Below are 57,671 nucleotides of genomic sequence, written 5' to 3'. Positions count from 1 at the left end.
CGCTTGGGTAACAGGTTCTGATAAGTCTCCTCCTGGAGGGCTTACAGCTCCAATTACAGAAAGTGAACCTATATCATCCCTAGATCCAAGTACTTCAACCTTACCAGCTCTTTCGTAGAAGTCTGCAATTCTACTTGCAAGATATGCTGGGAATCCTTCATCTCCTGGCATCTCTTCAAGACGACCACTCATCTCACGAAGGGCTTCTGCCCATCTTGATGTAGAATCCGCCATCATAGCTACATTGTAGCCCATATCTCTAAAGTATTCTGCAAGAGTTACTCCAGTATAGATAGAAGCCTCACGGGCAGCTACTGGCATATTTGATGTGTTTGCAATAAGAACTGTACGTTTCATTATTGATTCGCCAGTTTTTGGATCTATAAGTTCAGGAAATTCGTTAAGTACATCTGTCATCTCATTTCCACGCTCACCACAACCAACGTAGATTACTATGTCAGCGTCAGCAAACTTAGCTATTTGGTGTTGAACTACAGTTTTTCCAGAACCAAATGGTCCAGGAATTGCAGCAGTACCACCCTTTGCAACTGGGAAGAAGGTGTCTATTACTCTTTGACCTGTAATAAGTGGCTCATTAGGATCAAGTTTTCTTGTAACAGGACGAGGCTTTCTTACTGGCCATTTTTGCATCATTGTTACTTCTCTGTCGCCATCTTTTGTTTCTACTATAGCTATTGTATCATCGACTGTAAATTCACCTGAAAGTATATCCTTGATTTCGCCTTCTATACCATAAGGAACCATTATCTTGTGAGTTATAACTGATGTTTCTTCTACCTCACCTATGATATCTCCAGCTTTTACCTTATCAGAAACCTTAGCTGTTGCTTTAAAGTCCCATTTTTTGTCACGATCAAGAGCCTTGCTAGTTACACCTCTTTTTAGAAATTCTCCCGCAAGATCTTGAAGTTTTTCAAGTGGTCTTTGGATACCATCATACATTCTTTCAAGCATGCCTGGTCCAAGTTCTACTGATAGGGGATGTCCTGTAGAAATTACTTCATCACCAGGGCCAATTCCTGTTGTTTCTTCGTAAACTTGGATACTGGCAACATCACCTCTCATCTCAATTATTTCGCCGATGAGCTTATCTTTTGATACCTCGACCACATCGTAAATATTAGCATCGGATAGGCCCTCTGCCTCTATCAATGGTCCAGATACCTTTGTAATTTTACCTTTGTTCAAATTAAGCTCCTTTAATCTAGAATGTTTGCTCCAACTGCCTTTTCGACTGACTTGTTAATGTCAGAAAGGCCAATCCCCATAGATCCCTTGTTGGATGGGATTAGGATAATAGCTGGAGTCATTTCTTGTCTATATTTATCAATTGTAGATGGAATCTCTTTGGCTAAATCTTCTGTAATGAAAATTACCCCGAAGTTTTCCTTAGCCAATTCTTTTATATTTTTTTCAGCATCAGATCCATCTATCGCTGTATATACTTCAACACCCAAAGCCTTGAAAGCAAGGATTGAGTCCTTATCTCCTATTACCGCTACTTTATACATAAGACTTCCTCAACTTTTCTAAAGTAAATTCCTTATCAAGATTATTAAGTTTAGATACAAGGAGAATCCTCAAGTTTTTAATCTCTGTTTCCTTGGAAATTACATAATTCATCAAGACTTCTGGCCCAAAAGTTATCATCTTAGCATCCCTAGTATAATCTGTGCTATGAGCATCTATTGCCTTTTCTAGGGAAAGAATATTATCATCAAGTGCCTTATCATCTTTTAATGCTTCTTTTACATAGTTTCCAATTTTAGTATTATTAAGGCTTCCTATAAGCTTATTAAGGTCATAGGAGAAGTATTCTTTAAACTTTTCCCCTTCTATGAATCCACCTTCTACTAGGGCCTTTTCTAGAGTATCCATCCCTTCATTTTGGCTTTTAACCCTAAGTAGGCTCTTTAGATTAATCAAGTCAATACTCTCTCTTGTGAAGTCTACTAGGCTATCAAGTTCTAATGCCCTTGCGTCCAACAAGAGTTTTTCATAGTAGGACTTATCAAGGCTAATATCGATATCTTGTGGATTATTGCTCTCATTGAAAGCTGAAAGCGCCTTTTGGGCATAGTCTAGATATAAATCATCAGTGTTTTTGGAAATATCTAAACCTTCTGATGGTTTTAAGCTAGAAATCTTATCAAAAAAATCATTCTTCCTATCTTCTTTGATTAGATTTTTCTTGATATAAGCTAGATCAACATCTCCCATATCCAAGTATAAGCTTGAATAGTCCTTATCTTGAATAAGTTCTTTTACTAGAACTTTCAAGTTGTGGAAGATATATTTTTCTAACATATAATTGATAATCTCCTTATCTGGAGCAATATCTCTTATAAGATCGTAGACCCTTTTTAATTCATTTTTTAGGATTCTTTCGTATTCTTCTGCCCTGTCTAGATTATTGATTGATTCTCTATAAATTGTATCATTTAGCTGATTTAGGACTTCTCTTACAGAATCATAATCATTGAGTCTTTCAAAATCTGTCCTAGTAAGGAGGTTTTTTTCATACATTCTTGTTGAAATAGATGCGCTTATATAGTCATCTTTATTCATCTAATCACCTCACTTAAATAAAGAATCTGATATTTGCTTTTTAATATCGTCGATTTTGTATTTGATTAAGGAAGAAAATCTATTATCATATTCGACTTTGCCATCCCTAACTATGAAGCCTTCGTCAACACTTTCATCAATGATTGTAAAGTTTTCCATCTCCTTATAAGTAAAGATATCCTTAAAGCTCTCTTCTAGAAGAACTTCTCCCCTCTTGATTTGTGAGTTTTTGATTGTGTTTAGGACATATTTCTTATAGGAGTTTGCGTCCATTTTTTTAAGATGATATTCAAGTCTTTTTATGACATCGTCTATAACTTCATTTTTGCCAGAGATTATAATATCTCTTGCTTGTCTTTTAGCTGAAACTTTCTCATTGGAAAGAATTAGTTCTGCCTCTTTTTTTGCATCAGCTGTGATTTTTTCTGCTTCAGCTTTAGCCTTCTTGTTCATATCTTCTAGGATTGTCTTAGCTTCTGCTTTGGCAGCTTCTAATATTTGATTTTCTTCTTTGTTAGCCTTATCTTTTATGCTTTGTAATATTAAATCAAGATTATTCATAATCTTATCCTAATATTAAACGTTTAGTACTAGTAATAGGGATATAACGAATCCAAGGATAGCGTATAACTCAACCATTACAGCGTAAATTACACCCTTGATAAACTCATCTTCTTTTTTTGCTAGGATATTTACACCAGCTACAGCTACTCTACCTTGAGCTATTGCTGAGAAATAACCAACTATTCCTACTGGAAGTGCTGCCATTAATAAATATAGGCCCCTAGCTGTGTCTACATTTCCAGCTATGATTTGTTGGTAGATGAAAAATCCGATTACGAATCCATATAGACCTTGAGTACCTGGAAGAAGTTGCAAGATAAGTGCTTTACCAAACTTTTCTGGTTCTTCTACTGTTAGGGCAGCTGTTGCCTCACCTGTCATACCTGTTCCTCTTGCAGAACCCATTCCTGATAAGAATGTAGCAAGTGCTGCTCCTAGAACTGCAAATATCAAACCACCATTTTCAACTAAAAAATTACTCATTGTCTCCTCCTCTTAATACTTTGACAAATTTTGTATCTTCTATCATTTCACGGAACTTAACTCCGCCACCTTCATAAAATTTATTAAACATCTCTACATATATCAATCTTAGACCATGAACATAAGCTGATAGGTAGGATAGGAACATATTAAATAATTGGAATATTACAAAAATTATGATTCCTGCTACAAGTCCACCAAGACCAGCTCCTGCAACCAATTTTACAATTAAGTTTACAGAATAGGCTACGAAACTTCCTGAGAGAACTAGGGCCATAAGTCTTAGGAAGGATACAAAATCTCCTATCCAACTTGTTAGACCATAAACTTCATAAGCTCCTGAACCGATTCTTCCACCTATTGATTTGACAGCTCTTCCTGCAAACAAGAAGATGCCCACCATACCAATAATCATAATCCACTTAGCAAGAGGTGCTTTTGTAAGGGCAAGGCCCACAGCTCCACCAACTGCCATATACATAAAGCCTACATCGTAGAGAGCATCCATTGGCTTACCATCTCTTAGATACATGTAGCCCTTAACTCCTAGGGCAACGGCAAGTGAGATTGCACCGATTACCAAACTCATGACTATAAGCTCGTTTATATCTTTTGCTGTATCTATTAAGCCAAATGGCACTTGTATTATTCCACCAAAGACTGAACCGAAAATAGCCCCAAATACACAGGCAGAAATTGATATTCTTAGGAATAGTCTTAGGTTCTTTTCTGTGGATTCTGGGAATTTCTTTAGTTTAAGAGCAAGTAAGATTGCAATAGTTGCAAGAGCTCCATATCCTAAATCCCCTATCATGAAGCCTGTAAAGATTGTATAAAATATCGCTACAAGCCCGCTTGGGTCTAGTTCATTGTATTTTGGTAAGGAATATGTTTTGACTACTTCCTCATATGGGTCTACCAGCTTGTTATTCTTCAGTATAATTGGTACCAGGCTGTCATCTTTGTCAGCTTCTTTGATATCAAGTATGTAGGTATCACCCAAGACACTTTTGATGTCTTTTTTAAATCTTTCAGTATCTTTAACTGGAATGTAGCCTTCAATGACATTCATAAGCCCAGTTTCAAGGAAATATTCACTTGATTCTTCTTTTCTTCTACGGTTTAAGACATAAGCCTTATAGATATATAGGTCCTTTAAGTATTTCTTAAAATCTAAGATTTCTTTTTCGAGATTATCTATGATTTTTGTGTTTTCTTCAAGTTTAGTAGACAAATCGTCAATTTCATCTACAATCCTTGTACTTGAATTAATTTTAACCCTGCTAAATCCGAACTCTCTTAGAAGTTCTATTAGGTCTTCTTTTTCTTCATTGCTAGATATGGCTACTATATAGCTTGTTTTATCAGCCTCAGAAATCTTGTAGACTAAGGATTTTTCCAGGTTTTTCTCGACTATAGCTTTCTTTAGCTCGTCATAGAATTGATCTGAAATAGATCCACTTTCCACAAAGACCCTCTTAGAATTATAAAGTTCGTTGATGTCTACATCTATATCCTGCCATGGTTTAAGGCCATTAAGCTTGTTTGTCAATTCATTTTTATGACCTAGGGCTTTTTCTCTTTTTTCAATTAATGTTCTCATATTTGCATAGATTAAGTTGAAATCGAAGTTTTTGCCCCTGGATTTGACATCTTCTAAGCTCATCTCACTAAAACTTGTATCAAGGGGAAGATTTCTATCTTTCATATAGGAGTCGATTACAGAGATTACATAGTCAACTTTGTTTATATCTGAGTCGAGTTTTTGCAATTTTTCTGTATTTCTAACCTCGGAAAGATAAGTCTTATCCTCATCCCTTTCTAGGTCGTTAAAGTGAACATAATTAAAACCTTGGAGAATATTTAGTAGGTCATCCCTTTCAGATTTAAAAGCTAGCAAGTTAAACTTATTCATTTTAACTATTGCCATTTTCTATAATCCTTTCCCCCAAACTTTCTACGATACTATCAATTGTATCCCTGTTTTGATTCTTGATTTCTTCCCTCTTAGCTTCTGCTTCTTTGAGAATAGGCTCTTTTTCTTTTTTTGCAGTATCTTCTGCATCCTCAAGAATCTTCTTAGCTTTACTTTTGGCACTCGCAATAATACCCTTGTATTCTTCTTCGGCCTTAGCCTTAGCTTGCTCTATAATATCACGAGCTTTAATTTTCGCATTATCGACAGTTTCGGTTGCCTTATCTTCAGCTTCCTTAACTTTCAATAAAATATCGTCAGCCATCTTTCACCCCCTATTTGCCTTATTAAAATTATATCATAAAATACCTATATATGATATAATTAACCAACAAAGATGATTTTTAAACAACATTTTGAGGAAAAAATTATGATTAAGAAAATTAGCCTACTTTTTTTAGCTATTTTTTTGTTAGGATGTAAGGGGAATCAGCAAAAAAATTCTCCTAGCCAAGAAGAAAAAACAAATACAAATTATCCCTTCTGTCAGATTGATGGTGTAAAAGAAGATGATAGTCTTTATACTAGATCGAACTCCTTCAGCCTTCCTTCAGATATAAAAACAGATCAAGACAAGGCCTATTCTAAAGATGAACTAGCTAATCTAGACTATGACAAGGAAATTTTATTTTCTAATATCTATATAAGATTACCGAAAAGGTCAAAGATTTTTACAGACGGAAATAAATATTACATAGATTTTCCTTATAGCGAATCTTACAATATTTTTATAAGTTTTGATAAAATAAAAAATGATGAAATCTTAAAAAGCAAGGATATATTAAGGGCAGCCGAAATTTTTTCTAAAACCATAAACTATGAAGAAACTAGACTTTGTAAGCCAATTAGAAATAAAATGACTAATATAGACTCTGCCTACTTTGTTACTGATAAAAAAGATAGAAGGATTACCCATCTTTTGGTTGATAGTCCAAATGGAATAATCCATTTTGCAATCAACGAGAACAAAAAGCTTAGTGATAAGTCCAAGGATATTATGAGCGATTTACTAATCGCTATGTACAAAGAAGCGGACGATCCCCTAGAAATCGGCAAAGACTTTACGGACTATACGAAAGATATCAACGTCTTTGCTAGTAAGAAAATAGATTTGGATGATTTGAAAATAAGGATACCTGAAGATTTTAAGCTAAGCCAAGACAAAAACGGAATCAAAGCCTTCATCTCCAAGAAAAACGGAAATGTAATTTCAGAGATTATCATGAAATATGACAATAAGGATGAAATCAAACTTGAAGATGCCTATGATATTAACTCAGGTTCTATAATTTATCCAGCCAACATCGTAACAAGTGACCTTGCAAGTTTTGGTAGGATTAACAAGGTTTCCTTTATGAAGGGCAAGGCAAGGTTGTATATGCCTTCTTATAGCCTAAAAGGCGATAAAATCGTAATAGATACAGATAAGGGCTATCTAAGTCTTTTTGTCCTAGGCCCTATTAATGATAATAATCAAACCAATATTATGTCGACATCTATTATCAATTCTATAGAAAAATAAAAGGAAAAGCCTAATGAATTAAGTTTTCACTAGGCTTTCCCTTTATTAATCATCTAATTTTTTGAGGAATATATCACTGCTTGCTAGGGGTGATATTCTTATATTTTTATCTTCGATTTTTACAAGAACTGTGTTGTCAAAGTCATCGAAGCCTTCTATTAGAATTTTTTTGCTAATATTTATGCCCATTGATTCACAATATTTCAAAAGTTTCCTATCGTCGGCTATTCTTCTTATTATATAGCTATCGCCGACTGTGGCATCCTTTAATTTTATTAGCATCTCGTTTTTTTCTTCGTTATTTATATATATGCTAGAGCCGTGAGGACAGCAATCAGGATAACCCAAATATGCATTTAGCTTATTTAAGAGGTCATCTGTTGTAACTGACTGAAGATTGTTTGCTATTTCATGAATATCTGTCCAATTGTATTTTAGCTTTTCTTGGAGGAAATACTCCCAAAGCCTATGCTTGGAGATTATGAGTTTAGCAATCTTCATTCCTTGGTCGGTCAAAGCATTGCTTCTGCCATCTTCGATTAAGCCATCCTCCTTGAGTTTTTTTAGCATTTCTGTTACTGAAGGGGGCGATAGATTTAAGCTCTCGCTTATTTGTTTGTTTGTTATTTTTTTCTTATCTCGCATCAATTTGAAAATTGTTACTAGATATTCTTCCCTCTGGGGGTTAATTAGTGGCTTTTCCATAATTCATCCTCTTTACTTTGCTTAGATTAATATACTTCTTGATTAGTAGAAGGACAAAATATAAAAGGAGATTGAAGAAGGATACCATTCCTGATATGGATACATTAAGCCTCATAGCCAAAAAGAAGGCAAGGCTTGGACTAATGATTGATATTAGCGCTGATAAGAAGAGAGCTTTAAGGAGAGAATCACTTAAAAGCAAAGCGCAAGCTGCAGGTCCTATGAAGCAAGAAATAACAAGTATTGCCCCCAAACTATTAAAGGAGATTACCGCTGTTAGGGAGGTAAGGGCCATCAGCATATAAAATATTAGCCCAGTAGGTATGCCTACTAGCTTGGCAAAATCCGGATCAAAGGTCGATATTTTTAGGCCTTTATAGAAAAGACCTATAAATAGTATTACCAAAAATAAGATGGATATAGCTTCAACTAGGCTCTTAGCTATTGGAAAGCCAAGTATATTTATCTTTACTATTGACGAAAACAAGAGTTCTCCTAAGAGTACTACATCTGTATCAAGGTGAACATTTCTAAAATACCTACTTATGAGTATGACTGCCAATGAGAATAGGAAGGGAAAAACCATGCCTATGGCGTCATCATATTTAGATAGTTTTTTCTTGCCTATGGTTTCAATCATAAAAACAGTAAATATCCCCATAAGGCTTGCACCTATGATTAGAAAAGGAGAACTTAAATCATGGGTGATAAAAAATCCTAGAACTATTCCCAAAAGTACAGTATGGCTTATGGCATCAGTAAGCATAGAAAGCTTCCTTAGAATTAGAAATACCCCTAAGAGAGAACAGGATAAAGCTGTAGTGATTAATATTAATAGTGTTTCAAACATTAGCCCTCCTTATTTTCCTTTCCTAATAGCATATACGAATGATACAAAGCCTATAAGACTTGCAGCAATTATTATTGATGGCCCTGTAGAGAATCCCTTGTAAGCTGTCGATATAAAGGTTCCAACGAAGGCAGCAAGCAAGGCAAATATAGAAGAGATAGCTAAGAGTCCTTCATAGCTTCTAGCAAACTTGCTTGCACTTACAGTTGGTATTATCAAAAATGATGAAATAAGTATTACTCCAACAGCCTTAATACCCACACCAATTACTAGAATTGTCATAAAGAGTATCAAATAATCTAGAAGCTTGGTATTTACTCCAATCATCATAGAGAAGTTCTTATCAAAGATATAAGCCTTAAAATCTTCAAAGAAAAGAAGAAATATACAAAGGCAAATCAACAAGGCTATAAAGATGACTTTCACATCAGCTTCCATCAGATAGGCAGCTTGCCCAAAAATATAATTGTTTAGACCGGCTTGGCTAGTCTTTTGATAAGAAGGGTTAGCTTGAATGTATGATTTCAAGACAAGACCAAGACCGAACAAACCTGAAAGGCTTATTGCCATATTAGCATCTGCACCAATTTTTGAATTTTTGTTGGCGAAATTCACCAAATAAAAGCAAATTCCTGCCGCAAACATAGCTCCAAACAAGAGAAAGAGTGGATTCCTCTCTTTTATTAAAATGAAGGCTAGGACTATTCCAAAAAAACTAGAATGGCCCATAGCATCGCCTATGAGGGATTGATTTTTATAAACATTTATGCTTCCAACAAGGGCTGCAACGATGGCGAGCAGGCTCGTTCCCATCAGTACAACTCTGAAAGAATAAGACATCAAAACATCCATACTATCCCCTAAAGCCTTGTTCAATATATCTACATACGCTGTCGGTATGGATAGGACCATGGAACTTAACATTTCTATTTAGAACGACTATATCGTCAAAATATTTTGTTAGTGAATAAATATTGTGGTGAACACATACGATAGTCTTTCCATTTTCTTTCAATCTATCAAATTCACTAGCGATTATATCTTCTGTCTTGATATCGACACCTGTAAGAGGCTCATCTAATATATAAAGCTCAGCGTCTTGAGCGAGTGCTCTGGCAAGAAAGACCCTCTGCTTTTGACCTCCAGATAAATAAGCTATTTGCCTATCTTTGAAATCAAGCATGCCGATTTGCTCAAGGGCTTTGATAGCAAGCTCTTTGTCTTCATTGCTATATTTTTTAAAGAGCTTGCCCTTTTTGTACCTTCCCATTAAAACCACGTCCATAACACTTATTGGGAAATTCCAATTAACTGAATCTTTTTGTGGAACATATGCAATATCAGTCTTAGCTAGTTCGATATCTTTTCCTAAAACTTTAATCTCTCCCTTATCCTTTTTTGCAAAGCCTATTACTGCCTTTATGAGGGTAGATTTACCTGCACCATTGGCTCCAACTATGGCTGTCTTAGTATTCGCTTTTATTTGTAAATTAATATCTTCCAAGACCTTATTTTCTCCATAGGATAGGTCAAGATTCTTTATATCAATTGCATAGGCCATATCTACTCCTACTTTAGGTTTTCTACCATCAAATCAACATTGTGCTTATACATATCAATGTAATTATCGCAAAGCTCGCCCTTCTTAGCGAGGGAGTCAGAAAATAGTTCTTGACCATCTCCACTTACAACCTTTACATCAAAACCATTTGCCTTTACAACTTCTCTTAACTTTTCCATTCTCTCTGGATTTGTTGTTGACTCGGCAAAAATAGCCTTTATTTTCTTTTCAGCTATAAATTTAGCTGTATCCTCAAGGTCCTTATTAGAAACTTCAGAATCGGTACTTACTCCCTGTGGAGCCATTACTTGCATCCCATAAGCTCTTGAGAAATAATTAAAGGCATCATGAGGAGTTATTAGGTATCTTGATTCAGGATTAATTTCTGCAATTCTCTTTTTGATATAAGAATCAAGATCATCTAATTTAGCTAGGTAGGCTTTCTCATTTTCCTTAATCTTAGCTACAGTTTCTGGATCATCCTTTAGAAGCTCTTGAAGCTTGGCTGATGTATTTGAGAAAGCTTGCTTATAAAGGGAAATATCAAACCAAAAGTGTGGGTCGATAACCTCTGTACCACCCTCATCCATCTTGCCGATTTTTGATTCATCAAAATTTTGAGTGATTGGATAACCTACTGCCTCGAGTGCTTCAACCATCTTGCCTTCAAAATGAAGTCCGTGGTACAAAACAAGGTCGGCCTCTTTAAGTTTGGTCAAATCTTCTGGCTTTGCAACATAAAGATGTGGATCTTCTCCTGCTGGAATAATCATCTCTACATTGACCTTATCGCCAACAAGTTCATTAACCATATCAGCTATGAAGGATGTAGTAACTGTAACAGTCTTTTTTGAATCATCCTTAGCTGTTTGTGTAACTTCTTTTTTTGTATCATTAGCTTCTTTGTTCGTATCAGGACTGCTAGCTCCCTTACAAGAAACGAGGGCTAGTGATAGAGCAAGAAGCATGAAAATTTTTTTCATTTCTTATCCTCCTAAAGTTTTATAAGTTTATTATATCACATCGATTTTGCTCGTCAAATTATTTTTTTAGGTTAACCTAATATATTGCCTCTAGCTAAGAAACTTCTTTATGATATAATTAATAGAAATGGAGGTAATAATGAGCATTAGAATCTTGCACGTCTTTGGCACTCTCAATCGTGGAGGCGCTGAGACTCTAGTTATGAACATTTACAGAAATATAGACAGAGAGAAAATCCAGTTTGACTTCGTAGTCCATCACAAGGAGGAAGGTGCCTACGAAGAAGAAGTAAGAAAGCTTGGCGGAAAAATTTTTAGGATTCCCAACTACAAGGGGACAAACCACTTTGCTTACAAGAAAGCTTGGGACGATTTGCTTAAAAGTCATCCCGAATATAGGATAGTCCACTGCCATAAGGAATCCATAGTAGCCCTTGTGATGGATGCTTGTAAGAAAAATAAGCGTATTGGCCTTGCCCACAGCCACAACACACAAAATATACCAGGTTTTAAGGGCAAAATTATGGATATGCTAAACAAAAATGTCGATAATAAGGCAAGCTACAGATTTGCTTGCTCAAAGGATGCTGGTGAGTGGATGTTTGGCCCAGGCTCTGATTTTAAAGTCCTAAACAATGGTATCGAGCTTGAAAAATTTGCTTTCAATCCAGAAGTTAGAGAGAAAATAAGAAAAAAGCTAAATTTCGGGGATAAAAAAGTCTTAGGCCACATAGCTAGATTTAATAAGCAGAAAAACCACAGCTTTCTCATAGATATTTTCAATGACTTACTTAAAGAAGATAATTCCTACCTCCTAGTAATGGCAGGTCTTGGAGAGTTAAAGGCTGATATAGAAAAAAAGGTAAAGGATTTGGGCATAGAGGAAAATGTAAGATTTTTGGGTTCTATTGGCTATGTAAACGAACTCTTGCAGGCCATAGATATCTTCATCCTCCCTTCTCTTTATGAAGGTCTTGCAGTATCAACAATAGAAGCTCAGGCAGCAGGCCTTAAGTGCCTTCTAGCTGATACAATTGATAAAAATTCAAAGATAACCGACCTTGTTGAATTTATTCCAATTGATGAGGGGACAGGTCCATGGCTTAGAGCTATCCTAGCTACTGGAGCTTATGAAAGAAAGGATACCAGAAAAGAAATCAAAGAAGCAGGCTTTGATATAAAAGAAACTGCAAATTGGCTTTCTAATTTTTATTTACATCTGTAGTTTACTGAGAATATATGGATTATTTTGAAATAATTTATATATTCTCTTTTTCTTTATCATAAAAAAACTTTATTTCCGCATTGTAATTTATAATTATAGGAATAAAATAATAAATAAACATATTTGGAGGAAATTATGATAGATTATTTGAAGGCATTTGAAGCATTCCTCTGGGGTCTACCGCTGATAGTAGGCATCTTGGGATGTGGTATGTACATAACTATAAAAACCAGAGCTATACAATTTAGAAAACTCTCCTATTCCTTAAAAAATACCCTAGGAAGAGTTTTCGAGAAAGATCCTTTCCACAAAAAAGGTGATATTTCATCCTTCCAAGCTCTCGCGACTGCCCTTGCTGGTACTGTCGGAACTGGAAACATAGTAGGTGTTTCTCTAGCAATCCTCATAGGAGGTCCTGGAGCAATTTTTTGGATGTGGCTTGCTGCGATTTTCGGTATGGCAACTAAGTTTGCTGAAGTAAGTCTTGCTGTTGCCTTCAGAGAAAAAAAAGGAGACCGTTTTGTGGGTGGGCCTATGTATTATATCAAAAATGGTCTTGGAAATGAGAAGCTCGCCAAGTCCTTCGCAATTTTTGCAGGTCTTGCTGTATTTGGTATAGGAAATTCTACCCAATCCAACGCCATAGCAGGAGTCCTAAAGCAAAACCTCAATATAAATCCCTTAATAACTGGTATTGTTTTAAGCATAATCTGTGCTGTAGTAGTTGTAGGAGGCATAAATTCTATAAGCAAGGTTACAGAAAAGTTAGTCCCTTTTATGTCCATCCTCTACATAGTTGGTTGCTTGAGTATTCTTTTTATTAATAGGACTCATATCCTTCCAGCAATTTCTTCTATTTTTGTTGGAGCCTTTAGACCAAGCTCTCTTGGTGGTGGACTGGTGGGCCTTTCTATAAGACAAGTAATAAGTGCGGGAATTGCTCGTGGAGTCTTTACCAACGAGGCAGGCCTTGGCTCATCACCTATAGCCCACGCTTCGGCTAAAACAGATCACCCCATCCGCCAAGGTATCTGGGGAATCGCAGAGGTTTTTGTCGATACAATTATAATTTGTTCAATGACAGCCCTAGTTATTCTTACAACAGGGGCTAACACAAAGACTAATGTCGATGCAAGTACTCTTGTATCAGAAGCCTTCGCCAGTGGTTCAAGCTTTGGCCCTATTATAGTAACCATAGGTCTTAGCCTCTTTGCCTTATCAACCATACTCGGTTGGGCTTATTATGGAGAAGTCAGCCTTGATTTTATCTTTGGCAGAAAAATAATTATCCCTTATAGGATAGTTTATGTTATTTTTGTATTCTTGGGTGCAAACATAGACCTAGGTCTTGTTTGGACTATAGCGAATATCTTAAATGGTCTAATGGCCCTACCAAACCTGATAGCTCTTATAGGCCTAAGCCCTATACTTGTTAAGCTTATAAAGGACTTCTTTCAAGATCCAGAAAGGATAAGAAAGTCCAGCAAAGAATATGAGGCTTGCTTAAAATAAAAAATCGCCGACTTAAGCTTAGCTTAAGTCGGCTTTATTTTATAGGTCGTCTTCTATGATTGATGATTTAGAGTAGGCTGTTACCTTGGCTTCGAAGAAGTCAGTTTTTACTCCGTTTGGATCTGAGTATTCGTCAACCCATTTCATAGATTCTGGAATTTCATCGAATCCTTCATAGAGAGCTTCAAGACCTAGGCCCTTGGCCCTAAGATTGCCTAAATATTTTATATAATCTTCTATCATCTTTTCGTTAAGACCTGCTATTTCATTGCCTATGGCGTATTTACCCCAGGCTATTTCTTGTTCTACACCCTCTTTTAGCATATTCCTATAATAATTTTGAAGCTCTGGTACAAAGAGGTCTTCTCTTTCTTTTTTAAGGTCGTTTATCAGAGACCTAAAGAGCCAAAGGTGGGTGTTTTCGTCCCTGTTGATGTATCTTATCTCTTGGACAGTTCCTGGCATTTTGCCGTTTCTCCCTAGATTGTAGAAGAAGGAGAAGCCTGAATAGAAATAGATTCCTTCTAGAATATAGTTGGCCACAAGGACTTTCATGAATCTAAATTCATCATCATTTTCCAAAAATTCATTGTATTGCTCTCCTATAAATTCATTTCTCTTTAGGAGGTGTTCATCTTCCTTCCATAGGTAAAGGATCCTTGTTCTTTCTTCAGGCGAACAAATTGTATCTAAGATATAGGAATAAGATTGAGAATGGATTGATTCTTGGTAGGTTTGAATTGATAGGCAAAGATTAATCTCGTTTGCTGTGATGTAGGTTTGTAGGTTTGGTAGGTTGGCTGTTTGGATTGAATCAAGATAGGTTAGGAAGGAAAGAATCCTGTCGTAAGCCTTTTTCTCGTATTGGTCAAGCTTTCTATAATCCTTGATATCTTGGTTTAGGTTAATCTCCTCCGGTATCCAGAAATTATTCATTGCTTGCCTATACCAATCACTTGTCCATGTATATTTTAAGTTGTTGAAATCATTTAAGTTGGTAGTATTTCCTTGGATGATTTTTCTCTTGCCAAGGTCTATATCTCCATCCTCATTGAAGATACCACGTTTAGCGACTTCTCTTTTTTTACTTTCTTCCATTTTTTACTCCTTATAAAATATATTGTACGCTAGATACTATTATTGAAAGGATAACACTTGCTACAACAAGACTTCCTAGGTGGCTATCAATATTAGCACCGTCTACAAATTTGAATGCCAGATACAAGACAAAAGCATTTATCACTAGGTTAAACAAGCCCAAAGTTAAGAAACTTATAGGAAATGATAAAAACTTTAGAACAGGTGTGACAATTTTCTGTAATATAGTTAATACCACTGCCGTTAGAACTAGGGCAGATGGTTTATCAAATGAAATATGTGAAATAAAATTGCTCATAAGCCATAAGGCTAGGGCATTTGCTACAAATAGAACCATAAAATCTCCTTTTTTCTTTTGATATTATTATATTAGAATAAAAAATAAGGGCAAGATTGAAAGTTTTTGATATAATAAAACAAAAAGGAGTCGGCATGATTTTTATAAGTGGAATATTGTATTTATTGGCTTTAATAGTTGGTTTTTTTATAGAAATCCCTAGGGGCCTGCTAGTATTTTTTATGCTTTTATTTACATTTGCTATCTTTAGGGAAAGAGGATTGGTTCATCTTTCTAAGAAGTCTAAGATAAATATGATTATAGCCCTTCTTATTTCGATTTTCCTAATCCTTATTTTATCTATCATCCAAGAAAAACTCGGTATAAAATCCTTTAGCTTTATAAATGATAAATATAAATTCAATAGGATTTACTTGGGGCTTGGATATTTTGTAATAAATTTCATCTTAGATGGCCTATCTGCCCTTAAAGAAAAATAAAAGACCTCTGTGGAATAGGCACAAAGTTAGTTTTAGCCTAGCTTTGGGCCCTTTCCAATGGTCTTTTCTTTTTCTTATTTATTTTTAAATTTCACAATATTTCATTAACTGCGAAATACTACTAACTACTTTTTTTGTTTTCTAACTTGCACAGGAATCACATTCCTCCACTTCCTGACTCTTTCCCCTCACATAATAAATAGACTTAACTCCACTTTCCCAGGCACTTATATAGATGTTTAGTAGCTGCCTCATGGAATATTCTGTGGTGATGTAAATATTTACTGATTGGGCTTGATCGATGTGTCTTTGTCTTATGCCTGCCATTCTCATAGATATATTTTGGTCTATGTCGTGGGCATTTTCGTAAAACCAGAAGGTCTTTGTGGTAAGTCCTGGAGCAACCCTTGGAACAATTGCACCCTTTTTTTCTTCTAGGAAGTAACGACTCATGATTGGGTCTACTCCTGCAGATGTACCAGATATAATCGAAGTTGATCCTGTTGGGGCTATGGCCATTAGGTAACCATTTCTTAGACCATGTCGCTTAATTTCGCCTCTTAATTCTTCCCATCTTTGGCTCTTATAGTCTCTTAGGTCGAAGTAGGCTCCGCTTTCCCAATCGCTTCCTTCAAAGCAAGAATAGGCTCCTTTTTCCTTAGCGATTTCTAAAGATTCTTTGATAGCATAATAGTTTATATCTTCATAAACCCTATCTACAAATTCTCCGTGAGCTTGTTCATTTTGCCAGCTAATGTCGTTTTTAACAAGCATATGATGATAACCGCTTGTGCCAAGGCCTATGGCCCTATATTTTTTGTTGGTTACCTTAGCATATGGAGTTGGATAGTAGTTTAGGTCAATTACATTATCAAGGGCCCTTACTACAGTTCTTACAGTTTCTTCAAGCTCTGAGGCGTCATTTACATCGACTTTTCCTAGGGTTAGACTTGCTAGGTTACACTCGACAAAATCTCCAGGTCTTGTCTTATTTACTATAATTGTATCTCCATTCTCGTCTATAATTTCAGTTGAAACTGACTCTGATGGGCTCATATTTTGGGCAATTTCTGTACAAAGATTTGATGAGTAAATCATACCCATGTGCTTGTTTGGATTTAATCTATTTACAGCATCTCTATTAAAGATAAAAGGAGTGCCTGTTTCAGTCCAAGACTTAATCAAAAGTCTTACCATATCTTTTACAGACATAGTTCTTCTTGATATATCCTTATCTTCTACAAGTTTTTTGTAAAAGTCCTCGAATTCTTCTCCATAGGTATCTTCTATGGCCTTGCCGTATTTTTTCTCGACTTCATGAGGGTCAAACATGTGCCAATCTGCATTTATATCATCACGGGTTAGTCTCCAGAATAGATCTGGCACGCATACTCCAGGAAAGACGTCATGAGCCTTCATCCTGTCATCTCCGTTGTTTGTCCTTAGCCCCAAAAATTCTGGCATATCTTTATGCCAAATATCAAGATAAACTGCAACTGCCCCTTGTCTTACTCCAAGTTGATCTACTGCAACAGCTGTGTCGTTAGCAAGTCTTATCCATCGGATGACTCCACCTGCAACTCCCTCAAAGCCACGAATATCTGAGCCATTAGCCCTTACTTTTCCAAAATAAAGGCCCATACCACCCCCATGCTTAGAAACTTCTGCAAAGTTGGTAATGGATCTATAAATTCCCTTTAAGGTGTCTGGAACTGTATCTATGAAGCAAGAGGATAGTTGGTTGAAAGGCTTTCTCGCATTAGTCATAGTTGGTGTAGCCATGGTTGCTTTGAGGGTTGATAGGATATCATAGAGTCTTTTCGCAAAAGATATCTTATCTTTCTCAGGAATGGCAAGGTGCATGGCTATTCCCATAAACATCTCTTGAACCTTTTCAATTAAATCTCCTTGATGGTTGGTAATTAGATATCTCTTTTTGACCAAGTCTAGACCAGAGTAGGTGAAAATATCATCCCTAGTAAAGTCCATATAGCTTTCTAGCTCGTCTATCTCATCTTTGCTGTAATTTTCTAGGATATACTTGCCATAGAGTCCATTTTCCGTAAGAAAAGCTATCTTAGCTTTAAAGTCAAAAAGTTCGTATCTCTCCTCACTTTTTTCTATCTCAAGATTTATTTGATACATCAAAAATCTAGCTGCAATAATTTCCCAATCAGGAGCTTCCTTGCTAGTAAGCTCGCTTGCAGCCCTAGTTATAGCCTTTAGCATGTCTTCTTCTGTCATATTAGCTTTAAGGAAGGATTCGAACTTAAAAAGAAGGGATTCTATAGGATATCTTTGATTATCAAACTCTGTTTGAATCCTTGTTATAATGGCTAGAACCTCTTTATCACTTATATACTTGGAAAAATCTCCTATAATTTTCCTGTCCATATTGTGTTTGGCACGATAGAGGATAAAAGATTTAACTTCCCTATAATAGTTTTCGTCAATTAGGGTAAGTTCCACCAAGTCTTGAATTTCTTCGACACTCACTATATGATCTTTTGGATATTTTTCTCTTATAGTTTCTTCTATCCTCTTGGACATTTTTTCCAAATCATCCTTGCTTATAATACTGTCAACCGAATTAAAGGCTTTGGCTATTGCCTTTTCTATCTTAACTCTTTCGAAGCTAGCCCTAGTTCCATCTCTTTTAATTATCTCCATAAGCTCTCCTTGCTATTAGTTATATATAAATCTATACTAGATATAGTGCTTTTTTATCTCAATCGCTTATTATCATACCATATCTTGTGGTTTTTTAAAACAAGAAAAAACAGCAAGAACTAGCGATTCTTATAAATTCTTGCTGTTTATATTTATTTTTTTATCAAATTTTATTTTATTTTTCGTACAAATGTCTAAACAAATCTTCCTTAACTACTGTTGTATCAAGAAGGATGTCAAATAAGCTTTGTTTTTTAGGACTAATTCCTACAATTATATAAATAAGCTTAAATTTGTTTTGGACATATCTACCGCAAATTTCTCTTAGGACTACTTGTGAAAAGCTAAGTTTATCCGAGCTAAGAGATATTACCCTAAGACCTAAAAGCATCTTGCCTAGGGTTCTTCCCCCTGTAAAAAAGGTCATCAAAGAAAAATAGGCAAGGGTTAGAAGGGTCTTTAGAATTTCTTCGATAGTAAAGGAAAATACCGAAGCCTTAATATCAAAAGGGACAAAGACCTTTAGGATATTAAACAAAGCATAGACTACCATCATGTCTATCAAAAAAGCCACTAGTCTTAAAAAGAATCCAGCATAAGAGTAAGGATAATCTCTTTCCCTAAAATCATCCATTGCTCTCACTTCCTTTAGCTCAGTCATGGTAAGCTCCATACAAATACATTGGACCTATATTATTTTCCTTCATAAGCTTCTCAAGAACGGCTAGGTCTGAATAACTCTTTCTTAGGTCCCTGGCCTTGGAGAATAAAGAAGAAAGCGAGCCCATTACATTATCATTTCTTATAACCATAGGATCACCTAACTTATTATCACTAATCATATCGCTAATAGCTGAATCAATATCACCTATCTTATCAACTAAACCTAGGGATAGGGCTTGGCTGCCATCATAGACCCTACCATCTGCGATTTTTCTAACTTCTTTTTCAGAAAGTCCCCTGCCTTCTACAACTATCTTTACAAATCTATCAAAGGCAGAATTAACGAGTCCTTGGAAGTATTCCTTCTCTTCCTTGTTCATATCTCTACCCTGGCTTCCAGCATCTTTCATCTTGCCAGTTGTGATATTTTGTTCCTTTATTCCGTATTTGTCAAAAAGACCTTGGAGGGAATAAGATTGAATGATTACACCAATTGAACCTGTCCATGTTTCATTTGAAGCATAAATCCTATTAGTTGGAGCAGATATATAATATCCACCGCTTGCTGCCATCTGTCCCATTACAGTGTAAACTGGTTTTTTAGCCTTCTTTAGGGCCTTGATTGCGTTAGCTATACGCTCTGAGGCATAGACTGATCCTCCTGGAGAGTTTACATTTAAGATTACTCCCTTAACCAAAGGATCATCTTTGGCATCCTTTAGTTCACTTACTACAAAGTCATTTGCATCATCTGCTTTAATGACCCCATCGACATCTACCACTTTTATTTTTTCTTTAGGGTTGCTACCTTGGATTACTTCTTCTGTATAATCAGAAAAATCTGTAAGGCTTTTTAGGTACTTACCCCTTAAACTTTCCTTGGCTTCATTTTCTTTATCTTTGGCAAAGCCCGACATAACGAGGACTAGCAAAGTTATAGCCAAGGCTATCAATTTCTTAACGTTAATTTTCATAAATTCTCCTTAGTTTTCCTATTAACATTCTAACACAAAGCTTATAATCTGTTAAGTAAGATATTAATTGCTTTTTTCTTTTAAATTAAGTACAATATTAATGCATTACAAGTATCGTTAACACTAGATACATGTTTATGTATAGCTCCTCTTGGAGCTATTTACATATATCAGGGCTATCACAAGGCCCTTTTTCTTTTGTCATTTCATAAACAAGTTTTGTAACAGCACTATCTAGTAACTCTTCTATGGAAGCTTTTTCTTTTGTTACTATATAAGTCCTGCAACAATCAAAGGGGATTAATATCCTTGTGGCTTTAGCCTTTCCTATAGCTCTTGAAATTTTTTTGCTGATTTCTCCGTGGAGGGAGTCGCTTATGACTATGCCTGTTGTTCCCATTATAAAGTCTGCATCTTTAGTATTTACAACAATTGCATTTTCTCCGGTCGCTATTACATCCGCCCCTGCTTTTTTCATGGCCTTGCTTGAAAAATAGTTTGTTCCAAGTCCATAGACAAGAGCTTCTATATTATTCTTTTTAATTTTACTTATTAGGCTGGCACCTATTGATCCACCTTGACCATCTATCACTACAATTTTCATACATGTCTCCTTATCATTATATTTTATCATAATTTCAACACCTTGACCTAGTTTTTTTTATGTGTTAATATAAGACTGCCAGTATGAAGCTGGCTTTTAGCTAAAACTAAAATACAACCATGAGGGTCTAGGTAATCCTATGCCCTTTTTTGTTTTGAAGTAAGGAAGAATATGGAAAATTTTAATTCACAAAAAGAAAAGTTAGATAAGATAATCAAAGACTTATTAGAAGATAAGTTTGTCCTAGCCTTCTCTGGAGGAGTAGATTCAAGCCTCATCTTAAAGCTTGCGAGTGATTTTAGAAAGAAAAGAAACGACATTGTAGCTATTATGTATAATACTAATACTACACCAGATGGCGACTTAGAAAATGCTCAAAACTTAGCTGATGAGATGGATGTAGAGCTAAGGATTGTTAATATAGATGTTTTTGATAATGATCACATCAAAAATAACAGTATAGATAGGTGCTATCACTGCAAGAGCTTTCTATTTGAACAAGCCTTTAAGCTTAGAGATGAGCTGGGTTATAAGCATGTAGTAGATGGGTCGAACCTAGATGATTACAAGGTTTTTAGACCTGGTGTTAGGGCCCTTAATGATAAGGGAGTAATAAGCCCACTAAAAGACGCTGGCTTTAGTAAAAAAATGGTTAGAGCCTATGCCAAGGAGTTAGGCTTAGAAGTTTACAAGAGACCATCCGCTCCTTGCCTTGCGACGAGATTTCCCTATAACCAACTAATAGATACACAAAAGTTCGATTCTATCAATAAGGCTGAAGCCTTCCTTAAAAGTTTGGGACTTAAAAATGTTCGTGTTAGAGTCTATGGGGATAATAGCAGGATTGAAGTAGATAAGGATGATTTTGATGTAGTTTTCAAAAATACAAGTGAGATTGTAAAGACCCTAAAAAAGCTCGGTTTTAAATATGTAAATTTAGATTTGGAAGGTTATAGGTCAGGGTCAATGGATGAAGTAATAAAAAAGGAAGATAAGCTAAAGCTTAATCCATGGTTAGATTATGAATGATAAAGAATTTTTAGAAAATATCAAAAATGGAAAAATGTCTATAGATGAAGGACTAGCCTACCTAAAGGATTTTAATTTCAAGGATATAGATATAGCAAAATTAGATTTCCAAAGAAAAAATAGGAGGGGCTTTCCTGAAACTATCTTCTGCCAAGGCAAGGAGGACTTCGCCTTAGTCGAAATATTTAAAGCCTTCGCCCAAAGAAATGAATCGGTAATTGGCACTAGGGCAAGCAAAGACCAATACGACTTAGTAAAGAAAGCCTTGCCTAATGCTAAGTATAATCCAACAGCTAGGATAATCTCCCTAGAATACGAAAACAGAGAGAAAATCGGCAATATAGCAGTATGCACTGGAGGAACAGCTGACTTATTCGTCGCAGAAGAAGCCGCCCTCACAGCAGAATTTTTCGGAGCCAAGGTTAACAGATACTATGATATTGGCGTATCTGGTATCCACAGGATGTTAAGTAAAATTGACGAGATAAAAAAAGCCAATGTAATAATAGCCATAGCTGGCATGGAAGGAGCCCTTGCTACTGTCCTTGCAGGTCTAGTCGATAAACCAATCATAGCAGTTCCTACCTCAGTAGGTTACGGAGCAAGCTTTAAGGGCATATCAGCTCTTTTAACTATGCTATCAACCTGTGCCGAAGGAATTTCTGTAGTAAATATCGACAATGGCTACGGAGCAGCCTATGCTAGCTGTCAAATAAATAAACTAATAGAGGAGGAGTAAATGGATTTATATTTTGAAATGTATTCAGGAATAGCTGGAGACATGACTATAGGAGCTCTTTTAGACCTAGGAGCCTCCAAGGAAAAATTAATCAAGGCTATTGAATCTCTTAATATAAAAGGCTACGAGCTAGTCTTTGATAGAGTTAATAAGAAGGGAATCTGTGCCTATAACTTTGATGTAATCCTAGAAGATGAACTTTCAAAAGATCATGATCATAATCATGAATGTGACTTGGACCACGACCACCATCACGGCCATCATCATGACCATGATCATTGCCACCACCATCTTCACAGAAATATTTCCGATATCGAAAAAATCATCTCATCTTCAGACCTTCTTAGCGATAGGGTCAAGAAAGATGCCCTAGGAATTTTCAATATCATAGCAGAAGCTGAAGCCAAGGCTCATGGAATTGACAAAAAAGAAGTTCACTTCCACGAAGTTGGAGCAATCGACTCTATAATAGATGTTCTTGGAGTTTGTGTGCTCCTTGAAGACTTGGAGGTTGATAATATTTACTTCTCCAAGCTCTTCGAGGGCTGTGGCATGCAAAAATGTGCCCATGGCTATATGCCAATACCAGTTCCTGCTGTTGTTAATATCCTTGAGGGTTCTGATATCAGCATAAATATTGTAGATGACTATGGAGAGCACGTCACTCCAACTGGTGCAGCAATCGTAAGATATTTTTCTAAAGGTGAAAGCCTTTCTGAATTTACAATAAAGAAAATCGGTCTGGGTGCTGGCAATAAGGATTTTGAAAAATCCGCCAACATCCTAAGGGTAATGGAGATAGAAAATCCTAAAAAAAAAGCTTAATTCTGGCGGAAACTAACCTTGATGATGTAAGTGGCGAAGTTTTAGGCTATGTGATGGGTGAAGCTATGAAAATCGCTAGAGATTGCTTTTATACACCAATCTATATGAAAAAAAACAGGCCCGCTTACAAACTTTCCATCCTTTGCGATAAGGAAAATATAGAAAAAGTTGAAGACCTTATATTTTCAAACACGACCTCAATTGGTATTAGAAAAATTGAAGTAGAAAGATCTACTCTTGAAAGAGAGATTATTAAGATAGACCATGAAGGTCTAGAAATTTCCTACAAAAAAGTTTTTCACAAGGATAAGACTTATGTTTATCCTGAATATGAATCTGCCCTTAGTTTGGCAAAGACAAAAAAATTATCGATAAAAGAAGCATTTGAAAAAATGAAGATGATTTATGGAGAATATTATGAAAAAATTTAATTTAAGAAATTTAAGCCTAATAGCAATATTAGCTCTTATGCTAAGTGCTTGTGGCTCTAATAATCAAAAGTCAGAAAAAACTGACAAGGAAGAAACAAAAGTAGAAGAAAATGTAAAAGATGACAGCAAAAAAGAAGCTTCTGAAAAGAAAGACGACAAGAAGACTGAAGGAAAAATCGTAATAGAAGATGTCCTAGGTAGAAAAGTTGAGCTAGATAAGCCTCTTGATAAGGTAATTATCCAAGGCTCTGGTTCTGGTGGACCTTTCATGCAAATGATGTATCTAGACAAGGATAATTTCTACAAGAAAATCGCAGCCATGGATGATGGCCTAAGAAAAAATAGAAATGACTTGTATCAAAGATTAGTAAAGCAAATTCCAGAGCTTGATAAGATTAAAAGAGTTTCTAATTTTACAGACAACGACTTTTCAGTAGAAGAGCTCCTATCTATCGATGCAGATGGTATCATTGCTCCTGTTTCTTACAAGGCTCAACTAGATTCTATCCAAGATAAGTTAAATCTTCCAGTTATCTATGTAGACTATCACAGCCAAGATTTAGACAAGCACCTAAAGTCAACTGAGATAATATCAAAGGCTACAGGTCTTGACAAAAATTTCGACAAACTATATTCCTTCTATAAGGAAAAAAGAGAACACGTTGCAAACACTCTAAAGGAAGCAAAAGATAAACCAAATGTATTTCTTGAATGTGGCCAAGATGGAGAAGTAAAATTCGGAAACTCTTATGGTAACAACACTATGTGGGGTAAGATTGTAAATGATTGTGGTGGCCACAACCTAGCAGGTGATGCCCTAGAAGCCAAACAAGCAAGCCCACTTTCAGAAGAATTTGTCCTAAGCAAGGACCCAGATATAATTGTGATTACTGGATCTCAATGGGTTGACAAACCTGATGCAGTAAGAATGGGCTTTGATGTCAACAAAAAAGAAGTTGAAGAAAAAATCGCCAAATACAACACAAGAGATGGTTGGTCAAACCTTAAAGCTATAAAAAACAAAGAATTTTTCGTAATAGGTCACAATGTCGCTCGTGATATGTCAGACTTTTATTCTTATGAAGCCCTAGCTAAAGCCTTCCACCCTGATCTTTTCAAAGATATCGATCCTGATAAGGATATGGAGGAATTTTATCAAAACTTTATGCCTATAAAGTACGAAGGCTGTTGGTTTGCTAAATATGAGTAAGAATAAGAAAATTTTTATCCTTACCCTAATCACCCTAGCCATTTCATTAATTGATTTGTTCATAGGTGTTGGTAACTTAGCCCCAAAAGATCTCCTAAGTCTAAGCGATTTACAAAGGACCATCCTTTTTAAGATAAGGATGCCAGAGATGACTACAGCCTTAATCCTCGGTATGATCTTGGGCCTTGCTGGTGCTTGTATGCAAACTATCCTAGACAATCCCCTAGCAAGTCCCTTCACCCTAGGTGTTTCTTCTGCGGCAGGCTTTGGTGCATCACTTTTCCTAATACTCGGTTTTTCAATAAACTTTATATCCCTTGGAGCGATTGGTTTCGCCATCTTGGCTATAATTTTTGTCTATATCATATCTAGGAAAAGTTTCGCCCACACCAGTTCCATGATTCTTGCAGGAATAGCAGTCAAATTTTTCTTTGACTCCCTAACAAGTCTTATGCAATATGTATCAACAGATGAAACCCTATCATCCATAGTCTTTTGGCTATTCGGTTCGGTATCAAATACCAAACCTAGTCAGATTATAATCCTATTAATATCCTTCCTAATAGCCTTTGTGATTATAATTAGAGATAGCCACAAGCTAACTACCCTTCGCTTCGGTGAAGATAGGGCAAAAAGCCTAGGAGTTGACGTAAAGGGCCTAAAGATTAAAACCTTCATGATCGTATCCATCCTTTCATCAATAGGAGTTAGTTTTGCTGGTGTAATAGGTTTTATTGGCGTTATAGCCCCTCATATATCAAGAAAAATCTTAGGAGAAGACCAAAGATACTACATACTTGGATCGACCCTTACAGGGGCAAGTCTGTTAGTATTTTCATCAGCCCTCTCAAAGATTATAAAACCAGGGGCAATCCTTCCAATAGGAATAATCGCCTCACTAGTAGGCCTACCACTAATCTTTATATTCTTCTTTGGAGGTAAAAATGATTAAGGCAAAAAATCTCTCTATCTCTTATGATAGAAATATAATAGATGATATATCCTTTAGCCTAGAAGCAGGCAAGGTAAATATATTGATGGGAAGAAATGGATCAGGCAAATCTACAATCCTAAATGCAATAAGTGGAATAAAATCCTACCAAGGAGAAATTGAAACTGACGGTAAGGTATCCTATCTAAACCAAAATATAAACTCAAAAATCAAATTTACAGTTTTTGAGACTATCTTGTTAGGCAAGGTAGCAAATCTTTCCCTAAGAATAACCGAAGAAGACAGAAAAGATGTAGAAGATATCCTAGACTTACTAAATATTAGAGAATATAGGGATAAATACATCAACAGGCTATCAGGAGGAGAAGTCCAAAAAGTCTTTATAGGCCAAGCCCTAGTAGCAAAGCCTAAGATTCTCCTCTTAGACGAGCCAGTAAGTGCCCTAGACCTCAAAAATCAATATGAGATAATGAGAATAATAAAAGATTTAACCTATAAACTCAAACTTACAAGTCTAATAAGTCTCCACCAAATAGCCTTGATAGAAAAATTCGCCGACAATATAATCCTAATAAATAACAAAAAAATCTACAGACAAGGTTCATCAAAAGAAGTAATGGACGAGAAGATGTTTATGGATATATTCGGCATGGAAACTGATATCCGAGATTTTGATGGTAATAGACACATATATTTCAAATAGAAAAACAGAAGAAAATAACCCGAGCCTCAAATAAAGAGGCCTCGGGATATGCTTCTGTTTTTTTACACTTTTTAAATATTTAGAAATTTATTATAGCACCTGTTTATTAATTCGCCCAAATTTTTTCAGTTAAATTTTCTCTCCTAAATATACCTACTTCACTAACTATTTTTATATGAGTTTATTTAAAGCTCTTAGCTATTTACTTAGATTAAAAGCATAGCAAAGATATGGGCTGCAAAGCCAGCGAAAAGACCGCCTATGGTATGGGAAAGAATCGCTGAGCTTGTCATTTCTTTTGTCTTTAGGGCATCCATCATAGCTATATGGGTTGATAGATAGCCTGACCAACACATGCACATTGCTGTAAATACTGCTATGTCATTACCTGTTACTGTTGATGAGTTTATGAATTCTTTTACTACACCAAGGGCTGCCCCAGCAGATCCCAAGGCTGTGATAGGCACTGCTATGAATGATTCGTTAGAAAATCCAAAGATAGGGCTTAGAATAAAGGAGAGTTTTTCTCCAAGCCAAGGAAGAAAGGCCACCCCTTGGTTTAGTTCTCCAGTGTAGCCTGTTGGTGGTGCTGAGTTAGTTAAAAGCATTACAACTGTACAAATTGTAATTACTCCAGGAATTATAGCAACTCCCATATCTACTCCCCTCTTACCACCATAGAGGATTGCTTCTATGGCACGGGATCCAGCAGAGCCAGACCTAATTATCCTATGACCTTCTGGAACGCTTACGACCTTGTCTACTTCGACCATATCTTCTGTTCCATAGAATTTCTTTGTAAATCTAAGCATTAGTCTTACAGAAACTATAGAGCCTACTATAGCTCCTAGATTTCCTATTAAGGCTGCCTTGACAGCTCCTTGTATAGGAAGGGCAAACATTGTTGTAGTTACTATAAGGCCCATTCCAAAAGATGTTCCCAGGTTACAAAGGGCTGGCATTTGGAATTTTTTAAAATATTTTTTGAAGTTATCTTCATCAGCAAGGGTTAGGATAGCTGGATTATCTGAAAGATAACAGTTAAGAATCCCCAAGGATGAAGCTCCTGGTAAATTATAGATAGGTTTCATCACCTTGGATAAGAGAATGTCTACTAGGGCAATAAAGCCAAATTCAGAAAATAGGCTAGATAAGGCACCCGCCACAACGGATATACCCATTATGTAAAAGCAGGTATCCATCAAGAGTTTGTAGGCTGTGTTCATTACGGTTGATAGCATATTTGTAGGACCCATAATAGATCCAATCCAGCCAAAACTACCAAAAAATATCAATATAAATATAAAGTTTTCAAGGCTAATATTTTTCTTGTATCCATTATTCATATACGCTCCTGTATTTTAACCAACTAGTGGCTTATTTTTGTTTAGTCAAAAAGCTCTGCCTTAAATTATTGCAATTTACTTAAAGCTTTTCTTAGATTGTAATTAATTATAAGCTTAGATCTGCTTATTAAATCTTAGATAAATTTTATCTTTTCCAAGAATATAGTCAATTATCAAGGATAAATTTCTTGTTATTAATTTTATCAAAAAAAGTCCCAAGCCATAAAGGCTGAGACTAATTTTTAATCTATATTATTCTTATCGCCCTCGATAGGATCTTCTGTTTTTTCTTCGTTTTCCAGCTTAGAATCTTCACTATTTTTTTCTTCTTTGCTTTCATGAGCAAGTTCTACCTCAGCCTGATCAGATCCTTTTTTATTTAGGATGGCCATAAATTCTTCACCTGTTATGGTTTCTTCTTTGAGCAAGAAATCAGAAATTTCGTGAAGTTTGTCTAGATTATCCTTGAGGATTTCGATAGCTCTCATATGGGCTTGGGATATGATTTTGGCAACTTTCTCGTCGATTTTATTGCCGGTTCCGTCAGAAACTATCATAGCCCTTTGACCGCCTAGGTATCTTCCTTGGATTTGTTCTAATTGCATAAAGTCAAATTCATCATCCATACCATAGATAGTTACCATATTCCTTGCTATTGCTGTTGCTTTTTCGATATCGTTACTTGCTCCGGTAGTTTTGGTATTAAAGATTAACTCTTCTGCAGACCTACCTCCAGCGAAGGTTACTATTTCATCGAATAGTTCTTGCTTGGTCATGATGTATTTCTCATCCTTATCCACAGTCATAGTATAACCTAGGGCTCCACCAGTTCTTGGAACTATGGTAATCTTGGTTACTGGTGTCTTTTGAGTTTGGATAGCTGCAACTAGAGCATGTCCTACTTCATGATAAGCTATTATTTTCTTTTGGTCATCGCTTATTACAGCATTTTTCTTTTGTTGACCAGCTATTACTGTCTCTATTGATTCTTCTAGGTCCTCTTGAGTTAGCTTTTTACGTCCTTCCCTTACTGCACGAAGGGCTCCTTCATTAACTATGTTTGCAAGGTCGGCACCACTTGTTCCAGCAGTTCTTTTTGCAATTTCTTCATAGTCTATGTCATCTTCACGTTTTATGTTTTTTGCATGAACTTTTAGTATGTCTTCACGACCCTTTAGGTCTGGAAGTTCAACTTGTACCTGCCTATCAAAACGACCTGGTCTAGTTAGGGCAGGGTCTAGGATTTCTGGCCTATTGGTTGCTGCTAGAAGAACTACTCCTTCTGTCGCATCGAAACCATCCATTTCATTAAGAAGTTGGTTTAGGGTTTGTTCACGCTCATCATTTCCAGAATAACCAGAAACATCACGTTTTTTACCAATAGCATCAATCTCATCTATAAATACTATACAAGGTGCCTTCTCCTTGGCTTGCTTGAACAAGTCACGAACCTTGCTTGCCCCCATACCTACAAACATCTCAACAAATTCAGAACCTGATATAGAGAAGAATGGAACATTAGCCTCACCTGCTACGGCTTTGGCCATAAGGGTTTTTCCTGTTCCTGGAGGGCCTACCAAAAGCACTCCCTTAGGAACTTTAGCTCCTATTTCCTTGTACTTTCCAGGTTTGTGGAGGAAGTCAACTATTTCGCTTAGGGAATCCTTGGCTTCTTCTTGGCCTGCTACATCCTTAAAGGTCTTGCCTGTTTTGTTTTCTACATAGATTTTGGCATTAGATTTGCCAAAATTCATGAAGTCTCCGCCACCACGGCCACCCATGGTTTTGGTTAGTGATCTTGATGCAAAGTAGAAGATTACCCAGATAAATACCAAAGGCAAAACACTTGTCAAGAACAAGGATAGATAAGGATTCATCTTGGTTTCTATCTCTTGGCTAAAGACTAGTTTGTCGTTTTTTTCTTTTGCCTTTAGAAGCCTTTCTGTAAGGTCTTTGTCTTGCCATAAACCTGTTTCGTAGACTTTTTCATCTCCATCCACCTTGGCTTTGAAGGTGTATTTTTGATCATCTTTTGATACTTCAGTTACTTGATCGTGATTGATCATCTCTACAAACTGACTGTAGGATACTTCCTTAACACTCTCATCTTTAGCGATGGGGTTTAAGGCAAATCTTATTACTATGAAAATTACTATGGCAATCAACCAATAATATAATAGGGGTTTCTTGCCTTCATTTCGGTTAAACATCTAAACCACTCCTGTTTATGTATTTATCAAGCAGGGCTTCTAAGGCCTCTAATTCTTCAACTATTGTTTTTAGGTTGACATCTATTCCTTCCTCTGGAATATCATCCCTTATAGTTTGGAAATATCTATCAACCATGTGAGCAGCTTTCTCACCACTTTCGGTAAGGACTACAATTACAACTCTTTCGTCTTCTTCGCTTCTAACTCTTTTTACGAAGCCTTGTTTTTCTAGTCTCTTGCATATATTAGAAATATTACCACCTGTTATACCTATGGCCTTGCCGAGGCTACCAATGGATATGGCTTTTTCTCTATTTGAATAAAGGGTAATAATCATCTTTAATTGTAATGGTGTTATATCTAGTTCATTTGCAGTATCTTGTAACAACAAATCAATTTTATGTGAAATTTCTCTTATCATTGAGAATATGGAATTATTAAATTCAAAAAAATCAATATGCTTTTCTGTCATATTTCCTCCTGAAATAATTGTGCTACACTATTATCTTACATATAAGTTAAATTTTTTCAATATTTGATATCTATATTTCAAATATACTTTTACATACTATAAGGATATTTGACTTATTTATATTACTATTTTTTATTCTAGGGTCAATTTTAGAATTTAATTTTTCTTATACAGATAAATATATAGATAAAAACTTTCGAGATGGTGATTTTCTCGAAAGCCCTTGGTTATTTGCTTGATTTTTTAATATTGTTGATATATCTAACTGCATTTAAGCCTGCAAGCTGACCCTCGCCTACTGCTTTCATTATCTGGTAAGGCTTACCACTTATATCTCCTGCGGCAAAAAGTCCCTTGATATTAGTAGCCATGTTTCTATCAACTTCTATGTGATTGTCGATAAGCTTTATGGAAGGGACTAATCTTTGTGGCTTGGATGAGTCTTTTATTACGAAAAAACCGTCCGCCTTGATTTCTCTTCCCGACTTAAATTCCAAGACTTCTGCTCTATCCTTTCCCTTAAAGCCCCAAGCTATTTCATCATCTATTAGGTCTACTTTGGGATTTAGTGAGATATCCTTCTTGTACATATTTACAAAGCTTACTTTTCCTACTATTTCTGCTACAAAGTTTGCTTCTTCTATGCTTTCTTCATTATAACCAATTACAACTATTTCCTTTCCCTTATATAGGGCCGCATCACAAGTTGCACAATAGCTTATGCCCTTGGCGAAAAATTTCTCCTCATTTATCAAATCCTTCTTCCTATCTATACCACAGGCTATTATTGTAGATCTTGCTTCAATAAATTCTCCTGATTTGAGGGCTAGAGCAAAATACTCGCCCATGGCATAAACTGTCTGAATTTTCTCTTTGGAAAAGGTAATTTCATAAGATTTTAAGCTTTTTTTGAATCTTTCATTTAATTCTTTTCCGCTTATATCCTCAAAACCCAAGTAGTTTTTGATTGATTCAGTCTTAACAAGGGAGGGTGAATCTTCACCAAAGACAATAACTGATTTATTTCTAACTTTTGAATTTAAAGCGGCGCTAAGTCCAGCAGGACCTGCGCCGATTATCGCCAAATCATATCTCATTATTGGTATTTGTCCATTTTTTCAACTATTGCTTCTTTTGGATGGAAACCTATTAGATTTTCTTTTAGGACACCGTCCTTAAAAATCATCAAGGAAGGAACTGCATTTACATTGTATTGACTTGCTATATCTTCAGATTCGTCCACGTCTATATTATAAATCGTATAAGCGCCTGCTAATTCTTCTAAAATAGGAGCTTGCATCTTGCATGGTCCACACCAAGTTGCTGAAAAATCAACTAGGATCAAGCCCTTACCACTTTCTACTTCTTGTCTGAATTCATTTGAGTTTAGTTTTTTCATAATATCTCCTAACTATTTTGTTCTACTAATCCTGAAACTTGATTTACTGGAAGGGAGTAGATTATACCCCTTCCTTCTTTTTCAAGTTCCATCTCCTTATATATTTTACCCTTTATCGTCTCTTCTAATTCTTTTTTTATGAGCATTAAGACAATATCCTTTTCTGGCTCTATGGTCATATTGAAAAATATTGGTGATTTTATGTTTTTTCCAGATCCCCTGCCGTGAATTAGAGTTGCGCCACGTGCCCATTAGCTTGGACTATGTGGATAGCCTTTTGACCAAGATGCCTATCCACTATTACATATAGACATACATATTCCATACTATAATCCTTTCCATCAAGAGCTGTAGAAAAAGCTATTGCCGTATTTACACCCCTTAATTTGTCCTCTATTTTATTAAATAATATATTTGCTTTTTCTTCATCAAATAAAGCTGTTACTATTTCTTTTTTTCTCTTATCTATGTGAAGCTTATTTAGTATTTCGCTTGGGGCAGAGCCTTCTCCATAAAAACAAGCTATGGCAAAAGCACCTTCAGCTTTTAGTTATTTCATAAATTCGCTTCCCTTGCCGCCTGGCAGAATTATCCTAATATATTGCATTAACTCCTCCCCTTAAACAAAGTTCCTAGAATCATAATGGTAATAACAGGCATCAAGGCAACGAAGGCGATTACTCCAAGTCCATCTCCTACATTTCCAGCAACTCCCTGACAAAAGGCTAATATAAAGGTTGCTGTCATTGGCCCCGAGGCAACTCCACCTGAATCAAAGGCTATTCCAACAAATATTTGAGGAACCTTCCTAGATAATAATAAGGAAATCACAAAATCTGGAACTATTACCATCCACAGAGAAAATCCTTCTATCTTTATCCTAAATATTGCAAGCATAACCGCAAAGGCAACACCTATTGATAGGGCCCTTAGGATTAGTTTTCTTGGAATTGATCCTCCTGTAACATCTTCTACCTGCTCGGCTAAGACTGCTACTGCTGGTTCTGCCAAGACTACAAGAAGACCTAGGATAAAGGCTATTAGGGCTAAGAGTTTAGAATCCCTCAAGGCTTCACCCATAACTCTTGCAAGTTCCATAAAACCTGCCTAAACAGATGTTAGAAATATACTAAGGGGTTGTTGCAAAACTATGAATAATCATCGTACCATCGTTAGAAGGTTCTCTTAGGAAATTTTACCTCTCCTTGCCGGTAGGCATATTAGTGCCTGCCGACTGATGGAGGCATTTAGCCCGTCGGCGTTATGAGACTTTCCGTGGAGCTTCTTCTAACTATAATGGTACGATTTATTCATTCTGCAACAGCCCCAACTCATCTTTTTCTAACTTAAAGTTTAAAATCAAAACCAAAAGGGCAATGGGAACAACTGCTTTAGCATTGTTTTTTATTTGCTCAAAAAAATATTAATCACCTCATTTTTCTTATAGAAAAAGAGGCAATCCCATGATTGTCTCTTATTCTTATTAGCTTAATTATCTATTTAATGCTTGAGAAGCTGTAATTATTGCTATTTCATAAACATCTTCTTCTGAACAACCTCTTGAAAGGTCATTAACAGGTGCGTTTAATCCTTGTAATATTGGGCCTAGGGCCTTGTATCCACCTAGTCTTTGTGCAATCTTATAACCAATATTTCCTGCTTGAAGGTCTGGGAAGATGAATACATTACATTTACCAGCTACTTTTGATCCTGGAGCCTTGTGAGCTGCAGTTTCAGGGTCGATTGCTGCGTCAAATTGGATTTCTCCTTCTATTTTGATATCAGGATCAATTTCTAAGGCTCTAGTCTTTGCCTTAGCAACTTTTGTAGCTAAATCATGGTGGGCTGAACCATGAGTTGAGAATGATAGAAGGGCAACATATGGATCCATACCAAATGATTTAGCACTCTTTGCAGTTTCTACAGCAACTTCTGCAAGTTCATCAGATTCTAGGGTGATATTTACTGCTGTATCAGCAAATACAAGTTGGTTGCCTTTTGGTCCTATCATAACCATTACACCAGATACTCTATTTACACCTGGTTTTGTTCTGATAATTTGAAGAGCTGGTCTTATGGTATCTCCTGTTGTATGAATAGCACCTGAAACCATTCCGTCTGCAAAGCCTTCTTTAATTAGCATTACGCCAAAATAGTTTACATTAGTTTTTAGTAGAAATTCCGCTTCTTCTTTGCTTGTTTTGCCACGTCTAGCCTCGACAAAGCCTTCAACTAATTTATCAAAATCTTCTGAATATTGTGGGTTAATTATTTTTAAATCACCAAGTTTTAATCCTAGCTTGTCAGCTGTTTTTTGAATTTCGCCTTGATCTCCCAAAACTATTGGGATAAGAAGTCCCTCTTGTTTATGTCTTAAAGCAGCAGCAAGTATCCTTGGATCGCTACCTTCTGGAAAAACGATTTTTAAATTTTTTCCCTCTATTGCTTCTCTTGCGTTTTCTAATATACCTTTTGGCATTTAATCCTCCTTGTGGAATTCGTTAATTATACTATAACTATACCCAATATTTTTCAAAGTGAAGCTTAGTTATTTTATTAACTTTTTGCTTTATTTAAAGCCTCTAACTCACTTTTCGATAGGTCCTTATCGCTTGAGCCCTTAACTATTTCTTTTACATAAACAGTAGAGCCTGAGTTTGAGTATAGGCTAGTTAGCACTATTCCATTATGGAAATTATCCAAAAGACATAGGCTAAAGGATAAGGTGTTGGTCTGTCCATCAAAAGCATCGAAATGAATAATCGCCATGTTACTTATTGCTCCCATGGTCGTGTCCTTGGCCTCTATTGCCCTCTGATCAATAGTTCTTATTTCTTTATTGGAACTTTCTATCCTATCATTGATAGATAGTAAAAGCTCTTCAAGGTTCATATCGATATTACCCCTAAGAAGATGGTCATATCTTTGTTTCTGCCTTCTAAGTTTATTATTAATTGATTTTATTAGGGCAAATTCAGCTATCACTATTACAATAAGGATCGCCAAAATCACATAAATTCCTGTCATTATTTCCTTCTTTCTATAATTTCTATGTTACTATTATATATACTCATACACTCGCTAACAGTTGCCTCATAGTCATAAAACTCATCAATTGCAGATAAATTAATCTTTATGGTTGGAAGAGCGTTAATTATTGCGTCCTTTAGCATATTATTAGCTATAACTCCATCGCTAAGGGTTTCTTTCCTACCATATTGAAGAATAGGGGAGAAATTTTTAAGTGCTATTAGAGAAAGTTTGACCATTTCTATTTGTGGCTCGGCTGCTCTAATAAAAAATCCTCGATCGATTATTCGCTTCTTTTTAAACTCACTAATCAATTCATTTGCTCTTTTTATATCTTCATCAGCTAGGAGGTTGAGCTTTTCGCTTATTTTATCTAATGTTTCATATGAAACATTTAAAGAGTCAATTTTTTTATCCATCATTCTAATGAGATTAATTGCCATATTAGCGACGAAGATAACTACAGCTCCACCCCCTGGGTTTGCAGTCGGCTTTTTTATTTGATGGAGAAGCTCTCCTACAGTCATATTAATCATCAGTTAGTCTCCAATATATATTTTCAATGTCTTCAACTGTGAAACAATCAATTATTAACTTGTAGGTATCTCCAGTCTTATCTATTTTAACTTTTGACCCAACTCTTTCCATAAATTTTTCTTCATAATCCTCTAATAGGATTTTATCTATATCACTAAGACCATTCTTCTGTGTTTTTTTTGAATCCTTATCCTTTTTATTTCCTATCTTTTCGGCATCCCTCACCTTTAATTTCTTGTTGATAAAATCATCCAAGGCCTTTTTTCTCTCATCTTCATCTTTTATTGATAAGAGGGTTCTTGCTTGTGAAGAAGTAATCTTTTTTTCTAGTAAGGCTCTACTTTCACTCTCGTTTAACTTTAGAAGTCTCATAGAGTTGGCAATATATGATCTGGACTTGCCAACTGTTTTTGATATTTCTTCTTGAGTCATTGAAAAGTCATCACTAATTTTTTTATAGGCCCTAGCCTCTTCTATGGGATTTAAATCTTCCCTTTGAATGTTTTCAATTAAGGAAAGTATATCTATATCTTTCTTAGTATAATCCCTTACTATGGCATCAATTTTCTTTAGGCCTAACTTAATACTAGCCCTATATCTTCTTTCACCAGCAAGTATTTCGTATCTTTCACATTTTTTTGTTAGCACAATAGGATTAAGTAAGCCGTATTCCTTAATGGATTCAGAAAGCCCTTCAATAGCTTCTTCATCAAAAATATTTCTAGGCTGGTCATCCCTAGGATCAATTAGGCTTAGGTCTATTTGTTCTATACTTTCCCTAACTTCCTTACTATTTGTTTCTGGTATAAGGGCTGACAATCCCCTACCCAATGTCTTTTTTCCTGTCATCTTATTCACCTATTAATTCTTTCGCTAATAACTTATAAGCCTTAGCTCCCTTAGAGCCTTCTTCATAGGCAAGAACTGGCTTGCCATAGGAAGGAGCTTCTGCCAAGTTTACATCCCTAGGTATCATAGTCTTAAAGACCTTATCCTTAAAATAGGTCTTAACCTCTTCTACAACCTCGTAAGAAAGACTATTCGCCTTATCAAACATTGTAAATAAGACTCCCTCTATTTGTAAGTTCTTATTAAGAGAATCCCTAACTAATTCATAAGTTTTCATCAATTCACTTACTCCTTCAAGGGCGTAATACTCAGTTTGGATAGGAATTATAATTGAACCACTCGCAACTAGAGCGTTTATAGACAAAAGTCCCAAGGAAGGTGGACAATCAATAAATATATAGTCATATGAATCGTCGATTTTCTCAACAATTCTCTTTAAAAGTTCTGTTCTTTCAACTGGATCTAAACTAACTAGCTCCACCTCAAGACCTGATAAGGCACTTTCAGATTTTATTAAAAAAACTCCTGACTTTGTTTCTTTTATATACTTAGTAATTTCTATATCTTTATTAATTTCTTTTGTTATAGGAAGCTCACAGTCAACTGCTTCTTCATCTTTGGTATCTTCACCTTCATCTTTGGCATCTTCTTCGTCATTCATTTGAGAATTTATTTCATTAAATAAATCATAAATAGAATCTTCACCATCGTATTTATCTAGGCCAAGTCCTGTTGTAGTATTAGCTTGGGGATCCATATCTATCACCAGAACTTTTTTTCCTTCTTTAGCTAAACTGGCAGCAAGATTTACTACACTTGTAGTCTTGCCCACCCCGCCTTTTTGGTTAAAAATCGAGATTTTCTTCATAATCACCTCTTATAAATATTATTGATAAATCTATAGCCCTATTCTTAGCCCTAAGTCTTACCCTATTCCTATCTCCATTAAATTGGAATTCTTTAAGTAAGTATTTGCCGTTATAAAGGATTCCAACAAAAACATGACCCAGATGGGCGTAACCTGTAGTGGCTATACACAAATTCGCTTTACTCTTCTCATAAAGTCCATCTAACATCTCTTTGAGGACTTGCCTACTTACCACGTCATATTTTTCTATTGTTTCATATGAAACATTTAAAAGCTTATTCTTTGTTTCGTTTGAATAAGTGATATAGGACTCATGTATAACATCGCTTGCACCTGGAATATCTATGATAGAGCTTGCAATAAGTCCGCCTGTAATTGATTCAGCACTTGCAAGTGTTTCATTTTTCTTTCTAAGCAAGTCGATTAAAATTTCTTCTTTCCTCTTATCCTCAAAAGTTATTAGATATTTGGCTAGAGCTTCTTTAACTTTTTTCTTTCCTTCTTCTAAAAGCTTGTCAGCATCTTTTTCAGTTTCTGCTTTTGCAGTTATTCTTAAAATACAACCATAGTCAGTCGCATAGGGACTAATAGTCGGGTTAGAACCTGTTAGGTCAACCCTACTTGCCATATCCCACTCACCTAAAAGTGCCGTCTTAGCAGTAACTGTCTTTATTATAGAGTCTTTGACAAGTTGTAATTCATTATCAAACATATAGGTCATCTCATGAGGGGGACCTGGCAAGAGGATGAATTTACTTTTTGATTCTATGATACAGCCCGGTGCTGTACCTTTTGGATTTTTAAGTATAGTAGCAGACTTTGGAAAAATAGCTTGCTTCTTATTTATTTTAATTGCCCTATCCTTCTTCTCAAAATATTCTTCTAAGGCCTTCATAGAATCAGGATCAACAACAAGCTCATTTTCTTTGCCACATACTTTAACTACAACTTCTTTAGTTATGTCATCAGCTGTTGGTCCCAAACCACCAGTTAGAAAAATATAATCATAAAGTCCGTTTGCCTCACTCAAGACCTTATAGAGCCTATCAAAATTATCACCTACCGTTACCATCTTATAGACATCTATTCCCATCTCCTTTAGATGACTAGCTATGTATTGTGAATTTGTATCTACAATATTTCCTAATAAAATTTCTGTTCCTACAGAACAAATTAAAGCCTGCATACATAACACTCCTTATGATTGTATTCATATAGAATATTTTACCATAAAAAAAGGAGCACTTGCAAAATGAAATGTAGAATAATTTTTTTACATTTTCAAACAACAAAAGCTCACTTAATTTTTTTATCATTGTTTCATATGAAACATTATAGGGGTTCTTTCTTAGGGAGATTTTTGCCCCTAGGATATTTGTCCTTAGTCTTTTTAACTTTTTCTATTACTATATTAACTCTTTCATTGCCATCCAAGTCAAAAGCTTTAATCTCTTTTACTCTTCCACCTAGTATCTTTAATGCGTTTTTGCTAGCTTCTAGTTCTTCTTCTGCCTTTGGTCCCTTGAGGGCGATAAATAAACCACCTATCTTTAAGAATGGTAGGGCGTATTCTGAAAGGGTAGCCATATTTGCTACAGCCCTTGATACAACAACATCAAAGCTTTCCCTTTTTTCCCTAGCATAATCTTCTGCCCTAGTGTGGATGGCCCTGGTATTTTTAAGTCCTAACTTTTCTATAACTTCATTCATAAAGACTACTTTTTTATTTACAGAATCGATTAGAGTTAAGTCGAAATCTTTTTCAATCCTTAGGGGAAGACCTGGAAAGCCAGCACCTGCCCCTATATCAAGTACCTTATCTTTTTCCTTAATATAGGATAATACTGTTAGAGAATCCTTGAAATGTTTAATTTCGATTTCTCTAGGATTGGTTATGGCTGTAAGGTTGGTATGAGCATTTACCTCTAGCAGGTAATCCATGTAGATTTGATAAGCTTTATCCATCTAATTCACCTGTCTTTAGTCTAATCAAAAGTACATTTATATCGGCAGGTGAAACGCCTGATATTCTTGAAGCTTGACCTATGGATTCTGGTTGAATTTCGTTAAGTTTTTCACACGATTCTTTCTTTAAACCAGGAATCTTAAAATAGTCTATATTTTTGGCTAGTTTTTTTCCTTCCAATTTTTTGAATTTATCTATATCAGCCATTTGCTTTTTGATATAGCCTTCGTACTTAATTTCTGTTTGGACTTGGATTTGTTGGAACTTTGGTAGTTGAGGTCTATCTGGGTCAAAGGCTTCTAGCATATCATAATCAACTTCTGGCCTTTTTAGAAGGTCATATAAGCTAATACCATTTTTTAGTGGTGAGGTGTTTAACTCTTCAAGTTTTTGGTTTGTTTCAGCTTTTGGTGTTAGGCTTACTGATTTTAACCTCTCTATTTCGCAGTCTATAGCATTTCTTTTAGCCAACATTTTTTGATATCTTTCTTCACTTACAAGGCCTATGTCATAGCCAAGTTTAGTAAGTCTTTGATCAGCATTATCTTGACGCATGGTCAACCTATATTCGCATCTTGAGGTCATCATCCTATAAGGCTCTTTTGTTCCCTCAGTTACCAAATCATCTATCAAGACACCGATATAAGCATCAGACCTATCTAAGATTAGAGGCTTTTCACCTTTTATCTTTAGGGCAGCATTAATGCCTGCTATTAAGCCTTGACCAGCTGCTTCCTCATAACCACTAGAGCCATTGATTTGACCTGCAAAATACAAACCCTCATAATCCTTTGACTCGAGTGTTCTGTAAAGTTTTCTCGTATCAATCATGTCATATTCAATAGCGTAGGCTGGCCTCATTATTTTCACATCCTCTAAGCCAACGATGGTTTTGTAAAAATCAAATTGCACTTCTTGGGGTAGGGATGAGGATACACCTTGGATATACATTTCATCCGTTGTTAGACCTTCAGGCTCTATAAATACTTGATGGACATCCCTATCTGGAAATCTTACCATCTTATCTTCTATGGAAGGGCAATATCTTGGACCAATTCCTTTTATATGACCACCATAAATAGGTGATCTATATAAGTTTTCCATAATTATTTCTTTAGTTTCAGGTCTAGTATAAGTTAAATAGCAATCTTCTTGATGCCTATGAGAGAAATCCTCTCCCTCGTTTAAAAATGAAAAAGGAATAACTTCCTTATCACCTTTTTGAACCTCTGTTTTTTCTAGATGTAGAGATTTTCTATCAACCCTTGCTGGTGTTCCTGTCTTAAATCTTCTAAGTTCAAAACCCATTTCCCTTAAAGAATCAGAAAGGAAAGTCGCAGCAGATAGGCCGTGAGGGCCTGATACCTTTTCATATTCTCCAATAAGGATTTTTCCATTCAAATATGTTCCTGTACAGATTATCAAGGCCTTACATTCAAATATTGCACCTTGGACTGTTTCACATGAAACAATTTTTCCATCCTTATAATTTATCTTGTCTACTTCTTGTTCGAAAAGATCAACTTCATCTTCTAAAGTTTTCTTCATTTCGTCATGATAGGCTCTTTTGTCAGCTTGAACTCTTAAAGAATGGACAGCTGGACCCTTGCTAGTATTTAGCATCCTTGATTGGATAAAGGTCTTGTCAATATTTATAGCCATTTGTCCACCAAGGGCATCTATCTCTCTAACTATATGTCCCTTACCAGTTCCACCGATATTAGGATTGCAAGGCATATCGGCGATTGATTCCATACTAGTTGTTAGAATTAGGGTCTTTAGGCCTAGCCTAGAAGCAGCAAGTCCTGCTTCACAACCAGCATGACCTGCCCCTACCACTATTACATCATAGCTTCCTGCTTTATATTTATTTTCCAACACAAAACTCCTTAAATACTTTATCCATTATCTCATCAGAAACAGATTCTCCAATAATAAGACCCAAATCGTCATAGGCGCCCCTTAAATCAACTTCACAAGCATCTATAGGGATTCCTCTATTGATATCATATAGTGAAGAAGTAAGCTTCTTACTTGCCATATTCAAGAGCCTTTCATGACGGGTATTAGTTATAAGAACTGATTCTCTCTTTAATTCCTTGGTATTAAACATCTCAGTTATAGTCTCTTCTAATTTATCAATACCTTCTTCATTTATCATTGAGGTCCTGATTATAGGTAGACTAGTCTTTAAGATTTTTTCATCAAACTTTCCACTAAGGTCTGTTTTATTTAAAATTATTATAGCATTTTTACCTTCGATTAAATCCATGATTTTCTTATCTTCTTGGTCAAAATCTCTAGATGAGTCAAAAATTGCAATAATTAAATCTGATTGGTCTATAAGTTCTATGGACTTATCGACTCCGATTTTTTCGACTACATCATCAGTCTCCCTAATTCCTGCGGTATCATTGATTTTAAGTGTAAAATCACCGAAAGAAATGTACTCGGTAATAAGATCTCTTGTAGTACCTGGAATATCGGTTACTATAGCCCTATTCTCATTCAATAGATTATTGAGCAAGGAAGACTTACCCACATTAGGTTTGCCAATTATTGTTGTGTTGATACCATCTCTTACTATTTTTCCCTTGTTGGAAGTATTTAGTAGCTTATCAATCATGTCCTTAGCCTTGTCCATGTAGACAATAATTTCATCTTTAGGAAGGTCTTCTCCATCCTCTGTGAAATTAATAGAATATTCCAATCTTGACAAGGCTTCTAGAAGCTCCTGTCTGATAGAATTAATCTTTTCTCTCAAGGCTCCATTTAATTGATTTATGCCTTCTTTTTGGCTCAAATCATTTCTCGCGTTAATAATATCAAGAACGGCTTCTGCCTGAGATAGGTCGATTCTGCCATTGAGAAAGGCCCTCTTTGTAAATTCTCCAGCTTCAGCTAAATCGCAACCCCTATCAAGCAAGAGATTGAGAATTTTTTTTACGGAAACAAAAGAGCCGTGGCAATTTATTTCGCATATATCTTCTCTAGTATAAGTAAAGGGAGCCTTCATAAAGCAAACCATTACTTCATCAATTATTTCTCCCTGATTATCTATAATATTTCCATAGCGCATCTTTCTATTATCGTCATTCTTATCGAGTGGCTTTCCCATAATCGGTCTAAATATTTGACTAACTATCTCATAGGCTTTTGGTCCACTCATCCTGACTATGGATATACCACCAGTCCCAGACGGTGTAGAAATCGCAGCAATTGTTCTCTCTTCCATATTTACTCCTTTATATACACTACTTTGACTAGTGGTTTGTAACATAAGAATTATAGTGGAAAAACTGAATTTGTCAACATTTAATCCTGACTGTCTCCGCTTTACTTAAAAATTCGTAGAAAAAATTTGTAGATTTCGATTAATATGTTATATTAGATACAGAATAAAATATTTTGGAGGGATTATGCAACTACAATCATTAAGCTCTCTGCAATGGAATCTTATAGCAGGAGGTCTGGCAATATTCTTGTTCGGTATCTCCCTTATGGGGGAAGCTTTGACAAGTTTTGCCGGCCCCAAGCTTAGAGGATATGTAGAGAAGTACACTTCCAATCCAATAATGGGAGTTTTGGTTGGTATAGTTATAACAGGTTTAATTCAATCATCATCTGCAACAACAGTAATTGCCATAAGCTTTGTTAGGGCTGGCGTAATGAGCCTAGAGCAAGCTATTGGAGTAATACTTGGAGCAAATATTGGTACGACCGTTACGTCTATATTAATAGGTTTCGACCTAGGATACTTATCGTATTTCATAGCCTTAATAGGTGTTGTTATTACGATGTTTTCATCAAAAAGAAGAAATAAATATGTCGGAGAAATAATGTTAGGTTTTGGCCTATTATTTATAGGACTCGAAATGATGGGTGGATCTCTAACTGAGCTAAAAAACATAGATGGTTTTGACAAAATCGTTGCTAACATGGCTCAAAACCCAATCATAGCTGTGTTAATAGGTGCAGCATTGACAGCTTTAATTCAATCATCATCAGCTTTTATTGGTATTATCCAATCTTTATTTGCCTCTGGAGCCATTGATTTAAGTGTAGCTTTGGGTCTTATGTTTGGAGCAAATATAGGTACCTGCATTACCGCTGTCCTTGCTTCCTTGGGTGGATCTCTATCAGCAAGAAGAACTTCTACCTTCCATGTTCTATTTAATGTAATGATATCTCTAATATTCTTACTATTCCTAAATCCATACGAAACTTTAGTAAGAAGCATAGCGGATTTTTTAGGCACAAATAAGCTAATGACCATAGCCGTTGGTCACTTTACCTTTAACTTTATTGGTATGATTATATTCCTACCACTAATAAAATATGTAGCCAAGGCACTAAATAAAATAATACCTGGTAAGGATTCAATATTTTCTGATCTTGGAAACCTAGAATTAGATGAAAGACTTATTGAAACTTTCCCAGTAGGAGCTCTTGATCAAATAGAATCTGCCATCCTAAAAGAATCAAAAGTAGCCCTTGAAACAATAAAGCAAACCAAAAAATACCTACTCGAAAAAGATAGAAAGTACCTAGAAACTGCTAATCAAGCAGAATCAATTGTAAATGACATGGACACTAAAATCCAAGCCTATCTCCTATCTATTGCCCAAAATTCAAGTCATATGGATATAGAAGCTGAAGTTCAAAATTACCTACAAATTCAAATCAACGTTGAAAGAACCTCAGACTTGGCTCAAAATTTAGGCGAATACTACGAAGAGATATACGAATCTGGAGCAAGCTATAATGAAGAAGCTCTCTCAGACCTTGAAGATATTTACAACCTTGTAATAAACAACTTCGTAAATTCCATAGAAGTCTTTAATAACAAAAATGAAGTCCTCTTTAGAAGATTAGGTGAAGATGAGGCAGCCTTAGACCTTATGGAAACAAATCTAAGAAAGGCCCACTACAAAAGACTAGCCAATGGTGAGGATATGACAACCATAGCCTCTTATGTATTTAACGATATCTTATCAACTATGGAAAGAATCGGGGATCATGCTTACAATATCGCAAGAATAACAATGGAACCTGTTAAAATACACGATACTTTATCTCACCGCAAATTTGAAGATGGAGATGAAGAAATTATAAAAGCCTATGATAAAATTGAAAAACATATAAACTAGTTTCAATTAAGGAGCTGTTTAAGAAATAATAATTATCCTAAATCATTAGAACTCCTCGGAAAAATTAATTAGGACCCTAGGGACTGTTAGATTTCCTAAGAACATCATCTTGTGATTGCTGGGAGATTATTCATAAACTTAAACAGTCCCTTTTTTTATCCTGTCTTTTACATGAATATAAAAAAAGCCCTTGCAGATAATCAATAAGGGTCTTATTGAATCTGCAAAAGCTTCTTTAATTAATCTTCTATATAATCAACTACCACATATCTTCTAGGCTCAGAACCTTCTGAGTGACTAGATACATTTTGGTGTTTGGATATTTCTTCGTGAGCTAGTCTTCTTTCGTATGAATTCATATATCTTAAATTCCAGCTCTTCTTACTTTTTTGAACCTTTCTAGCAGTATCTCTAGCAAGTTCAACTATCTTTTCATCCCTGCGTTTCTTATAAGAGTTGATATCGACATTAACTCTTACATTATTTCTTCTAGAATCAACTGCTTTTCTAACAATAAGTTCTATGGCATCTAGGGTAGAACCTGCCTTGCCTATAGCAATTCCTGTATCCTTCTCGTCAACCCTAGCATCAAGTTTGATAATATTATCTTCCAAATCACCTATTACACTTACATTTTCAAAATGCATGGACTTTAGGATATTTTCTAATAGGTCCTTTGCTTCGTAAAACTTATCTATATCAGCCTTTTGCTTAGCTTTTCCATAATCAACACTTAGCTTTGTTTCTTCGTCATCTAGATCTTTAGCTTCTTTTGTTTCAGCATCGATTTCTGGAGAGCCTTCTTCGCTTAGCTCTAATTTTTCTTCTAAAACATCATCTACTGGGATTTTTACAGGCTCTTCTTCTTTATAATCATAGTCTTTGACGAAGGATTCTGTATTTTCAATCTCTTTTTCTAGGTTTGATAGGGCTTCTTTGATGTCTTCTTCATAACTTACCCTAACAACAGCATCCTTACTTCCAATAAGACCAAGAAAGCCACTAGATTCTTCTTCGATAATTTCTACTTCTACTTCATCTCTACTTTTACCAATTTCATCAAGAGCAAGCTTAATAGCTGCATCTTTAGTTTTAGCACTCTTAATTATTGACTTTTTCATCTTCTAACTCCGTTTTATTAGCTTTCATATAAAAATGCATAATTACCATAATTACAAGTCTGAATACAGAACTTAGGGTGTAATAAAGTGGCAAACCTGCTGGTAGACCCCTAAATATGAAAAAATACATCAAAGGCATTATCAAAAACATATTGTTCATATTTCCCATAGCTCCACCCTGTTGCATTTGAGGGTTTGTTTTCATTGAGAAAAGTTGAACAGCAACTTGGGATAAACTTGTAAGTAGTGGAAGAGCAAACCAATAAGGGTCCTTATCTAATAGATTAGATATCCAATAGAAATTTGTCCTAACATTATCTAAGCCTTCAGGGAATACATACTTTGTAGTGTCTCCCATCATCCTAAACAATCCAAAAAGAATCATAATTTGGATAATCATTACAAGGCAACCAGAAATACCAGGAGTTACTCCCTCTTCCTTATAAAGTTGTTGCATCTTTTTTTGCATTATTTGTTGGTCGTAACTATATTTTTTTTGGATTTCTTCCATCTTTGGTTTGAAAATCTTTGTTCTCTCTGCTTGTTTTTGTTGGCTAACGGTCATTGGTATAATTAAAAGACTTACAAGCAAAGTCATAATTATTATAGCTATGGCATAAAAACTAATATTTGTAGGCTCTGTGAAATTAGCTTGCAAGCTATCATAGATCCATCTCATCAGTTGGCCTAAAATACCGGCTAGTACTTTAATCATATAAACTCCATTATTTCAGTATTTTCTTATATTTCCTAAAGAAAAGTTTAGTTAACTGGGTCATAACCTCCCTTAGAAAATGGATTACATCGTAAAATTCTCCACACAGACATAAAAAACGCTTTCAAGAATCCATGCTTCCTAAAAGCCTCCAGGGCATATTGGGAACAAGTTGGTTGAAACTTACACTTTGAATATCCTAGTTGTGGAGAAATAAATCTTTGATAAAACTTAATTATTGCAATGAATAATTTATTTAACATAAAAAATCATCTTCTTTTTAAAAGCTTTACTAAGAACATGACCCAGAGATTTTTTTAAATCATCGTAAGTAAAATCTATCGTATGTTTCTTTGGGATAATTACGACATCTACAGCATTAATAGATCCGTAATTAATCCTAATAATATCCCTAAGCTTTCTTTTAAGAGAATTTCTAACATTAGCCTTACCTATCTTTTTACTTATGGAAAAACCAAATCTAGGATGTTTTTGACCGTTATTTTTCACTAAAACAGTGAAATCCCTATTGTAGAAAGCTTGGTTTCTTTTATATACTCTTTGAAAGTCTGCGTCTTTTCTTAAACTAATTCTTTTTTCCATTAAACACTTCTTAACTATTTGTAGAAAAGTAAAAAATATAAACAAGAGCCTTATATAAGGCCCCTCCTAATCTATATACAATTAATACTTTCTAGCTTAAGCAGATAATCTTTTTCTGTTTTTTCTTCTTCTAGCTTTTAGTACTCTTCTACCACCTGGGCTTGACATTCTTTTTCTAAAGCCGTGATCTTTTGATCTCTTTCTTCTATTTGGTTGATAAGTTCTTTTCATGCTTACACCTCCTACTCTTTTTTTGACTCATACTATTATATTGAAATAAAGCTAATCTGTCAAGATTTTTGAGTAAAAAAATAATATTTTGTAAAAAACTAGGCTCTAAAGAATAGCCTTGAATATAATTTCAATTTAAGCAGAATATTTTTCCACTAATACCAGTTTTTTCGGAATAAATTTCCAGTGTGGATAATTTTCTTGATAAAATTTCTATCCACAACTTTTAAACAAAAAATCTCCATGAATAATTTTGTAAAATCATCTCATATTATAATTTTTTTTGGCTTATCTAGTAAATTTATGAAAATTTTATGAGAAAGACTAAATAAATACACAGACTTATCCACATATCCACCCTTTTTCCAAAAGTTTTAAATTTTTAAAAATAAGTTTTCCCAAAAAATAAATAAAAAATGTGGATAAATTGCTTAAATCGCATGATTATAGTATAATTGAGGGTGTATAAGTATATGCAAAACTATGTTTTTTATCTGGATTTTTACTTTTTGTGTGGATAAATTTGGAAATTATCCTTGCTTTCTAAAATTTTCTAGGCTTAAAGCTTAAAATTCAGAAGAAAATTTTATCAACAAAAAAGTTATCCACAAGTTATCCAATTTTTGGGGATAAGTCTTATTTTTCTTTCTTATTTTTAAATTTTAGGGCTTTATAGACTGTGTATAACTTTTAGAGGAAGGTAGGATGGATGACGAATCTAGAATACATTACAGATGAATTAAAAAATGAAATGAAAATGCATGTAACCGATAGTCAGCAATTTGACACATGGATTAGCATTCTAAAACCCCTTAATTTGTACAATGGAACCCTTTATTTGGAAGTGCCTAAGAAGGATACACTTTTTATTTATGATAAGATTTGGGCTCCTCAACTCCAGATTGCCCTTGATAATATCAAAAGCAAAACTGGTAAAGATTTAATTATTGAGGTTGTTGCAAAAGATGGAGACAATTACAACAAGGTCTTAACCCTCGGTAAGGACTATGATCCTGACGGACAGATGAGACTTAATAAAGTTTCATCCTTCCCTAGACCCCAGCTAGAAGAAGAAAATATTTTCGCAAATTTCGTAGAAGGCAAATCCAACCAATATGCCTTAGGGGTAAGCCAGGCTGTTGCAGAAAATATTTCTAACAAATCTCAGGCAAGACTTTACAATCCTCTCTTTATTTATGGGGAAAGCGGCCTAGGTAAGACCCACTTGATGCAGGCAATAGCCCACGAAATCCTTGATAATAGGGATGATGCTTATGTAATGTACTTATCAAGCGAGAAATTTACCAACGAGATGATTTCAGCCCTAAGGTCGACAAAAAATGAAAAATTTAGGGAAAAATATAGGTCAGTTGATATTCTTCTTATAGATGATATTCAATTCATTGCAGGTAAAGAAGGAACTCAAGAGGAGTTCTTCCACACCTTTAATGACCTTTATAACACAGGTAAACAAATAGTAATATCCTCAGACAGGCCACCAAAGGAGATAAAGCACCTAGAAAATAGGCTTATTTCAAGGTTCTCCTGGGGAATTATAGTCGATATTGGTAAACCTGATTTTGAAACTAGGGTAGCAATCCTTCAAAAAAAGCTTGACCAATTAGGAGCTTATATAGAAAATGACATCTTGTTTTATATAGCAGAAAATATTGATACCAACATAAGAGATTTGGAAGGAGCCTTGTCTACTGCCATAGCCTATGCTAAAAGTGATAATAGAGAAATTGTTACTATGGAAGATGCTATAAAGGGTGTAGGAACTAGGGTTAAGGATAAGAAAAAACGTGTTGGTATAGATGATATACAAAAATATGTCGCAGATAAGTATGGAGTCAAGCTATCAGAGCTAAAGGGCAAATCTAGAAAGAAAGAAATTGTAAATCCTAGACAAATAGCCATGTTTTTAGCTAGAGAAATCCTAGAAGATTCTCTAGTAACTATATCGAATGCCTTTGATAGGGATCATACAACTGTCATGCATGGTATAGATAAAATTCAAAAACAAATGGATGAAGATGGTAGCTTCAAAGAAGAAATAGATGCTCTCCTAAAGGAGATAAGCGAGTAAAATGTTAATAAGCCTGTGGATAAGTATGTTGATAAGTAGGATGTGATTTTTTCTTGCTTCACGCTTGTGGATAATGTGGAAAACTAGCTATCTTATCCTTTTTCTACCCACAAGTTATCAATAAGACTTTTAAGCTAGATATAGACTTTTAAGAGACTTATCCACATTTATACAGGCCCTACTAATAATACTACTAAGTATATATTTAAGTTAAGGAGTAACAATGAAATTTAGAATTAGTCAGCAAGATTTAATGAGTGCTATAAATATTGCTATGAAAGCTGTCTCAAAAAGTACCAATATACAGATTCACGAATTAATATACTTCGAGTGTTTTGATAATAGTCTTTTCCTCAAAGCCTTTGATGGCGAAATAGCTATAAAAACAAAAGTAGATGCTGTAGTTGATGAAAAAGGTGAGATGGCTGTTAAGGCAAGCCTTATTGCAAATATAGTAAGAAAACTACCTAATGATATTGTAATTGTAGAAAATAAGGATGGAAAAATAAATATCAAGTGCTCATCATCAAACTTTAACCTTTTAGCCTTTGATTATTTTGAAAAAAATGAATTATCCATACCAGATACTTTGGCTATAGAAATAGATAATGATGTCCTAAAAAGATCAATAAGTCAAACTGAATTTGCAACAAGTCTTGACGAAACAAAGCTTGCCCTAACAGGAATTCTTTTTGAATTTAAAGATGGATTTCTAAATATGGTTGCCTTGGATGGTTACAGGGTTTCTCTAAAAAAAGTAAAACTCGAATATCCTACAGACTATGAAGATAGTGAATATATCATCCCAAAAAGATCCCTATTAGAATGGTCAAGGATCGTTTCTGACGATACAAAAACTAAACTCTATAAGAATGAAAATGATTTGATTTTTGTAAGTGAAAATACTACTATGCAATGCAAGGTAATAGATAAGAATTTTATAGATTATAGAAATATTATTAATGATATTTCAGAAACTAGCATAATCGTTGATAAAAGAGAGCTTATAAATTCACTAGACCGTGCTCAAGTTTTAGCAGATCCTGGCAGGGCAAACCTAATAAAGATAGAAATTTCTGATAAGCTTATGTTAATAAAATCAAATTCTGAAATAGGGGATGTAAGAGAGGCTATAGATGTTGATCAACAAGGCCCTGATCTTGAAATAGCCTTCAATGCAAGATACATGCAAGAGGGTGTCAAGGCTTGCGATTCTACAAAAATCAAGCTAAACTTCAAATCAGCCCTAAATCCATGTTTAATTTATCCTGAAAATTCATCCTATGAAAATGAAGATTTCACCTATCTTGTTTTACCAGTAAGGCTTGCTAATTAGAGGTATATATGGAAAAGATAGAATTTTATGCAGAAGAAATAAGCCTTAAAGATCTACTAAAGGCTACTAATATAATTCCAACGGGTGGACTTGCGAAAAACATCATAAAAGATGAGGGAGTCCTCCTCAATGGTGAGCTTTGCCATATTCCAGGCAAGAAACTTCACAAAAAAGACCTAGTAGTATTTGATGATTTTGAAATTACAATTGTATAATGTGGATTAAAGACTTAAAATTAAATAATTTTAGAAATTATTTTTATGAAAGTGTGGAATTTAACAAAGATACAAATATTTTCATCGGAGATAATGCCCAGGGTAAGACCAATCTTTTGGAAAGTGTCTATTATTTGGCTAATGCAAGGAGCTTTAAGAAAATTAGAGATAAGGACATTGTTAGATTTTCTCAAAGTCAGATGAAATTAGCTGGAACCGTTAGAAAAGGAAGGTCTTTTAAGGAAGTTCTTATAGAAGTTAATGATAAGGATAAGAGTATTTTTGTAAATGGAGTAAAGTATGATAGGAGCAAAGATTTAAAATCTTTGTTTAAGATAGTCCTTTTTACACCTGAAGATTTGGCAATCATAAAGGATGGGCCAAACCTTAGACGTGATTTGATTGATAAGATTATAGAAGGGATAGACTTATCCTACAAGTCATACAAGAGGGATTACGATAAGATTTTATATCAGAGAAATAAACTCCTGAAAAATACTAAATCCCAATATTTTAAAGAACAGCTTGCTGCTTTTGACAAGTCTCTAAGTAAGCTCGGATATAGGATTTATAAGAGTCGATTAAAATTTATAAAAATAATAGACCAGTATGCTAGAGATTTTCACTCATCCCTAACTTCTTCTAAAGAGGAATTAAGGTTAAGTTATCTAGCAGATATAAGTCCAAAAGATTTAGAAGAATATGAAGAAATTTTCGCTACCTCAAGGGATAAGGATTTAAAATATTTGACCAGCCAAAGGGGCATCCATAGGGATGATATTGAGATTACTATAAATGGCAAGGATACAAAAAACTTTGCTTCCCAGGGGCAACAGCGTTCGGCAATTCTAAACATAAGACTTGCGGAAGTTAAATTAATCAAAGAGGTGACAGGTGATGAGGCTGTCATTTTGTTTGATGATGTATTTTCAGAACTTGATGAAAAAAGGTCCGTGTTTTTACTTGAAAACCTTAATGGTTATCAAACTATAATTACTGCGACCAACACCAAGAGCTTGGAATATATAGACAAAGATAAGATTTCATATATCTTTGATGGAAAGATTAGAAAGGAATAGTATGCAAGATAATAATTATGATGCTGGTAATATCAGGGTTTTGGAGGGGCTTGAACCCGTTCGTCTAAGACCTGGTATGTATATAGGATCAACCAGTCAGAGAGGACTCCACCACCTAGTCTATGAAGTAGTAGACAACTCGGTAGATGAGGCCCTAGCAGGACGTTGTGACTACATAAAAGTTACTATTGATAAGGATAATGTTGTAAGTGTAGAAGATGACGGATCAGGAATCCCAGTCAAAGAACACCCAACAACTCACAAATCTACCTTGGAGACAGTCCTAACCGTCCTTCATGCTGGTGGTAAATTTGACGATTCAGCCTACAAGGTATCAGGTGGTCTTCACGGTGTAGGTGTTTCAGTAGTAAACGCCCTTTCTGAATACCTAATAGCAGAAGTAAAAAGAGATGGTCACATCTACAAGATGGAATTTGCTAGAGGTGAGGTAACTAAAGACATAGAAGTAATAGGCGATACGGTAGAAACTGGAACAAAAATCACCTTCAAGGCAGATGGAGAAATCTTTGATACTACCATATATGACAGGACAATCCTTGAAAATAGATTTAGGGAGATGGCCTTCCTCAATAAGGGAGTGGAGATACAATTTGAAGATGAGAGAGAAGACTTCAAAACTAGCTTCAAATTTGAAGGAGGTATTTCAGAATTTGTAGCCTATCTAAATAGGAATAAGGATCCAATAATGGAGATGATTCCTAATTTTGATGGCTTCCAAGAAGATACTGAGGTAGAATTTGCCTTCCAATATACAGATGCCTATAGCGAAAATATCCTATCTTATGCCAACAACATCCAAACTCCAGAAGGAGGAAGCCACTTGGCAGGGCTTAGGTCATCTTTAACTAGGACTGTAAATGACTATGCCAGAAAATATAACTTTTTAAAAGACAACGAAGATAACCTCCAGGGTGAGGACATCAGAGAGGGTATTACAGCCATAATATCTGTAAAAATAACTGATCCTCAATTTGAAGGCCAAACCAAGTCCAAACTCGGTAACTCCGAAGTAAGAGGTGCGGTAGATACCTTTATTTCAGAACATTTGGCAAACTTCCTTGAAGAAAATCCAAAGCCTGCCAAGGCCATAATAGATAAGGCCCTTGCAAGTAGACGTGCTAGGGAAGCTGCTAGAAAGGCAAGAGATCTAACCCGTAAGAGATCAATCCTTGATTCAGCAACTCTTCCAGGAAAACTTGCAGATTGTCAATCGACAGATATAGGAGAAAACGAAATTTTCATAGTCGAGGGTAATTCTGCGGGAGGCTCTGCCAAAGGCGGTAGGGATAACAGGATTCAAGCTATCCTTCCTCTAAGAGGAAAGATAATGAATGTAGAAAAAGCCCACCTTGATAGGGTTCTTAATTCAGAAGAAATAAAAAATATGATTACAGCCTTTGGTACAGGTATAGGCAAGGAATTTGACCTAGAAAAACTTCGCTATGGCAAAATCATAATCATGACCGATGCCGATGTTGATGGTGCCCACATCAGAACCCTACTTTTAACTTTCTTCTACAGATATATGAAGGATTTAATAGATAAGGGCCATGTATATGTAGCCCTTCCACCTTTATACAGGATAAGCGTAGGCAAGAAGGAAAGATACGTTTATTCAGATGATGAAAGAGATAAGGTAATCAAAGAGCTTGGAGTAGATAATTACAAGATTAACAGATACAAGGGTCTTGGTGAAATGAATGCAGAACAATTATGGGAAACAACCATGGATCCAGACAGACGTGTTCTCCTAAGAGTAGTAGAAGATATGGAATCAACCACAACTGATGACACCTTCGCCCTTCTCATGGGAGAAAAGGTAGAACCTAGACGTAACTTCATCCAAGAAAACGCCAAGTACGTTACAGACATAGACGTATAGGAGGCAATATGACAGAAAATCAGAATATAATGAATATAGACCTTGAGAGCAAGATGAAATCATCTTATCTTGAATACTCAATGTCTGTAATAGTAGCAAGAGCCCTACCAGATGTGCGTGATGGTCTAAAACCAGTTCATAGAAGAATCCTCTATGATATGCAACTTCTAGGCCTTGATCCAAACAAACCAACCAGAAAATCAGCCAGGGTAGTCGGAGATGTAATGGGTAAATTTCACCCTCACGGCGACTCAGCAATCTATGATGCCCTAGTAAGACTTGCCCAAGACTTCTCAACCAGATATCCCCTTGCCCAAGGCCAAGGTAACTTCGGTTCCATAGACGGGGATGCTGCCGCAGCCATGCGTTATACAGAAGTTAGGATGAGTAAGATTGCCAAGGAAATGCTAAGGGATATAGGCAAAGACACAGTTGACTTTATGCCAAACTTCGATGAAGAAGAATTAGAGCCAACAGTCCTTCCATCAAGATTTCCAAACCTACTTGTAAATGGGTCAAATGGTATAGCTGTAGGTATGGCGACAAACATGGCTCCTCACAATCTAGGTGAGGCCATAGACGCATGCATAGCCTACATGAAAGATCCAGAAATATCCATAGATGATCTCATAGAAATAATACCTGGACCAGACTTTCCAACAGGCGCCCTAATCTTAGGTAAGTCAGGCATAAAAGAAGCCTATAAGACTGGTAGGGGCAAGATTAAGCAAAGGGCAGTAGCAAAAATTGAACCCTTTAAGAAAAATAGAGAAAGAATAATCATAACAGAAATTCCTTATCAGGTAAACAAGGCAAGATTAATAGAAAAAATAGCTGACCTTGTAAAAGAAAAAAGAGTAGATGGCATATCTGACATAAGAGATGAATCAGATAGAAAGGGAATGAGGATAGTAGTTGAAATCAAGAGAGATTCCAACCCTAATATAGTCCTAAATAACCTCTACAAATACACCCAACTAGAAAATACTTTCGGTATTATAAACCTAGCCCTAGTAGCTGGTGAGCCAAAGATATTAAACCTAAAAGAGCTAATTGAATACTATGTTGACCACCAAAAGGAAGTAGTAACTCGTAGGACTACATTTGACCTATCAAAGGCAAGAGATCGCAAGCACATAGTAGAAGGTTTAATTATAGCCATTGATCACATAGATGAAATTATCAAAATAATAAGATCATCCTATGACAACGATCAAATCAAGAAAATCTTTTATGATAAATTTAAGCTAACAGAAGTTCAATCTCAAGCCATCCTAGATATGCAACTAAAACGCCTATCAGGACTAGAAATTGAAAAACTAAATGCAGAAAATGACGAACTTGCTAGGATGATTGACTACCTACTTTCAATCCTAAACTCTGAAGAAACTCTAATCAACCTAATAATCGACGAAATGACAGAAATCAAAGAAAAATACGCCGATGATAGAAGGACACAAATAGTACCAGATGAGGGAGAGATAGAAATATCAGAGCTATTTGAAAGAGAAGATATCCTAATAACCCTAACCAAGGATGGCTACATCAAGAGACTTCCTATCGACACCTACAAGGTACAAAATAGGGGAGGTAAGGGAATTGCGGCAGGAAATACCAAAGAGGGTGACTTCATCAAAAAGATTATCACAACTAATACCCACGAAGAGCTCTTATTCTTCACATCTATGGGTAAGGTATTTTCTCTAGAAGCTTACATGATTCCAGAAGCTAGTAGAACATCAAGGGGACAAGCTATAATTAACATCCTAAATCTTGAATCTGGCGAGAGAATCACAGAAATGATGACTCTTTCAGACCTACACAAAAATAGCCAAATAGTCCTTCAAACCAAAAATGGTACCATAAAGAAAACTGATGCAGAAAACTTCGCTAACATAAGGAAAAATGGAATAATAGCCATATCTCTCCAAGAAAATGATAAGCTAATATCAGTTAGACAGATAGACAAGGAAGAAGAACTCCTAATATCTACCAAAAATGGTATGACTATCCAATTTAACTCCAAAGACCTTCGTTCTATGGGTAGAATTGCTCAAGGGGTTAAGGCAATCAAGCTAGATAAGGATGATGAAGTAGTATCAATGAACATCAAGGGTGAAGAAACCTACCTCTTGGTTGTTACAGAAAATGCCTATGGAAAGAAAACTTCCTTTAACAACTTCAAAAACCAAAATAGGGGAGGCAAGGGTGTAAAATGCCATAAGGTTACAGAAAAAACTGGAAAAGTAGTGGATACTTTACCAGTAGACCTAGATAATGATATAATGATGGTATCCCTATCAGGCGATATGATTAGACTAAGTGTCAGGGATATATCTATCACTGGTAGGAATACTGTAGGTGTAAAACTCAAAAACCTTACAGATGACAAAGACAGAATTGTTTCAGTAACTAAATACAGCACTTTGGAAGAAGAGGAAGAAGATGTTTAAAGCAAATATTAGTCAAGCAGAAGACAAGTTAGTTCTAGAACTTTCTGGCGACCTAGATGTTTATTCAGAAGAAGAATTCAAAAATCTAATAGAAGATGACCTAAGCTCAGTTGATAAAGACATAGTAATAGATATCAAAGATCTTGACTATCTAGACTCGACAGGTCTCGGTATGTTTATGAAAATATATAAGATAAACAAGGAAAAAGATAAGAAAGTTAAGATAATAAATCCAAAAGAAAATATCCTAAAACTATTTAAGATTACTGAGCTTACAGAAATATTCGAGATGGTGTAATATGGAAGAAATAAGCATAAAAATCCCAGCAAAAAGCCTCTACATTAAGTCTATGAGGCTTTTTGCTGCAAGCCTTGCATCAGACTTGGAATTTAACATAGAAGAAGTAGAAGATATCAGAGTTGTCGTATCCGAAGCCTTAAACTATAAGCTAAAGGGTGATGACATAAAGATAAACTTCTTTGCAGAAAGAAAAAAGCTCAAAGTTGAAGTTATAGGAAAAGATAGGGACTTAAACGAAAAGGCCCTAGCTATGAGAGACCTAATCCTTAAAGAATTGTGCGATGAACTTTCTATCTCAGAAGATAAGATAGTTATGACAATAAGGGCAGAATAATGTCTAAAGAAAGCAAAAAAGAGCACAAAGAAGCTCTTCAAGAAAAATTTGAACAATATTACAAAACCAAGGACAAAAAACTAAGAGATGAGCTTATAGAAGAACATATGTATATAGTCGATATCCTCTCCAACAAATATGTCGGCAAGGGAATCGAAAAAGACGACCTCTACCAAGTGGCAAGCCTCGGTCTAATATATGCAATCGAAAGATACGACCCATCCAAGGGCTTTGCCTTCTCATCCTTTGCAACCCCAACCATAATGGGCGAGTTAAAAAGATACTTTAGGGACAAGGGTTGGGTAATAAGAGTACCTAGGAGAATACAAAATCTCTATAAGAAAATAAATACTGCAAAAAAAATCCTACCCCAAGAACTCCAGAGAACCCCTACAGTAGCTGACATAGCAGACTATCTAGGAGAAGATGAGGAAACAATCCTTGAAACCATGGAAGCAAGTAAGGTCTACACTCCTCAATCCTTGGATATGAAATACCAAGTCCAAAAAGGAGAAAATGCTGTCGACCTATCCGATATGATAGGAGAAGAAGACAAAAACTTCGATTCGATAGAGCTAAAAGACCTAATAGACAAATCAATGGAAAGATTAAACGACCTAGAAAAAGAAATCTTGGAACTAAGATACTACGAAGGAAGAACCCAAGTTGACATAGCTAATAGTTTGGATATAAGCCAGATGACAGTATCTAGAATTGAGAAAAAAATCTTACAAAAATTTAGCATAGAGCTAGAAAAGATGGGCCTATAATAAATCGTGTTGGTAGAAGTAAATGATACTTCTGTCAGCACGATTTTTTT

General features: G+C 35.5%; 60 protein-coding genes (1 of these 60 running past the window's edge). 21 read left to right on the top strand and 39 right to left on the bottom strand.

From position 1 onward, the window contains the following. The 7 genes in view from HMPREF0077_RS03655 to HMPREF0077_RS03625 are tightly spaced (at most 15 nt apart) and all read right to left on the bottom strand, a layout consistent with a single transcriptional unit that may run on beyond the window. Positions 1–1,209, bottom strand: the 5' portion of a protein-coding gene (locus HMPREF0077_RS03655; protein WP_004836613.1) for a V-type ATP synthase subunit A. Its footprint begins 549 nt before the window's first position; 1,209 of the gene's 1,758 nt are visible here — the first part of the coding sequence; it begins with the start codon at positions 1,207–1,209; the stop codon falls past the left edge of the window. An 11-nt stretch (positions 1,210–1,220) separates the two neighbouring features. Beyond that, positions 1,221–1,532, bottom strand: a complete 312-nt coding sequence (locus HMPREF0077_RS03650; RefSeq protein ID WP_004836612.1) for a V-type ATP synthase subunit F — start codon at positions 1,530–1,532, stop codon at positions 1,221–1,223. Further along, positions 1,525–2,589 carry a V-type ATP synthase subunit C gene (locus HMPREF0077_RS03645; protein WP_004836611.1) on the bottom strand — a complete coding sequence of 355 codons (1,065 nt, stop codon included), beginning with the start codon at positions 2,587–2,589 and terminating at the stop codon, positions 1,525–1,527. Before HMPREF0077_RS03645 ends, HMPREF0077_RS03650 begins: the two co-directional genes overlap by 8 nt. 9 nt (positions 2,590–2,598) lie before the next feature. Next, positions 2,599–3,150, bottom strand: a complete 552-nt coding sequence (locus HMPREF0077_RS03640) for a V-type ATP synthase subunit E (protein ID WP_004836610.1) — start codon at positions 3,148–3,150, stop codon at positions 2,599–2,601. A 15-nt stretch (positions 3,151–3,165) separates the two neighbouring features. Next, positions 3,166–3,636 (bottom strand): V-type ATP synthase subunit K, encoded by a 471-nt coding sequence (locus tag HMPREF0077_RS03635; protein ID WP_004836609.1) that lies wholly within the window; start codon positions 3,634–3,636, stop codon positions 3,166–3,168. Beyond that, positions 3,629–5,566 (bottom strand): V-type ATP synthase subunit I, encoded by a 1,938-nt coding sequence (locus tag HMPREF0077_RS03630; RefSeq protein WP_004836608.1) that lies wholly within the window; start codon positions 5,564–5,566, stop codon positions 3,629–3,631. Before HMPREF0077_RS03630 ends, HMPREF0077_RS03635 begins: the two co-directional genes overlap by 8 nt. Continuing rightward, positions 5,553–5,876 (bottom strand): hypothetical protein, encoded by a 324-nt coding sequence (locus HMPREF0077_RS03625; protein ID WP_004836607.1) that lies wholly within the window; start codon positions 5,874–5,876, stop codon positions 5,553–5,555. The genes HMPREF0077_RS03630 and HMPREF0077_RS03625 overlap by 14 nt, the downstream gene beginning before the upstream one ends. 105 nt (positions 5,877–5,981) lie before the next feature. Between HMPREF0077_RS03625 and HMPREF0077_RS03620 the strand changes: the two genes are divergently transcribed. Beyond that, positions 5,982–7,133: a hypothetical protein gene (locus HMPREF0077_RS03620; RefSeq protein ID WP_155811726.1), complete on the top strand. Its 1,152-nt coding sequence runs from the start codon at positions 5,982–5,984 to the stop codon at positions 7,131–7,133. Positions 7,134–7,178: 45 nt separating this feature from the next. Here the strand turns inward: HMPREF0077_RS03620 and HMPREF0077_RS03615 are convergent, their stop codons facing one another. Genes HMPREF0077_RS03615 through HMPREF0077_RS03595 form a run of 5 tightly spaced genes read right to left on the bottom strand, consistent with a single transcriptional unit; the run spans position 7,179 to position 11,232 of the window. Beyond that, positions 7,179–7,838 (bottom strand): metal-dependent transcriptional regulator, encoded by a 660-nt coding sequence (locus HMPREF0077_RS03615; RefSeq protein WP_004836605.1) that lies wholly within the window; start codon positions 7,836–7,838, stop codon positions 7,179–7,181. Then, positions 7,819–8,688, bottom strand: coding sequence for a metal ABC transporter permease (locus HMPREF0077_RS03610; protein WP_081445717.1), 870 nt, complete (start codon positions 8,686–8,688; stop codon positions 7,819–7,821). Before HMPREF0077_RS03610 ends, HMPREF0077_RS03615 begins: the two co-directional genes overlap by 20 nt. A gap of 9 nt (positions 8,689–8,697) precedes the next feature. Continuing rightward, entirely contained in the window at positions 8,698–9,540 is an 843-nt protein-coding gene (locus HMPREF0077_RS03605) for a metal ABC transporter permease (protein WP_004836603.1), read from the bottom strand. Position 9,541: 1 nt separating this feature from the next. Further along, positions 9,542–10,249 carry a metal ABC transporter ATP-binding protein gene (locus HMPREF0077_RS03600; protein WP_004836602.1) on the bottom strand — a complete coding sequence of 236 codons (708 nt, stop codon included), beginning with the start codon at positions 10,247–10,249 and terminating at the stop codon, positions 9,542–9,544. An 8-nt stretch (positions 10,250–10,257) separates the two neighbouring features. Next, entirely contained in the window at positions 10,258–11,232 is a 975-nt protein-coding gene (locus tag HMPREF0077_RS03595) for a metal ABC transporter solute-binding protein, Zn/Mn family (protein ID WP_004836601.1), read from the bottom strand. Positions 11,233–11,371: 139 nt separating this feature from the next. Between HMPREF0077_RS03595 and HMPREF0077_RS03590 the strand changes: the two genes are divergently transcribed. Together HMPREF0077_RS03590 and HMPREF0077_RS03585 are read left to right on the top strand one after the other, a co-directional pair. Beyond that, positions 11,372–12,457, top strand: coding sequence for a glycosyltransferase family 1 protein (locus HMPREF0077_RS03590; RefSeq protein ID WP_040349382.1), 1,086 nt, complete (start codon positions 11,372–11,374; stop codon positions 12,455–12,457). A gap of 135 nt (positions 12,458–12,592) precedes the next feature. Then, positions 12,593–13,969 carry an alanine/glycine:cation symporter family protein gene (locus tag HMPREF0077_RS03585; protein ID WP_004836599.1) on the top strand — a complete coding sequence of 459 codons (1,377 nt, stop codon included), beginning with the start codon at positions 12,593–12,595 and terminating at the stop codon, positions 13,967–13,969. 39 nt (positions 13,970–14,008) lie between these two features. Here the strand turns inward: HMPREF0077_RS03585 and HMPREF0077_RS03580 are convergent, their stop codons facing one another. Further along, complete coding sequence (locus HMPREF0077_RS03580; protein WP_004836598.1) at positions 14,009–15,067, bottom strand: ribonucleotide-diphosphate reductase subunit beta; 1,059 nt, start codon at positions 15,065–15,067, stop codon at positions 14,009–14,011. A 10-nt stretch (positions 15,068–15,077) separates the two neighbouring features. Further along, positions 15,078–15,404 carry a phage holin family protein gene (locus HMPREF0077_RS03575; protein ID WP_004836597.1) on the bottom strand — a complete coding sequence of 109 codons (327 nt, stop codon included), beginning with the start codon at positions 15,402–15,404 and terminating at the stop codon, positions 15,078–15,080. A 95-nt stretch (positions 15,405–15,499) separates the two neighbouring features. On the opposite strand from HMPREF0077_RS03575, the gene HMPREF0077_RS03570 reads away from it, so the two are divergent. After that, on the top strand, positions 15,500–15,844 hold the full coding sequence (locus HMPREF0077_RS03570) for a hypothetical protein (RefSeq protein WP_155811725.1): 345 nt from the start codon (positions 15,500–15,502) through the stop codon (positions 15,842–15,844). 141 nt (positions 15,845–15,985) lie between these two features. Here the strand turns inward: HMPREF0077_RS03570 and HMPREF0077_RS03565 are convergent, their stop codons facing one another. From HMPREF0077_RS03565 to HMPREF0077_RS03550, 4 genes are all read right to left on the bottom strand, one after another. Then, the gene (locus HMPREF0077_RS03565; RefSeq protein WP_004836595.1) at positions 15,986–18,514 is read right to left on the bottom strand and encodes a ribonucleoside-diphosphate reductase subunit alpha; all 2,529 of its coding nucleotides are present in this window, start codon (positions 18,512–18,514) and stop codon (positions 15,986–15,988) included. A gap of 175 nt (positions 18,515–18,689) precedes the next feature. Next, on the bottom strand, positions 18,690–19,175 hold the full coding sequence (locus HMPREF0077_RS03560) for an RDD family protein (RefSeq protein ID WP_004836594.1): 486 nt from the start codon (positions 19,173–19,175) through the stop codon (positions 18,690–18,692). Then, positions 19,168–20,151 (bottom strand): signal peptide peptidase SppA, encoded by a 984-nt coding sequence (sppA, locus tag HMPREF0077_RS03555; RefSeq protein ID WP_004836593.1) that lies wholly within the window; start codon positions 20,149–20,151, stop codon positions 19,168–19,170. Before sppA ends, HMPREF0077_RS03560 begins: the two co-directional genes overlap by 8 nt. 157 nt (positions 20,152–20,308) lie before the next feature. After that, positions 20,309–20,755, bottom strand: coding sequence for a DUF3842 family protein (locus HMPREF0077_RS03550; protein WP_040349381.1), 447 nt, complete (start codon positions 20,753–20,755; stop codon positions 20,309–20,311). Positions 20,756–20,926: 171 nt separating this feature from the next. Between HMPREF0077_RS03550 and larE the strand changes: the two genes are divergently transcribed. Genes larE through HMPREF0077_RS03515 form a run of 7 tightly spaced genes read left to right on the top strand, consistent with a single transcriptional unit; the run spans position 20,927 to position 26,644 of the window. After that, complete coding sequence (gene larE, locus HMPREF0077_RS03545; protein WP_004836591.1) at positions 20,927–21,784, top strand: ATP-dependent sacrificial sulfur transferase LarE; 858 nt, start codon at positions 20,927–20,929, stop codon at positions 21,782–21,784. Next, positions 21,777–22,523 (top strand): nickel pincer cofactor biosynthesis protein LarB, encoded by a 747-nt coding sequence (gene larB / locus HMPREF0077_RS03540; protein WP_004836590.1) that lies wholly within the window; start codon positions 21,777–21,779, stop codon positions 22,521–22,523. Before larE ends, larB begins: the two co-directional genes overlap by 8 nt. Beyond that, on the top strand, positions 22,524–23,348 hold the full coding sequence (gene larC, locus HMPREF0077_RS11090; RefSeq protein WP_004836589.1) for a nickel pincer cofactor biosynthesis protein LarC: 825 nt from the start codon (positions 22,524–22,526) through the stop codon (positions 23,346–23,348). It abuts the gene before it with no gap. Continuing rightward, entirely contained in the window at positions 23,348–23,779 is a 432-nt protein-coding gene (larC2, locus tag HMPREF0077_RS11085) for a nickel pincer cofactor biosynthesis protein LarC2 (protein ID WP_487042719.1), read from the top strand. The genes larC and larC2 overlap by 1 nt, the downstream gene beginning before the upstream one ends. After that, positions 23,766–24,989 (top strand): ABC transporter substrate-binding protein, encoded by a 1,224-nt coding sequence (locus HMPREF0077_RS03525; protein WP_155811723.1) that lies wholly within the window; start codon positions 23,766–23,768, stop codon positions 24,987–24,989. Before larC2 ends, HMPREF0077_RS03525 begins: the two co-directional genes overlap by 14 nt. Further along, the gene (locus HMPREF0077_RS03520; RefSeq protein WP_004836586.1) at positions 24,982–25,941 is read left to right on the top strand and encodes a FecCD family ABC transporter permease; all 960 of its coding nucleotides are present in this window, start codon (positions 24,982–24,984) and stop codon (positions 25,939–25,941) included. The genes HMPREF0077_RS03525 and HMPREF0077_RS03520 overlap by 8 nt, the downstream gene beginning before the upstream one ends. Continuing rightward, positions 25,934–26,644, top strand: coding sequence for an ABC transporter ATP-binding protein (locus HMPREF0077_RS03515; RefSeq protein ID WP_004836585.1), 711 nt, complete (start codon positions 25,934–25,936; stop codon positions 26,642–26,644). The genes HMPREF0077_RS03520 and HMPREF0077_RS03515 overlap by 8 nt, the downstream gene beginning before the upstream one ends. A 206-nt stretch (positions 26,645–26,850) precedes the next feature. Here the strand turns inward: HMPREF0077_RS03515 and HMPREF0077_RS03510 are convergent, their stop codons facing one another. From HMPREF0077_RS03510 to mnmE, 16 genes are all read right to left on the bottom strand, one after another. Continuing rightward, positions 26,851–27,990, bottom strand: a complete 1,140-nt coding sequence (locus tag HMPREF0077_RS03510) for a CD0519/CD1768 family membrane protein (protein ID WP_004836584.1) — start codon at positions 27,988–27,990, stop codon at positions 26,851–26,853. A 242-nt stretch (positions 27,991–28,232) separates the two neighbouring features. Beyond that, entirely contained in the window at positions 28,233–30,200 is a 1,968-nt protein-coding gene (ftsH, locus tag HMPREF0077_RS03505) for an ATP-dependent zinc metalloprotease FtsH (RefSeq protein ID WP_004836583.1), read from the bottom strand. After that, entirely contained in the window at positions 30,193–30,672 is a 480-nt protein-coding gene (locus HMPREF0077_RS03500; RefSeq protein ID WP_004836582.1) for a MarR family winged helix-turn-helix transcriptional regulator, read from the bottom strand. Before HMPREF0077_RS03500 ends, ftsH begins: the two co-directional genes overlap by 8 nt. 227 nt (positions 30,673–30,899) lie before the next feature. Continuing rightward, positions 30,900–31,757: an NAD(P)/FAD-dependent oxidoreductase gene (locus HMPREF0077_RS03495; RefSeq protein ID WP_338079159.1), complete on the bottom strand. Its 858-nt coding sequence runs from the start codon at positions 31,755–31,757 to the stop codon at positions 30,900–30,902. 11 nt (positions 31,758–31,768) lie between these two features. Next, positions 31,769–32,071: a thioredoxin gene (gene trxA / locus HMPREF0077_RS03490; RefSeq protein WP_004836580.1), complete on the bottom strand. Its 303-nt coding sequence runs from the start codon at positions 32,069–32,071 to the stop codon at positions 31,769–31,771. A gap of 8 nt (positions 32,072–32,079) precedes the next feature. Further along, entirely contained in the window at positions 32,080–32,217 is a 138-nt protein-coding gene (locus tag HMPREF0077_RS10925; protein ID WP_248596431.1) for a hypothetical protein, read from the bottom strand. Between the two features lie 460 nt (positions 32,218–32,677). Beyond that, positions 32,678–33,169, bottom strand: coding sequence for a DUF1538 domain-containing protein (locus HMPREF0077_RS03480; RefSeq protein ID WP_004836578.1), 492 nt, complete (start codon positions 33,167–33,169; stop codon positions 32,678–32,680). Positions 33,170–33,563: 394 nt separating this feature from the next. Beyond that, entirely contained in the window at positions 33,564–34,550 is a 987-nt protein-coding gene (gene pta, locus HMPREF0077_RS03475; protein ID WP_004836577.1) for a phosphate acetyltransferase, read from the bottom strand. A gap of 77 nt (positions 34,551–34,627) precedes the next feature. Further along, the gene (locus HMPREF0077_RS03470) at positions 34,628–35,098 is read right to left on the bottom strand and encodes a DUF4446 family protein (RefSeq protein WP_004836576.1); all 471 of its coding nucleotides are present in this window, start codon (positions 35,096–35,098) and stop codon (positions 34,628–34,630) included. Continuing rightward, positions 35,098–35,637, bottom strand: coding sequence for a cyclodeaminase/cyclohydrolase family protein (locus HMPREF0077_RS03465; protein ID WP_004836575.1), 540 nt, complete (start codon positions 35,635–35,637; stop codon positions 35,098–35,100). Before HMPREF0077_RS03465 ends, HMPREF0077_RS03470 begins: the two co-directional genes overlap by 1 nt. Further along, positions 35,630–36,487 (bottom strand): ParB/RepB/Spo0J family partition protein, encoded by an 858-nt coding sequence (locus HMPREF0077_RS03460; RefSeq protein WP_040349380.1) that lies wholly within the window; start codon positions 36,485–36,487, stop codon positions 35,630–35,632. The genes HMPREF0077_RS03465 and HMPREF0077_RS03460 overlap by 8 nt, the downstream gene beginning before the upstream one ends. A gap of 1 nt (position 36,488) precedes the next feature. After that, positions 36,489–37,355: a ParA family protein gene (locus HMPREF0077_RS03455; RefSeq protein ID WP_004836573.1), complete on the bottom strand. Its 867-nt coding sequence runs from the start codon at positions 37,353–37,355 to the stop codon at positions 36,489–36,491. Next, positions 37,333–38,541: a CinA family nicotinamide mononucleotide deamidase-related protein gene (locus tag HMPREF0077_RS03450; protein WP_004836572.1), complete on the bottom strand. Its 1,209-nt coding sequence runs from the start codon at positions 38,539–38,541 to the stop codon at positions 37,333–37,335. Before HMPREF0077_RS03450 ends, HMPREF0077_RS03455 begins: the two co-directional genes overlap by 23 nt. Positions 38,542–38,687: 146 nt before the next feature. Continuing rightward, positions 38,688–39,320 carry a 16S rRNA (guanine(527)-N(7))-methyltransferase RsmG gene (rsmG, locus tag HMPREF0077_RS03445; protein ID WP_004836571.1) on the bottom strand — a complete coding sequence of 211 codons (633 nt, stop codon included), beginning with the start codon at positions 39,318–39,320 and terminating at the stop codon, positions 38,688–38,690. Then, positions 39,313–41,199, bottom strand: a complete 1,887-nt coding sequence (gene mnmG / locus HMPREF0077_RS03440) for a tRNA uridine-5-carboxymethylaminomethyl(34) synthesis enzyme MnmG (RefSeq protein ID WP_040349378.1) — start codon at positions 41,197–41,199, stop codon at positions 39,313–39,315. The genes rsmG and mnmG overlap by 8 nt, the downstream gene beginning before the upstream one ends. Further along, entirely contained in the window at positions 41,189–42,556 is a 1,368-nt protein-coding gene (gene mnmE / locus HMPREF0077_RS03435) for a tRNA uridine-5-carboxymethylaminomethyl(34) synthesis GTPase MnmE (RefSeq protein ID WP_040349376.1), read from the bottom strand. The genes mnmG and mnmE overlap by 11 nt, the downstream gene beginning before the upstream one ends. Before the next feature lie 184 nt (positions 42,557–42,740). On the opposite strand from mnmE, the gene HMPREF0077_RS03430 reads away from it, so the two are divergent. Then, a complete protein-coding gene (locus tag HMPREF0077_RS03430; protein ID WP_004836568.1) occupies positions 42,741–44,471 on the top strand; it encodes a Na/Pi cotransporter family protein in 1,731 nt (576 codons plus the stop codon). Positions 44,472–44,710: 239 nt separating this feature from the next. Here the strand turns inward: HMPREF0077_RS03430 and jag are convergent, their stop codons facing one another. The 5 genes from jag to rpmH all read right to left on the bottom strand — a co-directional run bounded on the left by jag (position 44,711) and on the right by rpmH (position 47,141). After that, positions 44,711–45,592, bottom strand: coding sequence for an RNA-binding cell elongation regulator Jag/EloR (gene jag / locus HMPREF0077_RS03425; protein ID WP_004836567.1), 882 nt, complete (start codon positions 45,590–45,592; stop codon positions 44,711–44,713). Continuing rightward, complete coding sequence (locus HMPREF0077_RS03420; protein ID WP_004836566.1) at positions 45,573–46,307, bottom strand: YidC/Oxa1 family membrane protein insertase; 735 nt, start codon at positions 46,305–46,307, stop codon at positions 45,573–45,575. Before HMPREF0077_RS03420 ends, jag begins: the two co-directional genes overlap by 20 nt. A gap of 47 nt (positions 46,308–46,354) precedes the next feature. Then, on the bottom strand, positions 46,355–46,570 hold the full coding sequence (yidD, locus tag HMPREF0077_RS03415) for a membrane protein insertion efficiency factor YidD (RefSeq protein WP_004836565.1): 216 nt from the start codon (positions 46,568–46,570) through the stop codon (positions 46,355–46,357). Then, entirely contained in the window at positions 46,560–46,910 is a 351-nt protein-coding gene (gene rnpA / locus HMPREF0077_RS03410; protein ID WP_004836564.1) for a ribonuclease P protein component, read from the bottom strand. Before rnpA ends, yidD begins: the two co-directional genes overlap by 11 nt. A gap of 96 nt (positions 46,911–47,006) precedes the next feature. Beyond that, positions 47,007–47,141 (bottom strand): 50S ribosomal protein L34, encoded by a 135-nt coding sequence (gene rpmH, locus HMPREF0077_RS03405; RefSeq protein WP_004836563.1) that lies wholly within the window; start codon positions 47,139–47,141, stop codon positions 47,007–47,009. Between the two features lie 709 nt (positions 47,142–47,850). Between rpmH and dnaA the strand changes: the two genes are divergently transcribed. From dnaA to HMPREF0077_RS03360, 9 genes are all read left to right on the top strand, one after another. Beyond that, positions 47,851–49,230 (top strand): chromosomal replication initiator protein DnaA, encoded by a 1,380-nt coding sequence (gene dnaA / locus HMPREF0077_RS03400; RefSeq protein WP_004836562.1) that lies wholly within the window; start codon positions 47,851–47,853, stop codon positions 49,228–49,230. A 223-nt stretch (positions 49,231–49,453) separates the two neighbouring features. Then, positions 49,454–50,566, top strand: coding sequence for a DNA polymerase III subunit beta (gene dnaN, locus HMPREF0077_RS03395; RefSeq protein WP_004836561.1), 1,113 nt, complete (start codon positions 49,454–49,456; stop codon positions 50,564–50,566). Positions 50,567–50,574: 8 nt separating this feature from the next. Beyond that, positions 50,575–50,781 carry an RNA-binding S4 domain-containing protein gene (locus tag HMPREF0077_RS03390; RefSeq protein WP_004836560.1) on the top strand — a complete coding sequence of 69 codons (207 nt, stop codon included), beginning with the start codon at positions 50,575–50,577 and terminating at the stop codon, positions 50,779–50,781. Next, on the top strand, positions 50,781–51,860 hold the full coding sequence (gene recF, locus HMPREF0077_RS03385; protein ID WP_004836559.1) for a DNA replication/repair protein RecF: 1,080 nt from the start codon (positions 50,781–50,783) through the stop codon (positions 51,858–51,860). Before HMPREF0077_RS03390 ends, recF begins: the two co-directional genes overlap by 1 nt. 1 nt (position 51,861) lies before the next feature. Next, the gene (gene gyrB, locus HMPREF0077_RS03380; RefSeq protein ID WP_040349375.1) at positions 51,862–53,763 is read left to right on the top strand and encodes a DNA topoisomerase (ATP-hydrolyzing) subunit B; all 1,902 of its coding nucleotides are present in this window, start codon (positions 51,862–51,864) and stop codon (positions 53,761–53,763) included. Between the two features lie 8 nt (positions 53,764–53,771). Beyond that, complete coding sequence (gene gyrA, locus HMPREF0077_RS03375) at positions 53,772–56,216, top strand: DNA gyrase subunit A (RefSeq protein WP_004836557.1); 2,445 nt, start codon at positions 53,772–53,774, stop codon at positions 56,214–56,216. Then, positions 56,209–56,514 carry an STAS domain-containing protein gene (locus HMPREF0077_RS03370; protein ID WP_004836556.1) on the top strand — a complete coding sequence of 102 codons (306 nt, stop codon included), beginning with the start codon at positions 56,209–56,211 and terminating at the stop codon, positions 56,512–56,514. The genes gyrA and HMPREF0077_RS03370 overlap by 8 nt, the downstream gene beginning before the upstream one ends. Before the next feature lies 1 nt (position 56,515). Beyond that, positions 56,516–56,851, top strand: a complete 336-nt coding sequence (locus HMPREF0077_RS03365; protein WP_004836555.1) for an ATP-binding protein — start codon at positions 56,516–56,518, stop codon at positions 56,849–56,851. After that, entirely contained in the window at positions 56,851–57,621 is a 771-nt protein-coding gene (locus HMPREF0077_RS03360) for a SigB/SigF/SigG family RNA polymerase sigma factor (RefSeq protein WP_004836554.1), read from the top strand. The genes HMPREF0077_RS03365 and HMPREF0077_RS03360 overlap by 1 nt, the downstream gene beginning before the upstream one ends. Positions 57,622–57,671: the final 50 nt, after the last annotated feature.

The organism is Anaerococcus tetradius ATCC 35098, from assembly GCF_000159095.1.
In the GTDB taxonomy this organism is placed as follows: domain Bacteria; phylum Bacillota; class Clostridia; order Tissierellales; family Peptoniphilaceae; genus Anaerococcus; species Anaerococcus tetradius.
This window is presented reverse-complemented; position numbering and strand designations above follow the sequence as displayed.

Coding starts and splice junctions, on each gene's coding strand:
- HMPREF0077_RS03650 (WP_004836612.1), bottom strand. CDS start 1,532: ATGTATAAAGTAGCGGTAATAGGAGATAAGGACTCAATCCTTGCTTTC.
- HMPREF0077_RS03645 (WP_004836611.1), bottom strand. CDS start 2,589: ATGAATAAAGATGACTATATAAGCGCATCTATTTCAACAAGAATGTAT.
- HMPREF0077_RS03640 (WP_004836610.1), bottom strand. CDS start 3,150: ATGAATAATCTTGATTTAATATTACAAAGCATAAAAGATAAGGCTAAC.
- HMPREF0077_RS03635 (WP_004836609.1), bottom strand. CDS start 3,636: ATGAGTAATTTTTTAGTTGAAAATGGTGGTTTGATATTTGCAGTTCTA.
- HMPREF0077_RS03630 (WP_004836608.1), bottom strand. CDS start 5,566: ATGGCAATAGTTAAAATGAATAAGTTTAACTTGCTAGCTTTTAAATCT.
- HMPREF0077_RS03625 (WP_004836607.1), bottom strand. CDS start 5,876: ATGGCTGACGATATTTTATTGAAAGTTAAGGAAGCTGAAGATAAGGCA.
- HMPREF0077_RS03620 (WP_155811726.1), top strand. CDS start 5,982: ATGATTAAGAAAATTAGCCTACTTTTTTTAGCTATTTTTTTGTTAGGA.
- HMPREF0077_RS03615 (WP_004836605.1), bottom strand. CDS start 7,838: ATGGAAAAGCCACTAATTAACCCCCAGAGGGAAGAATATCTAGTAACA.
- HMPREF0077_RS03610 (WP_081445717.1), bottom strand. CDS start 8,688: ATGTTTGAAACACTATTAATATTAATCACTACAGCTTTATCCTGTTCT.
- HMPREF0077_RS03605 (WP_004836603.1), bottom strand. CDS start 9,540: ATGGATGTTTTGATGTCTTATTCTTTCAGAGTTGTACTGATGGGAACG.
- HMPREF0077_RS03600 (WP_004836602.1), bottom strand. CDS start 10,249: ATGGCCTATGCAATTGATATAAAGAATCTTGACCTATCCTATGGAGAA.
- HMPREF0077_RS03595 (WP_004836601.1), bottom strand. CDS start 11,232: ATGAAAAAAATTTTCATGCTTCTTGCTCTATCACTAGCCCTCGTTTCT.
- HMPREF0077_RS03590 (WP_040349382.1), top strand. CDS start 11,372: ATGAGCATTAGAATCTTGCACGTCTTTGGCACTCTCAATCGTGGAGGC.
- HMPREF0077_RS03585 (WP_004836599.1), top strand. CDS start 12,593: ATGATAGATTATTTGAAGGCATTTGAAGCATTCCTCTGGGGTCTACCG.
- HMPREF0077_RS03580 (WP_004836598.1), bottom strand. CDS start 15,067: ATGGAAGAAAGTAAAAAAAGAGAAGTCGCTAAACGTGGTATCTTCAAT.
- HMPREF0077_RS03575 (WP_004836597.1), bottom strand. CDS start 15,404: ATGGTTCTATTTGTAGCAAATGCCCTAGCCTTATGGCTTATGAGCAAT.
- HMPREF0077_RS03570 (WP_155811725.1), top strand. CDS start 15,500: ATGATTTTTATAAGTGGAATATTGTATTTATTGGCTTTAATAGTTGGT.
- HMPREF0077_RS03565 (WP_004836595.1), bottom strand. CDS start 18,514: ATGGAGATAATTAAAAGAGATGGAACTAGGGCTAGCTTCGAAAGAGTT.
- HMPREF0077_RS03560 (WP_004836594.1), bottom strand. CDS start 19,175: ATGACTGAGCTAAAGGAAGTGAGAGCAATGGATGATTTTAGGGAAAGA.
- sppA (WP_004836593.1), bottom strand. CDS start 20,151: ATGAAAATTAACGTTAAGAAATTGATAGCCTTGGCTATAACTTTGCTA.
- HMPREF0077_RS03550 (WP_040349381.1), bottom strand. CDS start 20,755: ATGAAAATTGTAGTGATAGATGGTCAAGGTGGATCAATAGGTGCCAGC.
- larE (WP_004836591.1), top strand. CDS start 20,927: ATGGAAAATTTTAATTCACAAAAAGAAAAGTTAGATAAGATAATCAAA.
- larB (WP_004836590.1), top strand. CDS start 21,777: ATGAATGATAAAGAATTTTTAGAAAATATCAAAAATGGAAAAATGTCT.
- larC (WP_004836589.1), top strand. CDS start 22,524: ATGGATTTATATTTTGAAATGTATTCAGGAATAGCTGGAGACATGACT.
- HMPREF0077_RS03525 (WP_155811723.1), top strand. CDS start 23,766: ATGAAAAAATTTAATTTAAGAAATTTAAGCCTAATAGCAATATTAGCT.
- HMPREF0077_RS03520 (WP_004836586.1), top strand. CDS start 24,982: ATGAGTAAGAATAAGAAAATTTTTATCCTTACCCTAATCACCCTAGCC.
- HMPREF0077_RS03515 (WP_004836585.1), top strand. CDS start 25,934: ATGATTAAGGCAAAAAATCTCTCTATCTCTTATGATAGAAATATAATA.
- HMPREF0077_RS03510 (WP_004836584.1), bottom strand. CDS start 27,990: ATGAATAATGGATACAAGAAAAATATTAGCCTTGAAAACTTTATATTT.
- ftsH (WP_004836583.1), bottom strand. CDS start 30,200: ATGTTTAACCGAAATGAAGGCAAGAAACCCCTATTATATTATTGGTTG.
- HMPREF0077_RS03500 (WP_004836582.1), bottom strand. CDS start 30,672: ATGACAGAAAAGCATATTGATTTTTTTGAATTTAATAATTCCATATTC.
- trxA (WP_004836580.1), bottom strand. CDS start 32,071: ATGAAAAAACTAAACTCAAATGAATTCAGACAAGAAGTAGAAAGTGGT.
- HMPREF0077_RS10925 (WP_248596431.1), bottom strand. CDS start 32,217: ATGCTCATAAAAAAAGAATTAGAAGAGACGATAAAGGGTAAAATATAT.
- HMPREF0077_RS03480 (WP_004836578.1), bottom strand. CDS start 33,169: ATGGAACTTGCAAGAGTTATGGGTGAAGCCTTGAGGGATTCTAAACTC.
- pta (WP_004836577.1), bottom strand. CDS start 34,550: ATGCCAAAAGGTATATTAGAAAACGCAAGAGAAGCAATAGAGGGAAAA.
- HMPREF0077_RS03470 (WP_004836576.1), bottom strand. CDS start 35,098: ATGACAGGAATTTATGTGATTTTGGCGATCCTTATTGTAATAGTGATA.
- HMPREF0077_RS03465 (WP_004836575.1), bottom strand. CDS start 35,637: ATGATTAATATGACTGTAGGAGAGCTTCTCCATCAAATAAAAAAGCCG.
- HMPREF0077_RS03460 (WP_040349380.1), bottom strand. CDS start 36,487: ATGACAGGAAAAAAGACATTGGGTAGGGGATTGTCAGCCCTTATACCA.
- HMPREF0077_RS03455 (WP_004836573.1), bottom strand. CDS start 37,355: ATGAAGAAAATCTCGATTTTTAACCAAAAAGGCGGGGTGGGCAAGACT.
- HMPREF0077_RS03450 (WP_004836572.1), bottom strand. CDS start 38,541: ATGCAGGCTTTAATTTGTTCTGTAGGAACAGAAATTTTATTAGGAAAT.
- rsmG (WP_004836571.1), bottom strand. CDS start 39,320: ATGGATAAAGCTTATCAAATCTACATGGATTACCTGCTAGAGGTAAAT.
- mnmE (WP_040349376.1), bottom strand. CDS start 42,556: ATGGAAGAGAGAACAATTGCTGCGATTTCTACACCGTCTGGGACTGGT.
- HMPREF0077_RS03430 (WP_004836568.1), top strand. CDS start 42,741: ATGCAACTACAATCATTAAGCTCTCTGCAATGGAATCTTATAGCAGGA.
- jag (WP_004836567.1), bottom strand. CDS start 45,592: ATGAAAAAGTCAATAATTAAGAGTGCTAAAACTAAAGATGCAGCTATT.
- HMPREF0077_RS03420 (WP_004836566.1), bottom strand. CDS start 46,307: ATGATTAAAGTACTAGCCGGTATTTTAGGCCAACTGATGAGATGGATC.
- yidD (WP_004836565.1), bottom strand. CDS start 46,570: ATGTTAAATAAATTATTCATTGCAATAATTAAGTTTTATCAAAGATTT.
- rnpA (WP_004836564.1), bottom strand. CDS start 46,910: ATGGAAAAAAGAATTAGTTTAAGAAAAGACGCAGACTTTCAAAGAGTA.
- rpmH (WP_004836563.1), bottom strand. CDS start 47,141: ATGAAAAGAACTTATCAACCAAATAGAAGAAAGAGATCAAAAGATCAC.
- dnaA (WP_004836562.1), top strand. CDS start 47,851: ATGACGAATCTAGAATACATTACAGATGAATTAAAAAATGAAATGAAA.
- dnaN (WP_004836561.1), top strand. CDS start 49,454: ATGAAATTTAGAATTAGTCAGCAAGATTTAATGAGTGCTATAAATATT.
- HMPREF0077_RS03390 (WP_004836560.1), top strand. CDS start 50,575: ATGGAAAAGATAGAATTTTATGCAGAAGAAATAAGCCTTAAAGATCTA.
- recF (WP_004836559.1), top strand. CDS start 50,781: ATGTGGATTAAAGACTTAAAATTAAATAATTTTAGAAATTATTTTTAT.
- gyrB (WP_040349375.1), top strand. CDS start 51,862: ATGCAAGATAATAATTATGATGCTGGTAATATCAGGGTTTTGGAGGGG.
- gyrA (WP_004836557.1), top strand. CDS start 53,772: ATGACAGAAAATCAGAATATAATGAATATAGACCTTGAGAGCAAGATG.
- HMPREF0077_RS03370 (WP_004836556.1), top strand. CDS start 56,209: ATGTTTAAAGCAAATATTAGTCAAGCAGAAGACAAGTTAGTTCTAGAA.
- HMPREF0077_RS03365 (WP_004836555.1), top strand. CDS start 56,516: ATGGAAGAAATAAGCATAAAAATCCCAGCAAAAAGCCTCTACATTAAG.
- HMPREF0077_RS03360 (WP_004836554.1), top strand. CDS start 56,851: ATGTCTAAAGAAAGCAAAAAAGAGCACAAAGAAGCTCTTCAAGAAAAA.